Consider the following 56,420-nt stretch of genomic DNA (forward strand, 5'->3'; position numbering starts at 1 on the left):
GGCGCGCTCCATCGCCGCCTCGTTGCGATCGCGGCTGGTGGTCAACGCCGACACCGCCCGCCAGGCCATCACGGACATCATCGCCATCACGACCAGCGCGACGATCACCTCGATCAGCGTGAAGCCGCGCGCCGCCCGCCGGCGGGAGCCTGCCTGGCGCCGCATCAGAAGCGCCCCACGATGGTGATGATGGTCAGCAGCGGCTGGTCGCGGTCGTCGAAGACCTGGGCCTCGACGCGGCGGAAGTTCGGATTCGGCGTCGAGGCCACGGTCATCTTTCCGGAGAAGTCGCGCCCGAGCTGGGTGCAGCTGAAGGGTTTCTCGCCGATGCCGGGGAAGGCCTTGGTCAGGCGCATCTCGGTGAGTTCGTTCTCGGCGCACCACTGCGCGAGCGAGTTCACCGCGAGGCGCTCCGCGTTCGACGTCATCGCGCCGGCCGCGCGCAGCCCGGCCGCCAGGCACAGCGCGACGATGGTCACCGCCACCAGCACCTCGATCAGCGTGAAGCCGGCCGCATGGCGCCCGGTCCGGCGGCGTGGGGCCGGGTCTTGCCCCGGCCGGGCTCGCGAGACCGTCATGCGCCGTCCTTGGAGACCGAGAACGGTCTGAGGCCGTCGGTCACGAGGCTGATGCGGTGATCGCCACGGATCAGCGTCACGCGCTGCGCGCCGATCAGCGGCTCCGGGCCGAGCCGCACCGAGCGGCCATCCGCGGGCGCGCCCTGGATCTCGACGATCGGCGGTTCGCTGAGCCAGTCACGCTCCAGGCCGAGCCGCTGGACCAGCTTCGGCGGGAGGCCGGTGATGCGGTAGTGCGCGGCATCCTGGCCGGACTCGGGCAGCCAGCGCACATCCAGCGACGCGGCGCGCGCCTCGGCGCGGGCGGTCTCCAGCACCGAGGCCAGGTGCAGCGCCTCGCGCTCGAGCTGGACGTCGGCGCGATCACGCACCGCCACCGCGACGGTCGCGCTGGCGATCGCCACGATCGTGATCGCCACGATCAGCTCGATCAGCGTGAAGCCGCGCTGGATCGGACGGCCGGACGGACGCGCGCGCACGGCTCGGGGCGCAGGGGTCACGAACGCGCGGCGGGCCGCGCGCTCATTCCCAGGAGCCGACGTCGGCGTCGTTGCCTTCGCCGCCCGGCTTGCCGTCGGCGCCCAGGCTGTAGACGTCGACCTCGCCCTTCAGGCCGGGGTTGTCGTACTGGTAAGGATTGCCCCAGGGGTCCTTGGGCAGTTTCTCGACGTAGACCTTCCAGTTCGGCGCCGCCGGACCGTTGGTCGGCTTGGTGACCAGCGCGCCCAGGCCCTGCTCGGAGCTCGGATAGCGGCCGTTGTCCATCTTGTAGAGCTTGAGCGCCTGCATCAGCGTGTTCACGTCGGAGCGTGCCGCGGTGCGCCGGGCCTCGGACACATGGTTCATCACCGCTGGCACCACCACCGCGCCCATCACGGCGACGATGGTGATGGCGACGATCAGTTCGATCAGCGTGAAGCCGCGCGCGCGGCGCGGAGACTGGGGTCGGTGCATGGTGTTGCAATCCTCGCGGAGCCGCCCTCGGCGACTCATCGCGCTGCATCATAATCGTCGGATGCATGCACGATGGTTAAGCTTCGTCGTCTGGGCGCTGCTGGCGGCCAGCCTCGCGTATTGGGCGCTGACGCTGATGGCCAAGGGCCCTCAGGCGCCCGCGGGGACCCGTCCCGCGGTCACCGACGCGGCCGCTGCTGACTGGACCCGGCTATTCGCTGCCGCGAAGGCGGCAGAGGCGCCGATGGAAGCCACCTCTTCACGCTATCAACTGCTCGGCGTCGTCGCTCCCACCGCGAACGGCCAGCACGCCGGCGAGGGCGTGGCGCTCATCGTCGTCACGGGCGGATTGCCCAAGCCGGTGCGGGTCGGACAGGTCGTCGATGGCGATCTGAAGCTGATCGAGATCAACCGGCGCGATGTCGGACTCGGCGCCAGTGGCGCGGTGACGCTGCGGCTGAGCCTCGCGCCCGGCGCACCGGGCGCGGATGGGGCGCCCGCGCCGCCGCCCCAGATGGTGCCAGGCGGCGCGATGGCCCCGCCGCCCAACTTCAACAACAACATGCCGCCGCAGCCCGGCGCGCCCGGCCAGGAAAACTACGTCCCGCCGACGGCGGTGACCGGGTCGCTGCCGCAACAGCCGCCCGGCGACGGCAGCGCCAATCCGGTCAAGTGACCGAGGCGCCCGGCTGGGAGGGCAACGCCCCCGAGGCCGTCGAGCCGGTATCGCGCAGGTCCGAGGGACGGCTGTGGATCGGACCGTCGGGCAGGTCATGGACCTCCGTCAGCAGTGCCGCGGCGCAACGTACCAGCGGCCACGCGAGCGTTGCGCCGGTCCCATCGCCGCATTCCATGCCGAGTTCCAGCAGCGCCGCCGCGTGGAAGAGCTGCAGCGCCTCGTCGAGGCCGCGGTGCGTCGTGCTGCGGCAGAACACCGCGTAGTCGGTCACCGGCGGCGCGATCATCGACGCGACCTTCAGCGCCGCGCACGCGGGCATGCCGTCGACCAGGATCAGCTGGCGCTTGGAGGCCGCGACCAGCATCGCGCCCACCATCACCGCGAGTTCGAAACCGCCGAACGCGGCCAGCACGGCCATCGGCTCCCGCACGTCGCGGTGACGGGTCTGCGCGCCCTGCAGCACCAGCATCAGATGCGACAGGTCCTCGTGCGGCATGTCGGGGCCGGAGATGATGAAGTCCTGCACCGGCATGTCCATCAGGCGCGAGAGCACCAGCGCGGACGCCTCCAGCGACCCTTGGCCCAGGCCCGCGCAGGCGATCACGTTGCCGGCCAGGTTGTCGGAGATCTCCATGCCGACGCGCACGCCGGCGTGGGCCTGCTCCAGCGTCATGGCCGGTCCGGCGCGCGAGTTGCGCGTGCCGTGCGCGATCTTGCGCGCCAGCAGCCGCTGCTGAGGGCTGAGCGGTTCGGCGATGCCGCAATCGACGACCGTGACGTGCATGCCCTGGTTGCGCGCGAACACCGTCGACGGCAGGCGGTGCTGCAGGGCGAGCAGTGCCTGCTCGCGCGTGCTGCGGCCGTTGGGCAGCGCGATGCCATCGACGGCCAGGCCGTGATCGGCCGCGAACAGCACCAGCGTCGGGTCCCGGAAGCGCGGCGTCTGCGTGCCCTGGATCAGCCCCAGCCGGACCGCGAGCGGCTCCAGTTCGCCAAGCCGCCCCGCCAGCGCGCAGCGGCGTTCCAGGCGCTGGCGCAGGGCGCGTTCCAGCTCCGGATTGGCGGTCGGCGAGATGAGGGACTGATGGATGGACATGGGGAGCGCCATTCTCGGCCAGTGCCGCGGGGCGGCCATCGGCAATTGCCCCCGCGCCGCGCCTGTGCCCCTCGTCCGGGGGGCAATCGCTCGTGTCAAGCGGTAACGCGGTGCCGCGCGCCGCAGCCGGCCCGGCTCAGCCCAGGAACAGACGGTACACCGGGTTGTCGGTCTCTTCCGTGCACGGATAGTTCAACTGGTCCAGGAAGCGCTTGAACGCCTTGCCGTCGCCCTTCGGAACCTGCAGGCCGACAAGGATGCGACCGTAGTCGGCCCCTTGGTTGCGGTAATGGAACAGGCTGATGTTCCAGTCCGGGCTCATGCTGGACAGGAAGCGCATCAGCGCGCCGGGCCGCTCCGGGAAGATGAAGCGGAACAGCCGCTCGTTCTCCGCCAGCTCGGTGCGCCCGCCGACCATGTGACGCACATGCTGCTTGGCGAGTTCGTCATCGGTCAGGTCGACGGTCGGGAAGCGGTGCTTCTCGAAGCTGCGCGCCAGCTTGTCGGCCTCCTCGCGCCTGGCGATGGACACGCCGACGAAGACATGCGCTTCATTGCGGTCGGAGATGCGGTAGTTGAACTCGGTGACGCTGCGGCCGCCGACCAGTTCGCAGAAGCGCCGGAAGCTGCCGCGCTCCTCGGGAATGGTGACCGCGAACAGCGCCTCGCGCTCCTCGCCGACCTCGGCCCGCTCGGCGACGAAGCGCAGGCGGTCGAAGTTCATGTTCGCGCCGCAGGTGATCGCGATGTAGGTCTGGCCCTTGGTCCCGTGCTGCGCGGCGTACTGCTTGACCGCCGCCACGCCCAGGCCGCCGGCCGGCTCCAGGATGCTGCGGGTGTCGACGAACACGTCCTTGATCGCCGCGCAGACGGCGTCGGTGTCGACCAGGACGTAATCGTCGACCAGTTCGCGGCAGATGCGGAAGGTCTCCTCGCCGACCAGCTTGACCGCGGTGCCGTCCGAGAACAGGCCGACATCGGTCAGGGCCACGCGCTTGCCGGCGCGCACCGAGCGCACCATCGCGTCGGAGTCCTTGGTCTGGACGCCGATGATCTTGATCTCCGGCCGCACCGCCTTGATGTAGGCGGCCACGCCCGAGATCAGGCCGCCGCCGCCGATGGCGACGAAGATCGCGTCGATGGGACCGGGATGCTGGCGCAGCAGCTCCATCGCGATCGTTCCCTGGCCGGCGATCACGTCGGGGTCGTCGAACGGGTGGACGAAGCTCAGCTGCTGTTCGCGCTCGAGTTCCAGCGCGTGCTCGTAGGCGTCGCTGAAGGACTCGCCCGCCAGCACGACCTCGCCTCCCAGGGCCTGGACGGCATCGACCTTGACCTTTGGCGTCGTCACCGGCATCACGATGACCGCGCGGCAGCCGAGTTTCCTCGCCGACAGCGCAACCCCCTGCGCATGATTGCCGGCCGAAGCGCAAATCACCCCCCGCGCCAGTTGTTCAGGCGCGAGATTTGCCATCTTGTTATAGGCACCCCGCAATTTGAAGCTGAATACCGGCTGCTGATCCTCACGTTTCAGCCAGACTTTGTTGCCGATGCGCTTGGAGAGATTGCGGGCGGCATCCAGGGAGGTTTCCTGCGCGACCTCATACACCTTCGCGTTAAGAATTCGTTGCAGATAACTCTGATCCGCGGGGAGTAACGCCGGGTGTTGCGCCGATGGGCGCGCCGAAGTGGTCTTGCGCGATGCGCGGCGGGTGCCGGCCATGGAAATCCCTCCAGTTCCCCCTTCCGCGCGGAAGGCGGCGGAAGCCAGGGCGGACGATCATGCCAGCGTTTGCCGGGAGCGCGGACGGGCCCCGTGACGGGCGCTGCGCGCCGCGTTCGCGATTGGAGGAGCCAGCTTTCGGACGAAAAAAAGCCCAAGGCTTGTGGCCTTGGGCTGAATCCACCATGGAGGCGGTGGAGGAGACAATCGGCGCGAGGGCTGACCCCACAGAGTGAGGTAGCGCTATCGCGTGCCTAGAATTCTAGGGCGATGCATGTTGCGCTGCAATATTTTTTGGGTCTCCGGCCCTGGAGTCGGGCCTCTAATGCGAAAAATCACCGCCAGAGTGGCCTGAGCCCTCACCCGAACGGGTGAAAAAATGGGGCCAGGTTCAGGGTGGATGGCGCGTTCGGGCCACGGCAAGGGCCATCACAGGAAGGATTGACGAATGGAATGCACGATCAACTGGATGGGCGCCGATGGCATGAGCTTCGTCGCCGAGACCGGCAGCGGTCACATGATCAACATGGACGGCTCGCCGGATGGCGGCGGCCGCAACCTGGCGCCGCGGCCGATGGAGACCGTGCTGGCCGGCACCGGCGGCTGCACCGCCTATGACGTGGTGCTGATCCTGAAGCGCGGCCGCCACGATGTGCGGGGCTGCCAGGTCAAGCTGAGCGCCGACCGCGCCGAGGCCGATCCAAAGGTCTTCACCAAGATCCACATGCATTTCGTCGTGACCGGACGCGACCTGCCGCAGGGTGCCGTCGAGCGGGCGGTGCAGCTGTCCCACGAGAAGTACTGTTCGGCCAGCATCATGCTGGCGAAGACGGCCGAGATCACCACGTCGGTGGAGATCGTCGAGGCCTGAGGCCGGCGATTTCGCCGGTCAGACGTGATGCGCCGTGCGCGTCATGACCTTGGCGGCCAGCCGCATCAAGCCCCGGACGGGCGCCGGCAGGTCAATGCCGCCCCGCTCGCGCGCTTCGTCGGCATGCCGCGCCTCTTCGTCCTTCATCCGGGCCACGATGGCCCGGGAGCTGCGGTCGCCTTCCGGCAGGCGCTCCAGATGGCTGGCCAGGTGGGCTTCGACCTGGCGTTCCGTCTCGATGACGAACCCCAGGCTGACCCGGTCCCCCACCAATCCGGCGACCGTTCCGATCGCGAAGGCGCCGCCGTACCAGAGCGGATTGAGCAGGCTGGGCCGGTCGTTGAGCTCGCGCAGCCGGCCGGCGCACCAGGCCAGGTGGTCGATCTCCTCCTGGGCGGCGTGCTCCAGATGGGCACGCAGGGCCTCGTCGCGGGTGCTCAGCGCCTGGGCTCGATACAGCGCCTGCGCGCAGACTTCTCCCACGTGGTTGACACGCATCAGTGACGCGGACAGGCGGCGCTGCGACTCGTCCAGCGGTTCGTCCGGCGCGCGGGCCGCCGGGGCGGGCCGGGCCATCGGCGCGACGCCGGCCAGGGTCTTCAGGCTTTGGTCCAGCGTGGATATCCACGCGTCCGTGCGGGAAAGAATGCGCGCCGGGCGCCGGGATTGAAATTGCATCTTGAGCGCTTGCCGTGGCGATGGCTGGGCAGTTTAGAAGGGGCCGGTCAAGCCATTCCCTGGTGCTGCCTGATCCTTTGTGCGAATGCGTGATGACACAATTTTTTAATCTCATACGCGTTGCTTTGATCCAACGAAATCAGGACTTTTACGGGGTGGCTGCTGGTCAGGCGTGATCGGACCTGTTGCAATACGCCACAGCTTCATTGCAGGAGCTTGGTTTGCGGACGATCTACCGACCGCAGCCTCATTGAAGATCTAGGAGTCTCTAATGAAGAAATCTCTCGTCGCGCTGGCTGTGCTGGCCGGTTTCGCCGGTGCCGCTGCCGCTCAATCGTCGGTCACCCTGTTCGGCGTGATTGACGTCGCCGCCCGCTACACCAAGGCCAATGGCCAGGACGTGAAGCAGCTGACCAACGACGGCAGCAGCTCCAGCCGCATCGGCGTCCGTGGCGTCGAAGACCTGGGTGGCGGCCTGAAGGCCGGCTTCTGGCTGGAAAGCGCCCTGTCCGCCGACAACGGCGGCGCCGGCGACACCGCTGGCCGCTGGTGGAACCGCCGTGCTTCCGTGAGCCTGATGGGCGACTTCGGTGAAGTGCGTCTGGGCCGTGGCAAGACTTCGACCCGCCTGGTCGTGGACGATTTCGACGTCTACAGCACCACTGGTCTGGGTGACGTGACTCGCACCTACTCGTCGCTGGGCTCGAACATCGACACGATCAACCGTGCCGACAACCTGGTTCAGTACTTCCTGCCGGCCGATCTGGGCGGTGTGTACGGCTCGTTCGACGTGGCTGCTGGCGAAGGCACCGACGGCAAGAAGTCGTTCGGCGGTCGTCTGGGCTACAAGCTGGGTGACCTGAACGTCGCCGCTGGCTACCAGTCGACGGACTCGATGCGCTCGAAGTTCAAGCAGTTCTCGCTGGGCGGCAGCTACGACTTCAAGGTCGTGAAGGTCCAAGGCCTGTTCACGCAACTGAAGTTCGCTTCGTTCAAGCAGAACATCTACACGATCGGTGCTGTGGTGCCGGTGACGGCTGCCGGTTCGGTGACCGCTCAGTACACCAAGGCTGAGACCAACGGCGCCGCGGACAATCCGCTGGCCCGCAACCCGAACGGTGCCCTGGCCAACGCCCAAGGCGACGCGCAAGCGTTCAGCATTGGCTACCAGCACAACCTGTCCAAGCGCACCGCGCTGTACACGACCGCGTCGATCATCGACAACGACAACTCGACCTTCAAGGTCCAAAGCAATGCGGTCAACTCCGCTCGCGGCGGCAAGTCGGGCGGTCTGGACGTCGGTATCAAGCACAGCTTCTGATCCTCGGATCACACGCTCTGCGTAGAAAGCCGCCCTTCGGGGCGGCTTTTTTTCGCCTATGCGGATCAACTCCATCCTCGCCTGGCGCAGGGCCCGGCTGCTATCCGCCCACTTGCCGCCGCATCCTCTGTCAGTTCGAGGGACAGGCCTTGCCCCCCTCGATCAAGCACTGTCGCCGCAACGCACTGTTGTTGATTTTGCAAACACTCATCGCGGGTTTTCCCTCTATCGGGTCGTCGCAAACTTGACAGGGTTTGCTCGCGTGGGCGATGTGCAACACAAAGCATCTCCGTTGGAGGGCTTCGCTGAGAATCGATCACGGCGACCAAACCAAACACAGGAGACATCACATGAAGAAAGCCGCCTTGGCGCTGAGCATCCTGGCAGCCAGCACCAGTGCAGCCTGGGCCCAGTCGAGCGTGCAGCTGTACGGCATCATGGACGTGGGTCTGCGCTGGACCAGCAATGCCAACGCCGGTTCCTCGGAGAAGCAGGTGATCCCGGGTGGCATGTCTCAGAGCCGGCTCGGCATCAACGTGACCGAGGACCTCGGCAGCGGTCTGAAGGCGATTGCCAACCTCGAGCATCGCTTGAGCTCCGACACCGGCCAGGTGGCTGCCGCCGATTTCTGGCGCCAGTCGTGGGTGGGTCTTCAGTCGAGTGACTTCGGCCGGATCACCATCGGACGCCAATACAACATCCTGTTCGACATCTACACGTCGACCTACGCCTCCTTCAAGTACTCGCCCTACATCGAGGCCTACAAGCCCGAGATCGGCCTGTCGATGGGCGCCCGCCAGGACAACATGGTCAAGTACCTGATCGAGTCGGGTCCGATCCGCGGCGAGGTCCAGGTCTCCGCCGGCGAAGGCACGGGTCCGAACAAGTCGGTCGGCGGCCTGCTGCGATACGCCGATGGCCCCATCGCGCTGGGTGGCGCCTACCTGCAGGTCGAGGACCAGGCCGGCCGGAAGGTCAAAGGCTGGACGGCTGGCGCCGGCTACACGGTCGGTCCGTGGTACATGAACATTTCCTGGGCGACCAACAAGTTCGACCCGGGCGGCGCGATGGGCACGCTCTACACCGCCGGCCTGCTCGGACCAGTGCTGAACGCCGCGGCCAACGACGTCAAGAAGCGCGACATGATCTCCGCCGGCTTCACCTACCAGATGACGCCCCAGCTGAACCTGGGCGCGCACTACTGGTATGCGCAGCAGACGCATTACGTGGTCAGCACGCAGAAGAGCAAGGGCCACTACGTCGCGATCGTCGCGGACTACGCCTTCTCGAAGCGCACCGACGCGTATCTCGAGCTGGACTACACCAAGTACGCCGCCGGTGGTGCGGTGCGCTTCGCCAACGGCGCCGAGAAGCGCGGCGGCTCGATCGTCGGTCTGCGTCACCGCTTCTGATCGACCGGGCTCCTGCAATCCAAGCGCATCCGGCGTCCTTCGTGGCGCCGCATGGAAACCGCCTTCGGGCGGTTTTTTCGTTTCCGCGCGACGGCCCGGGCGACGCCGGGTTCATGTGGCGTTAAGGAGTAACCCACTTGCCGGGCGCGAAACGCTCCTCGATGATGGTCCACTTCTGAAGCGCCTTGCCTCCGGGGTCAGGTCGTGCCAGGGCCAAGGCCGCGAGCCGTCACGCCCAAGCCGACGCCGGAGGCCCCCGTCCATGCTGGTTTTCATTCTTCGCCGTCTGGCGCAGGCCATCGTCGTCATGCTGGCGGTGGCCTTCATCGCCTTCATGCTGTTCCAGTATGTCGGCGACCCGGTCAACAACCTGCTCGGACAGGACGCCACGCCGGAGCAGCGCGAGCAACTGCGCAAGGACCTGGGCCTGGACCAATCCTTCGTCGTGCAGTTCGCGCACTTCGCCGCCAACGCGGCCCAAGGCGAATTCGGCGTCAGCCTGAAGCAGGGCCGCAAGGTCTCGGCGCTGATCGCCGAGCGCTTTCCGGCGACGCTCGAGCTCTCGGCCGCAGCCGCCCTGATCGCGCTGGTGTTCGGCATCCCGCTTGGTGTCTATGCGGCCCTGCGCCGCGGCAGCTTCGGCGCGCAGGTGCTGATGACGTTGTCGCTGCTTGGCGTCGCGCTGCCGACCTTCCTGATCGGCATCCTGCTGATCATGGTCTTCGCGGTGCAACTCACCTGGCTGCCGAGCTTCGGCCGCGGCGACGTGGTCATGTTCGGCACCTGGAGCACCGGGCTGCTGACCGCCGATGGCCTGAAGCACCTCCTGCTGCCGAGCGTCACGCTGGCCGTGTTCCAACTGACGCTGATCATGCGCATCGTGCGGGCCGAGATGCTCGAAGTGCTGCGCGCCGACTACATCAAGTTCGCCCGCGCCCGCGGCCTGAGCGACCGCACCATCTACTTCGGCCATGCCTTGAAGAACACGCTGGTGCCGGTCATCACGATCACCGGTTTGCAACTGGGATCGCTGATTGCCTTTGCGATCATCACCGAGACCGTGTTTCAATGGCCCGGCATGGGTCTGCTGTTCATCCAGGCGGTGCAATTCGCCGATATTCCGGTGATGGCGGCCTATCTGTGCCTGATCTCGCTGATCTTCGTGGTGATCAACCTCGTCGTCGACCTGCTGTACTTCGCCGTCGACCCGCGCCTGCGCGTGCGCGGCGGCGCCCACTGACATGAGCGAACCGCAGTTGCTGACCGCCTCCTCGGCGGGCACTTACCAACGGCTCTTCGAGTCGCGCGGCGAGCTGGTCGCGCTGCGCCGCGAACTCCACGCGATGCCGGAACTCGGCTTCGAGGAGCACCGCACCGCCGCGCGCATCGTGCAGGCGCTGAAGGCCTGCGGTGTCGACGAGATCCATCAGGGACTGGGCCGCACCGGCATCGTCGCGACGATCCATGGCCAGAAGCCGGCGCAGGGGGAGGGCGCCGCGGCGCCCCGCCTCATCGGCCTGCGCGCCGACATGGACGCGCTGCCGCTGCGCGAGCAGAACGACTTCGCGTGGCGCTCCTCGACGCCCGGCCTGATGCATGCCTGCGGCCATGACGGCCATTGCGCGATGCTGGTCGGCGCGGCGCGCCACCTGGCGCAGACGCGCCGCTTCAGCGGCACCGCGGTGCTGGTGTTCCAGCCCGGCGAGGAAGGCTACGGCGGCGCGCGCGAGATGATCGCCGACGGCCTGTTCGACAGATTCCCGGTCGAGTCGATCTACGCGATGCACAACTGGCCGCACCTGCCGCCCGGCAAGATCGGCCTGAACCGCGGCGCCATGATGGCCGCGGCGGATCGCGTCACCATCACGATCCAGGGCCGCGGCGGCCATGGCGCGCATCCGCACCTCAGCATCGATCCGGTGCTGATCGCCGGCCACCTGATCACCGCGGTGCAGAGCCTGGTGTCGCGCAACATCGCGCCGATCGAGCAGGCCGTCGTGAGCCTGTGCTCCATGCAGGCCGGCGAGCCCAGCGCCTTCAGCGTGATCCCGGAGGCCGCGCACCTGACCGGCACCGTGCGCAGCTTCAAGCCCGAGGTGCAGCAGTTGCTGGAGGAGCGCATGACGCGCCTGGTCGAGTCGGTCGCGCTCGGCTTCGGCGCGAGCGCCAAGGTCGACTACCAGCGCCTCTATCCCGCCACCATCAACAGCGCGCCCGAGGCCGACTTCGCGGTGCGGGTCGCGCAGACGCTGGTCGGCGCCGAGAACGTCGACGACAAGCTCGTGCCCAGCATGGGGTCCGAGGACTTCGCCTTCATGCTGCAGGCGCGGCCCGGCGCCTACCTGCGGCTGGGGCAGGGCGGTCCCTGCGGACTGCATCAACCGCGCTACGACTTCAACGACGAGGTCCTGCCGCTCGGCTCCGCGCTGTTCGCAGCGCTCGTCGAGCAGGCGCTGCCCTTGGCGCCCCATTGAGCCGGCGACCCCGCCGCCCCGCCATCGAACCGATCCCCGCGCCCCTCGCATGACCGCTTCCCTGCCTCCTTCGCCGCCCCCGGCAATCCCACCGGCCCCGAACGCGCTGCAGCGCTTCTTCGACGGAGATGTGTGGCACTCGTTCACCCGCTCGAAGACCGCGATGGCCGCGGCCTTCGTCGCGCTGGTGTGCGTGGTGTGCGCGCTGTTCGCGCCCTGGATCGCGCCGCACGATCCCTTCGACCTCGCGTCGCTGGAGCTGATGGACTCGCGCCTGCCACCGGCCTGGGTCGAGGGCGGCTCCTCGAAGTACCTGCTCGGCACCGACGACCAGGGGCGCGACCTGCTGTCCGCCATCATGTATGGCTCGCGCATCTCGCTGCTGGTCGGCGTCGCGTCGGTGGTGCTGTCGATGGTGGTCGGCGTGGGGCTGGGCCTGCTCGCGGGTTTCGTCGGCGGCCGCGTCGACGCCTTCATCATGCGGATCTGCGACGTGATGCTGTCCTTCCCGTCGATCCTGATCGCGCTGCTGATCGACGGCATCGGCCGCGTCGTCTTCAAGAATGCGCACGACACGCTGGCCTTCGCGGTGCTGGTGCTGGCCATCGGCCTGACGGGCTGGGTCCAGTACGCGCGCACGGTGCGCGGTTCGACGCTGGTCGAGCGCAACAAGGAATACGTCCAGGCCGCGCGCGTGATCGGCGCCAAGCCGATGGCGATCATGTGGCGCCACGTGCTGCCCAACGTCACCGGTCCGGTGATGGTGCTGGCCACGCTGCAGGTGGCGTCGGCGATCCTGATCGAGGCGACGCTGTCCTTCCTGGGCGTCGGCGTGCCGCCGACCAGTCCGTCGCTGGGCACGCTGATCCGCATCGGCAACGACTTCCTCTACTCCGGCGAGCTCTGGATCACCATCGCGCCGAGTGCGATGCTGATCCTGATCGCGCTGTCGGTGAACCTGCTCGGCGATTGGCTGCGCGACGCGCTCAATCCCCGCCTGCGTTGAGATGACGGACCGATCGATGACCGCTCCCCTGCTTCAAGTCCGCCATCTGCGCGTGGAATTCCCGACCCGGCGCGGCACGCTGCTGGCGCTGGACGACGTGTCCTTCGACATCGCGGCCGGCGAGGTGCTCGGCGTGGTCGGCGAGTCCGGCGCCGGCAAGTCGCTGACCGGCTCGGCCATCATCGGGCTGCTCGAACCGCCGGGCCGCATCGCCGGCGGCGAGATCCTGCTCGAAGGCCGCCGCATCGACAACCTGCCCGCGGACCAGATGCGCCGCGTGCGCGGCCGTCAGATCGGCGCGATCTTCCAGGACCCGCTGACCTCGCTGAACCCGCTGTACACGGTGGGCCGGCAACTGGTGGAGACGATCACGACGCACCTGGGCCTGACGCAGAAGCAGGCGCGCGCCCGCGCGATCGAGCTGCTCGCCGCGACCGGCATTCCGGCGCCCGAGGCGCGCGTGGACCAGTATCCGCACCAGTTCTCCGGCGGCATGCGCCAGCGCGTGGTGATCGCCCTGGCGCTGGCGGCCGATCCGAAGCTGATCGTGGCCGACGAGCCGACCACCGCGCTGGATGTCTCGATCCAGGCGCAGATCATTGCCTTGCTCAAGCGGGTCTGCCGCGAGCAGGGCGCCTCGGTGATGCTGGTGACGCACGACATGGGCGTCATCGCCGAGACCTGCGACCGCGTCGCGGTGATGTACGCCGGCCGCGTCGTCGAGATCGGACCGGTGCAGGAGGTGATCCACCGCCCAGGGCATCCCTACACGGCGGGACTGATGGGATCGATCCCCTCGATGGACGAGGACCGCGAGCGGCTGGTGCAGATCGATGGCGCGATGCCGCGGCTCAACGCGATCCCGAGCGGCTGCGCCTTTCATCCGCGCTGCCCCAAGGCCTTCGACCGCTGCCATCAGCAGCGCCCCGAGTTGATGAAGGCGCCGGCGACCGCGGCCGCCTGCTGGCTGCACGCCGATGCCGCCGTCGCTGTCGATGTTGATGCAGCGCTGCAAGGAGGCGCCGCATGACGGTCCTGAGCGAGAAGACCACTGCCGCCATCGAGGCGGAAGGGACCACGACATCGGGCCCGGCAGGTGCCGCGCTGGTCGAGGTGCGCGACCTGGCCAAGACCTTCGACGTCTCCGCGCCGTGGCTGAACCGGGTGATCGAACGCAAGCCCCGGCAGTTCGTCCATGCGGTGGATGGCGTCAGCTTCACGATCGAGAAGGGGCGCACGCTGGCATTGGTCGGGGAGTCGGGCTGCGGCAAGAGCACGGTGGCGCGGCTGCTGGTCGGGCTCTATGCGCCGACGCAGGGCGAGGTGCGCTTCGACGGCACGGACATCGCGGCCACGCTGAAGGGGCCGAAGGCGCTGGCGCTGCGGCGCCGGATGCAGATGATCTTCCAGGACCCCTATGCGAGCCTGAATCCGCGCTGGAAGGTGCAGGACATCGTCGCCGAGCCGCTGCGCGAGCATGGCCTGGTGCGCGACGCCGCCGGATTGAAGCGGCGCGTCGGCGAATTGCTGCAATCGGTGGGGCTGTCGCCGGCGGACGCCGAGAAGTTCCCGCACCAGTTCTCCGGCGGGCAGCGCCAGCGGATCTCGATCGCGCGGGCGCTGGCCACCGAACCCGAATTCCTGGTCTGCGACGAGCCGACCTCGGCGCTGGACGTGTCGGTGCAGGCGCAGGTGCTGAACATCATGAAGGACCTGCAGCGCAAGCAGGGCCTGACGTATCTGTTCATCTCGCACAACCTGGCGGTGGTGCGGCATGTCGCGGATCAGGTCGGCGTGATGTACCTCGGCCGGCTCGTGGAGCAGGCGGACAAGCGCACCCTGTTCGCGACACCGCGTCATCCCTATACGCGGATGCTGCTCGACGCGATTCCCGACATTCACATGACGGGCCGTTCGCGCACCCCCGTGCAGGGGGAGGTGCCCAACCCGCTGAATCCCCCGAGCGGGTGCAGCTTCCACCCCCGCTGCCCGCACGCGAATGCGCGCTGCACCAGCGAGCGGCCGCAGTTGCTGGCGCTCAAGGGGATCCGCGTGGCCTGTCACGCGGTGGAGGAAGGGCGGATCTGACGATCCGCTCCAAGGGCGCGATCGATCGCGTGCGGGTCAGCGCGCCGCGCTGGCGGCGGAGGCTGCTGAAGCGGCGGACGTGGCCGGCGTCGATGCCGGCGCGGGATGCTTCGCCGGCAGTTGCAGCGGGCGCTTCTGTCCGCAGGCACTGACGGCGAGCGCGGCGGCGCACAACATCAAGGTCGTCAGGGCCTTGGCCGAGCAGCTTCGGGCCGGCGTGGAGGCTGCGCCTACACTTCGCGTCTTCACGTTCTTCATGGGCTCGCAGTCTAGTCTCCAACGGGCCCGCTTTCGACCGCACATGACCGCCACTCCGCTGACCGACGCCGAATACGACGCCCGCACCGACGCCGTGCTGGCCAGCATCGAAACCGAGATCGATGCCTGGCTCGATGGCGACGTGATCGATGTGGACCAGCATCGCACCGGCGGGCTGCTGGAGCTGCAGTTCCCTGACCGCAGCAAGATCGTCGTCAACACGCAGCCGCCGCTGCATGAGCTGTGGCTGGCCTCGCGCCGGGGCGGCTATCACTTCAAGTTCGTCGAAGGCCAATGGCGCGACACCAAGGACGGCCAGGAATTCTTCGCCCGCCTGTCCGACGAGGCCAGCCATCACGGCGGCAAGCCGCTGCGCTTCAGCGGGGCCTGAACCGCCAGGCGCCGGCGACGCTCGCGCCGGTCAGCGCTTGAAGAGATCGAGGATGCTCTTCTTCTCTTCCTCTGAGCCGGTGGTCGGGACATGCTCCTCGTTGCCGAGCGCCTTCACGCCGTTGTTGTTGGCGAACTCGTCGTAGTACCACTCGCCGCCGATGTTCACGACGCCCTCCGGCGGCTGGATCTCCTGCACCGGCGTGTTGCGCAGCGCGTACTGCATGAACTCGATCCAGACCGGCAGCGCCAGACCGCCGCCGGTTTCGCGGTCGCCAAGTTTGCGTGGCTGGTCGTAGCCGATCCACACCACCGACACCAGTTCCGGCTGGAATCCCGCGAACCACGCGTCCATCGAGTCGTTGGTCGTGCCGGTCTTGCCGTAGATGTCCGGGCGCTTCAGCGTGGCCTGCGTGCGCGCGGCGGTGCCGCTGCGCGCGACTTCCTGCAGCAGGCTGTCCATCAGGAAGGCGTTGCGCGGCTCGATCGCGCGCTGCGCGTCCTCGAAGGGCTTGGCCTGTTGTTGATAAAGGACGCGGCCCGAGTGGTCGGTGATCCGCTGCACCAGCTGCGGCGCGATCCGGTAGCCGCCGTTGGCGAAGACCGAGTAGGCCTGCGCCATCTGCATCGGCGTCACCGAGCCGGCGCCCAGCGCCATCGTCAGGTAGGCGGGGTGCTTGTCCGCGTCGAAGCCGAAGCGGGTGATCCATTCCTGTGCGTATCTCACGCCGACGGACTGCAGCACGCGGATCGAGACCATGTTCTTCGACTTGGCCAGCGCGCGGCGCAGCGGCATCGGCCCTTCGAAGGTGCCGTCGTAGTTCTTCGGCTCCCAGGGCTGGCTGCCGGTGGTCGTCGCATCGAAGAACAGCGGGCCGTCGTTGACCACGGTCGCGCCGTTGAAGCCCTTCTCCAGCGCCGATGAATAGATGAAGGGCTTGAAGCTCGAGCCCGGCTGGCGCCAAGCCTGGGTGACGTGGTTGAACTTGTTCTTGTTGTAGTCGAAGCCGCCCACCAGCGCGCGGACGCTGCCGTCCTTCGGGCTGAGCGCCACCATCGCGCCCTCGACCTCCGGCAACTGGGTGATCGTCCATTCATCCTTGTTGTTCTTGACCAGCTTGATCACGCGGATGACCGCGCCGCGCCGGATGCGCGTCTTGGGATTGCCCTTCTCGGACAGGCCCGAGGTCGCCGGCTTCAGGCCGTCGCCGGTGATCGTGACCGATTCGCCGCTCTGCAGCGCGGCGACGACCTGCTTGGGACCGGCCTCCAGCACGACGGCGGCCAGCAGCTCGTCGTTGGCGGGGTGGTCCGACAGCGCCTCGGCGATGCGGGTGTCCAGCTCCTTGGGGTCGGCCGGCAGATCCACGTAGGCCTCGGGGCCCCGGTACACCTGGCGGCGTTCGTAGTCCATGATCCCGCGGCGCAGCGCGCGGTAGGCGCGCTCCTGCTCGTCGGCGTGCAGCGTCAGGTAGACATTCAGGCCGCGCGTGTAGGCCTCGTCGCCGTACTGGCTGAAGATCAGCTGGCGCGCCAGTTCGGCCACGTACTCGGCGTGGCTGGCCGCTTCCTGGGGCGGGCGGATGCGCAGCTTCTCGGCCTTGGCGGCGGCGTGCTGCTCGGGCGTGATGAAGCCCATCTCCAGCATCCGGTCGATGATGTATTGCTGACGCAACACCGCCCGGCGCGGATTGTTGATGGGGTTGTAAGCAGATGGTGCTTTCGGCAACCCGGCCAGCATCGCGGCCTCCGCGATCGACAGATCCTTGAGCGGCTTGCCGAAGTAGACCTCGCTGGCCGCCGCGAAACCGTAGGCGCGGTGCCCCAGGAAGATCTGGTTCATGTAGATCTCGAGGATCTTGTCCTTGGGCAGCGCGCTCTCGATCTTCAGCGCCAGCAGGATCTCGTAGATCTTGCGGGTGAAGGTCTTCTCTGTGGAGAGATAGAAGTTGCGCGCCACCTGCATGGTGATCGTCGACGCGCCCTGGCTCTTGGACTCGCTGAAGTTGGCCAGGCCGGCGCGGATGACGCCGAGGTAGTCGACGCCGCCATGCTGATAGAAGCGCGCATCCTCGATCGCCAGGATCGCGTCCTGCATCACCTTGGGGATCTCGCGGATGTCGGAGTAGCTGCGGCGTTCCTCGCCGTACTCGGCCAGCAGCTGGCCCTCGCTGGACATGACCCGCAGCGGCAGCTTGGGCCGGTAGTCCGTCAGGCCGGAGATGTCCGGCAGCTGGGGGTAGGCCATCGCCAGCGCCATGCCCACCAGCAGCGCCACCGCGCCGGTGCCCGCCAGGATCAGGCCGAAGAGCCAGCCCAGCGCCCGGACGAACCAGGGGCGCCGCGCCTTGGCCGGGCCCTTGGGTTTCTTGCGCGGCGCGTCGCCTTGATCTTTCTTGGAGCCCGAGCCTGCGTCGGACGGGGCATCGAAGGAGGGTTCGGAGGGCTCTGGGGTTTTCTTCGAGGGCATGGGCCGGACGGAGTGTGCAATCTTGCTGGCTGGCCGCCCCTATCAGGGCCTGTACGGGTGACGATGCGGGCCGCGAGCGGCGATTATAGGAAGGGCCCCGGAAGCGGGGTCCCGAGCTCTTGATCCTCGCCCCGTGTCTGTTACAGGAATTGACGGGAACTTCGCGGACACTCCGCGGCGGCGTTTTCAGCCCCTCGAGACATCTCTCACGAAGAAGTCCGGCGGGAGATTTTGCGCCCCGTGAATCTGACGCGATACCGCCCGGAAAGGGGAGCCCGAAGGCATTTTTTCGGTGCTTTACCACCCGTCGGTGGCGTGTATGTTACGCAACGCGGCGTTACGTGCTGTGACCGCTTTGCCTTGGGGCGACAAGGGCTTTGCTGATAGCATTCAAGTAACTTATTAACAAACCGGCGCATGAGCGGCGCGTTGGGGGAACGCATCATGGGGCTGTTGGACCTACTGCGCGGTCGCGCGCATCCACCCATGATTGGCCTGGACATTTCATCGTCCAGTGTCAAGCTTGTGGAATTGAGTCAAAACTCGAGCGGCGAATACGTCCTGGAACGTTTCGCCACCGAGCCATTTGAAAAAGGCTGGATTACCGACGGCCAGATCGAGAAATTCGATGAGGTCGCGGACGCGGTCCGGCGGGTGGTGACCCGCAGCGGCAGCCGTACGCGGCAGGCCGCGCTGGCCATGCCGCAGAGTTCGGTGATCACCAAGAAGATCATGCTGCCGGCCGGCCTGCGCGAGGAGGAACTCGAGCTGCAGGTCGAGGCGGAGGCGAATCAGTACATCCCGTTCTCACTGGACGAGGTGTCGCTGGACTTCTGCGTGATCGGCCCGAGCCCGACCTCGGTCGGCGACGTCGAGGTGTTGATCGCCGCGTCGCGCAAGGACCGGGTGCAGGACCGTCAGGCGCTGGCCGAGGCCGCGGGCCTGAAGCCGGTCGTGCTGGACATCGAATCGCATGCCTCCCGCATGGCCGTGGGCCGGCTGGTCGAGACCCTGCCCAACGAGGGCAAGGACGCGCTGGTCGCGTTGTTCGAGATCGGCGCCGACACGACGTCGCTCAAGGTGCTGCGCGACGACGAGATGCTGTACGACCGCGATCAGGCCTTCGGCGGCTCGCAGCTGACCATGCTGATCTCGCGCCAGTACGGCTTCTCGTTCGAGGAGGCCGAGCTGAAGAAGCTCAGCGGCGAACTGCCCGACGACTACGAGACGCAGGTGCTGAATCCCTTCGTCGATTCGTTGTCGCAAGAGATCGGCCGCGCGCTGCAGTACTTCTTCACCAGCACGCCGCACCACAAGGTTCACTACGTGATGCTCGCGGGCGGCACCGCCACCTTGCCCGGCCTGAAGGAGCGCGTGACCGAACTGACAGGCTTCGCCTGCATGGTGGTGAACCCATTCGAGAACATGGTGCTTGGGTCCGCGGTCCGCGAATCCAAGCTGCGCCGTGAAGCCCCGGCTTACCTGACGGCATGCGGCCTCGCCATGCGGAGGTTCTTTCAGTGATTCTGATCAACCTGCTCCCGCACCGCGAGGAGAAGCGCAAGCGCCGCAAGGCCGCGTTCTTCGTCGGGCTGGGAATGTCCTTCGCCGCCGGTCTGCTGATCGCCGGTTTCATCTACCTGCTGCTGCAGCAGCTCACCGCCGCGCAGATACAACGTAACGACTATCTGAAGGCCGAGATCACCAAGCTCGACGCGCAGATCAAGGACATCGCGACCTTGCGTGCGGAAATCGATGCGCTGCGCGCCCGTCAGCGCGCGGTCGAGAACCTGCAGAGCGATCGCAACACGCCGGTGCACCTGCTCAATGAGCTGGCCAAGTTCACGCCAGAGGGCGTGTTTCTCCAGACCATGCGCCAGAGCAACAAGGCTGTGCTCATCACCGGCGTTGCCGCCTCCAACGAACGCGTATCGGAGATGTTGCGCAATCTCAGCCGCGCCGAATGGGTCGAAAGCCCGGACCTAGTGGAAATCAAGGCCGCGCCGGTGAATCCGCGTGATCCCCGCCGCCTGTACGATTTCTCGGTTCAAGTCCGCATCAAGAGCATCGCGCCAGAAGCTGCGGCGGGTGCGGCCAGCGGCGCTGCCGTGACCCCAGCGAAGAAGTCGTGAGGAACCCATGGCAAGTTTGAAAAACCTGGACCTCAACGCCTGGTTCGCTGATTTCTCCGGGCAGTTCCAGAACCTGAACATGCAGGAGCCGGGTCAATGGCCTCCGGCGCCTCGCTACCTGGCGTTCATCGTGATCGCATTGCTCACGGTGGGTCTGGGCTGGTTCGCCGTCCTGTCCGACGAACAGTCAGCCCTGGACGCCGAGCGCGACCGGGAGCCGCAGCTCAAGGAAGACTTCAACAACAAGCTGACCCAGGCAGTCAACCTGCCGGAATTGCGCAAACAGAAGAGTCAAGTCGAGGAATACGTCCTGCAGCTTGAGAAGCAGTTGCCAGGCAAGGCCGAGATGGATGCGTTGCTGTCGGACATCAACCAGGCTGGCCTGGGCCGCGGCCTGCAGTTCGAGCTGTTCCGTCCTGGTCAGATCGTCATGCGCGACTACTACGCCGAGCAACCGATCGCCATCAAGGTGTCGGGCCGTTATCACGACATCGGCGCCTTCACGGCTGACGTGTCCAACCTGTCTCGCATCGTGACGCTGCACGACCTGACGATCGCAGCGCCGATCGGCGGCGGTAGCCAGAACGGGGTACCGCGCACCGACACCAATGCGACGCTGTCGATGGATGCTGTCGCGCGGACTTATCGTTATCTCGACCCGACCGAGATCGAGGAACAGAAGAAGGCCGCCGCGGCCGCGGAGAAGAAGAAATGACACGCTTTCTTCGATCCTCAGAAGCCGCAAGCCGAGTGGGCGGTTGGCTCGGGCTCGCGCTGACCGGTGCGTTGCTCGCGGGCTGCACCGGTGGCACGGACGAACTGCAGCAGTGGATGGACGAGCAGCGCCAGCAAACGCGCCCGACCGTCAAGCCGCTGACGCCGCCCAAGACCTTCCAGCCGCAGCCCTACGAGGCGCAGGCGGTGGTCGACCCGTTCAGCACCCAGAAGCTGACGGTCGCGCTGCGGCGCGAAGCGACCCAACCCAGTTCGTTGCTGGCCGCCGAGATGAAGCGCCGCCGCGAACCGCTGGAGGCCTTCCCGCTGGACAGCATGGCCATGGTCGGCAGCGTCGCGCGCGACGGCCGCCCCTACGCGCTGCTGCGAGTGGACAACCTGCTTTACCAGGCCAAGGTCGGTGACTACCTGGGCCAGAACTTCGGCCGCATCACCAAGATCAGCGAGACCGAGATCACATTGCGAGAAGTCGTCCAGGACGCTGCGGGCGAATGGATTGAACGCACCAGTACCCTCCAGCTTCAGGAGCAGGGACGATGAAGAACACCGTTGTGGAGAACGCTGCGATGAGCGTCGGTAAGAGGGAACAAGGGCGCGCCAAGCGCTGGCAGGCGCTGGCCTGCGCCGTGGGCTTGGCGCTGGTGCTGCCGGTGCAGGCCTGGGCCCAGAACATGATCCGTTCGATCAGCGCGACGCAGCAGTCGGGCTCGGACATCGTCCGCATCGAGCTGGCGCAGCCGCTGAAGGAAGTGCCGCGCGGCTTCGCCGTGCAGGTGCCGCCTCGCATCGCGCTGGACTTGCCCGGCGTGACCAACGGGCTGGGACGCAACGCGGTGGACATCAACTCCGGCAACATGCGTTCGGCCAACGTGGCGCAAGCCGGTGACCGCACCCGCGTCGTGTTGAATCTGCGCCAGGCGAGCACCTATCGCGCGCAGCTGCAGGACAACGCGCTGCTGATCTTCCTGGACGGCGCGCCAGCCGCCGCGACCGCAGCCGCCCCGGCGGCCACCGGTAGCGCGGCAACGACCGAGCCGCTGCACTTCGCGCCGAGCCAGAACGCCGCCGCGCAGTCGCTGCAGGAGATCGACTTCCGCCGCGGCAATGACGGCGCGGGCCGTGTGGTCGTGAACCTGCCGAGCAGCCAGGTCGGCGTGGACATCCAGCAGCAGGGCCAGAACCTGGTGGTGGAATTCCTGCGCAGCACGCTGCCGGAGCGCCTGCGCCGCAAGCTGGACGTGACCGACTTCGGGACGCCGGTGCAGACGGTCGTGGCCACCCAGCAGGGCGATCGCGTCCGTCTCGTCGTCACGCCCAAGGGCGCGTGGGAACACAGCGCCTACCAGAGCGACAACCAGTTCGTGCTGGAAGTGCGTCCGCAGAAGGTCGATCCGAACAAGCTCTCGCAAGGTCCCGGCTACAGCGGCGACAAGCTGAGCCTGAACTTCCAGAACATCGACGTGCGAGCGCTGCTGCAGGTCATCGCCGACTTCACCAATTTCAACGTGGTGACCAGCGACACGGTCAGCGGCAATGTGACGCTGCGCCTGAAGGACGTGCCCTGGGACCAGGCGCTCGACATCATCCTCCAGGCCAAGGGATTGGGCCTGCGCAAGTCCGGCAACGTGCTCTGGATCGCTCCGAAGGAGGAGTTGGCCAGCAAGGAGAAGGCCGAACTGGAGGCCAAGCAGGCGGTCGCTCAACTGGAGCCGCTGCGCACGCAGTCGTTCCAAATGAACTACACGAAGGCGGAGGACGTCGCCAAGGGTCTGACCGGCGCGAATAACCCGGCAGGTAGTGGCGGCAACAACAATTCGCGCATTCTGTCGTCGCGCGGCAGCGTGATCTGGGAGACTCGCACGAACCAGCTGTTCGTCAGCGACATCCCGTCTAAGCTGGAAGAGATCCAGGCGCTGATCGCCAAGATCGACGTGCCGGTGCGTCAGGTGCTGATCGAGGCTCGCATCGTCGAGGCGGATGACAAGTTCGGCCGGGCGCTGGGCGTGAAGCTGGGTGCGACCGACCTGCGCGGCCGCAATGGAGGCATTCCCGGATACAACGTCGGCGGCAGCAACTATGTGACGATCGGCGGCAACTACTCGGCCGTTGGATCGGCGACCAACCAGCAGAGCATCTACAACTACAGCGACTCGCAGTTCGTAAGCCTGCCAGCCAACGTCTCGGCGGACGCCTTTGGCGGCGCCACGGCGGCCAACTTCGCGCTGTCGCTGTTCTCGGCCACCGCGAACCGGTTCCTGAACCTGGAGATCTCCGCGCTGGAGGCCGATGGCCGCGGCAAGGTGGTGTCCAGCCCGCGCGTCGTGACTGCGGATCAGACCAAGGCGTTGATCGAGCAGGGCGAGGAGATCCCGTACCAGCAGGCCACATCGAGCGGCGCGACCTCGATTTCGTTCAAGAAGGCCGTGCTGAAACTGGAAGTGACGCCGCAAATCACTCCTGAGGGCAACGTGATCTTGACGGTGGACGTGAACAAGGACAGCCGCGGCACGCTGACCCCGCAAGGCTACGCGATCAACAACAAGCATGTGCAGACGCTGGTGCTTGTGGAGAACGGCGGCACGGTCGTGATTGGCGGCATCTACACGCAGGAAGACCTCGAGACCGAGAACAAGGTGCCGTACCTGGGCGACATTCCGCTGCTGGGCAACCTGTTCAAGAACAAGTCGCGCAGCACGGCCAAGACCGAGTTGCTCATCTTCATCACGCCGAAGGTGGTGAGCGACCGGGTCAGCGGAACGCGCTGAAGTCGGGAAGCAACGTCATCAGGCACAGGGAGAATCTGCCCACCTCAAACGGGCGGAGCAGGAGTTCAGAGAAATGACTTTCCATCAGAAGTGGGTACGGCTGCTCAAGGCAGTCACGCTGACGGCCTTCGTGGCCGGCGGCTTGGCCGCGTGCGGCGGCGGCGGCGGCTCGGCGGGTGACTCGGTCGTCGGCGGTGGCGGCGGCTCCGGCGGCACGGGGGCGGCGATCAGCGACGTGGCAGTGGTGCTCAGCAAGGGCACGATGGCCAACGACGGCTCCGAAACACTGACGTTGACGGCCACCGCGCTCGACGCGAACCGTGGCGGCGTGGCGAATGCCAAGCTGACGGTCGCCATCAGCGACCCGAACAACTCGGTCTTCGCATCGTCTTCGTCGCTGACGACCGATACCTCCGGCGCAAGCACGGCGACCATTTCCCTGGGCGCCGACCACACCCTGCGCACGGTGACCGTGACGGTGGGCAACAGCTCCGTGTCCAAGTCGGCGACTTTCAACGTCATCCAGACGACGACCCCGACGACGACCGCAGCCGATCTCTCGCTGTCGCTGGACAAGTACACCGTCTCCAATTCCGGCAGCGACACCGTCGTCGCCACGGTGACGGCGGTCGACGCCAATCGCAATGTGCTGGCCGGCGTGCCGGTGTCGTTCTCGGTCAACAATGGCGCCACGATCGCCGTCACGAACAGCACGACCAACGTGTCCGGCCAGTCGGTGGCCAGCGTGAAGATCGGTGCTGACAAGTCGAATCGCATCGTCACCATCACGGCGACCAGCAATACGCTGCAGCGCACGGCCAGCTTCCAGGTCAGCGGTGCGAAGCTGGTGGCCTCGCCAGTGCCTTCGACGCCGACGGCCGGCTCGACCGGCAATACGGTGCTGTACCGCCTGTCGGACACCAACGACAACGCCATCAGCGGCCAGGCGATCACGGTGACGGCGCCCGGTCAGACGGCAGTCAACGGCACCACAGACAACAGCGGTGCCTTCACCTATACCTACACGGCTCCCACGACACCCGGTGCGTACAACATCACCGCGGTGTCCGGTGGCGTGACGACCGTGTCGACGGTGACGATCCCCACGGCAGGAACCACGATTCCCACGGTGACGACGGTGGCCTCGTCCGCGACGGCGACGACCAACCCGTCGGTCGTGGCCATCAATGCGGCGGGGTCGACGGTCAATCGAGTGGAGCTGCGCGCGCTGTTCCAGTCCGCTGCCAATGCGCCCATCCAGAACATGCGCGTGCGTTTCGAGCTGTTCGGCAACGCGTCGCAAAGCGTCGGCGGAACGATCAGCTCGGGCACGTCGCTGGTCTATAGCGACGCCTCCGGCTATGCGACGTCGAGCTACTTCCCGGCCGACCGGGCCAGCGGCACGAATGGCGTGACGATTCGCGCTTGCTGGGACTACGCGGACTTCGCCGCGACAGCGTGCCCGAATGCCATGACCACCACGCTCACCGTGGTGTCCAGTCCGCTGTCGATCACTATCGGTACGGACGGCACGCTGACGGAGGGAGCGTCGAAGCTGACCTACATCAAGCGGTTCGTGGTACTCGTCGTCGACGCTTCCGGCAAGCCGTCGGCGGGCGTGGATATTTCCCCGGTGATCGATCTGACCCGCTACTACAAGGGCGCCTACAGCGTCTCCGGTGCGGCCTGGGCGCCGTTCTACCAATCGAATGGTTCCGCCGTCCCGGGTATGTGGTCCTGCTTGAACGAGGATGATGACCGTGACGGTTTGATCGACAGCGGCGAGGATCGCAACGGCAATGGTCAGCTGGATCCGCGGAAGTCGGACGTTTCGATCAGCTTCGAAGGAACGACGACCAAGACGGACGCGTCGGGTCAAGTGGTCCTGCAGATCGAGTATGCAAAGAGCGTGGCAACGTGGCTCGACTACACGATCACTGCTTCGGCGACTGGTGTGGTGAGCCCGCCGGCCACCTACAGCAACCGCCTGAGCGCCCTGGCGTCGGATTTCTCGACGATCACCTCGTCCCCCGCGTTCCAACTCAGCCCGTACGGCCGGGTGCGCTTGTCGACGGACGTCGCCGGCTCCTACTGCTTCAGCCCGAACTGATCGTGCTGCCAATGCAGTGGCAATGATCCTGAGCCTGGTCGGCATGCCAGGCGGTGGCAAGTCCACCGTCGGGCGTCTGCTGGCCAGACAGCTGGACATTCCCTTCGTCGACGCCGACGCCGAGATCGAACACGATCTCGGCGGCGAGTCGATCAAGGACTACTTCGCCCGGGAGGGTGAAGTGTCGTTTCGGGACCTCGAATCCCAGGTGATCGCCCGGCTGCTCGAGCGTTCCCGCAGCGGCGAGGAAATGGTCCTGGCCACCGGCGGCGGCGCGGTCCTGCGCGACATCAACCGCGACCGGCTCAAGGCGCTTTCGACAGTCGTGTACCTGCGCTCCTCGCCTGAAGAACTCTTCCGGCGTCTGCGCCACGACACCCAGCGCCCGCTGCTGCAGGTCGCCAATCCGCTGGCCAAGCTGCGCGAGCTCTATGGCCAGCGCGATCCGCTCTACCGGCGCTGCGCCCATTTCGTGCTCGAGTCGAGCCGCCCGTCGGTGCACGGACTCGCCAACATGATCCTGATGCAGCTCGAGCTGGCCGGTCTCATCGACCCGGCGCGGGTCGCGGCCACCGTGGGGGCGAGCGAGGCCCCGTACACTTCCGGGAATGACCGCACCGCTCCCTGATCCGACGTCTTCCGTGGCGGCCTCGTCCGCCGGCGCCTCCACGGTTGCCATCGATCTCGGCGACCGCCGCTACGACATCCTCATCGGCCCCGGCCTCTTCGACGCCCCGCCGTCCTGGGCCGGCCTGCCGCGCGCGTCGGCCGCGCTGATCGTCACCAACGACGTGGTCGCGCCGCTCTACCTGGAGCGCCTGAAGCGCCAGCTCGCGCCGCATTACTCGCGTGTCGAATCGGTCGTCCTGCCGGATGGCGAGCAGCACAAGAGCTGGGCTTCGCTCGACGCCGTCATCGACCACCTGCTCGCCGGCGCGGCCGATCGCAAGACCGTTCTGTTCGCGCTGGGCGGCGGCGTGATCGGAGACCTGACGGGCTTCGCCGCCGCGATCTACATGCGCGGCGTGCCGTTCGTTCAGGTGCCGACGACGCTGCTCGCGCAGGTCGATTCGTCGGTCGGCGGCAAGACCGCGATCAACCATCCGCGCGGCAAGAACATGGTCGGCGCGTTCTACCAGCCGGCCCGCGTCATCGCCGACCTCGACACCCTGGACACGCTCTCCGAACGCGAGCTTTCGGCCGGCCTGGCCGAGATCATCAAGTACGGCCCCATCGCCGACGCCACGTTCCTGACGTGGATCGAGAGCAACCTCGACGCGCTGCTCGCACGCGACAAGTCAGCACTGGCTTACGCGGTAAAGCGCAGCTGCGAGATCAAGGCCTGGGTCGTCGGACAGGACGAACGCGAAGCCGGCCTGCGGGCGATCCTGAATTTCGGCCACACCTTCGGCCACGCGATCGAGACCGGCCTGGGTTACGGCGAGTGGCTGCACGGGGAGGGCGTGGGCTGCGGCATGGTGCTGGCGTCGGAGCTGTCCGTGCGCCTGGGTCTGATGCCACCGGCCTTCGTCGACCGCATGACACGCCTGATCGAGCGCGCGAGGCTCCCGGTCAAGGCGCCGCCGATGCCGATCGATCGCTGGCTCGACCTGATGCGGGTCGACAAGAAGAACGAAGGCGGCGAGATCCGGTTCGTCGTCATCGAAGGCCTTGGCCAGGCCGGCATGCGGGGAGCGCCCGATGCGATGGTGGCCGAGGTGATCGCCGCTCACACCGAGCCGGCTCCACGCTGAAAGCCTGAACCGACGATGACGATGCTGCGCGCGCCCCATGCCTCCGATCCCGCGCGCAGCCGCGGCCGCCGGCATGCCGAAGCCCCGGCGCCGACCCGCAGCGAGTTCCAGCGCGACCGCGACCGCATCGTCCACAGCACCGCCTTCCGGCGGCTGGTCTACAAGACGCAGGTCTTCCTCAACCACGAGGGCGACCTGTTCCGCACGCGGCTGACCCATTCGCTGGAGGTCGCCCAACTGGGGCGCTCGATCGGCCGCAGCCTGGGGCTGGACGAGGACCTGATCGAGACCATCGCGCTGGCCCACGACCTCGGCCACACGCCTTTTGGCCACGCCGGCCAGGACGTGTTGGACGACTGCATGAAGGCCCATGGCGGGTTCGAGCACAACCTGCAGTCGCTGCGCGTCGTGGACAAGCTGGAGCAGCGTTACCCGGCGTTCGACGGACTCAACCTCAGCTTCGAAAGCCGTGAAGGCATCCTCAAGCATTGCAGCAAGCGCGACGCGCAGCGGATCGAGGAACGCGAGCCGGGCGGCGTTGCCGCGCGCTTCCTCATCGGCGGGCAGCCGAGCCTGGAAGCGCAGCTGTGCAACCTCGCCGACGAGGTCGCGTACAACGCGCACGACGTCGACGACGGCGTGCGCTCGGGCCTGGTGACGCTGGAGCAACTGGAGCAGGTGCCCCTGGTGCATCGCTATCTGCGCGAGACGCTGGCCGCCTATCCCCGCCTGACCGGCAAGCGGCTGCTGGCGGAGACGATCCGCCGCATGCTGTCACAGCAGGTCTACGACATCATCGATGCCACCCGCGCGGCGATTGAAGCGGCCGCGCCCGCCGACGCCGAGGACGCGCGGACCAAGGGTCCCCTGGTGCGATTCAGTCCCGACATGCGCCATGCGAGCACCGAGCTCAAGCGCTTTCTCTTCGCCAACCTCTATCGGCATCCGGTGGTCCAGGCGCAGCGCGACCGCGCCGAACAGGTCCTACGTGAACTGTTCCAGCTCTATCTGACGGATCCGGCGCGCCTGCCCGCCGATTTCGCCGGTGACGAGGACCACGCGCGCGCCTGTGCCGACTACATCGCCGGCATGACCGACCGCTTCGCGCTCAAGGAACACGAGCGGCTCACGGGCAGGAAGCTGATCGCCGCATAATTGGGGACAGACTAACTGTCCCCACCATGGCACGACTCCCCCGGCTGGCGCTCGCCGGCCATCTGCATCACCTGATCCACCGCGGCCACAACCGGCAGCCGATCGTCATTGACGACGAGGACCGCCGCGCGTTGCTGGCCGCGCTGCAGGACAGCGCCGCCACGCACAAGGTGGCCGTGCACGCCTACGTGGTGATGCCCAACCACCTGCACCTGCTGGCCACTCCGACCACCGGCGAGGGCCTGAGCCGGATGATGCAGGCGCTGGGACGACGCTACGTCGGCGCCTTCAACCTGCGGCATGGCCGGGTCGGCACCCTGTGGGAAGGGCGGTTCCGCGCCGCGCCGCTGGAGGCGGAGACCCATCTGCTCGCCGTCATGCGCAGCATCGAGCTGAACCCGCAGCGGGCTGGCCTGAGCGCCGATCCGGGCGATTTCGCCTGGTCCTCGGCGGCGCACCATCTCGGCCGCCGCCGCGACCCGTTGATCAGCGACCCGCCCGGTTTCTGGGCGCTGGGCAACACGCCCTTCGAGCGCGAATTGGCCTGGCGCCGCTGGCTCGAGGAAGGGGAGTCGGAAGCAGAGCGTCAGAAGCTGATCGATTCCGCGCTGAAGGGGTGGCCGCTCGGTTCGGCACGCTTCCTGCAGTTGCTCGGTGAGACGAGCGAGCGCCCGATGAGTCCGCGACCCCGGGGCCGCCCGCGCAAGGTGGCACCACCGAAGACCACCCCTTGATCTGTCCCCATTTAATCGATACAGCGCCGCAACGCTCGTTCTTATTCGAGACTGACCCCATTTAGTTCTGCTTGTGCCCTGCCGGCACGCGCCTTAACCTGCGCGGGTTTCGTTTTCCGAGAGTCCAGGAGGCCACCGATGTCGGCAGCTCAAGATCCGCGCCCCGCGCAAGCGTCGTTCACCACGGCGACACCGTCACAGAACGAGATTCGCGAGCTGGCCGCCCACGGCCTGTACAACGGCGCGAATGAGAAGGACGCCTGCGGCCTGGGCTTCGTGGCCCACATCAAGGGGCAGAAGGCTCATCACATCGTCCAGCAGGGCCTGAAGATCCTGGAGAACCTGGACCACCGCGGCGCGGTGGGCGCGGACAAGCTGATGGGTGACGGCGCCGGCATCCTGATCCAGGTCCCCGACGAGTTCTATCGCGCCGAGATGGCCAAGCAGGGCGTCGTGCTGCCGCCGCCGGGCGAATATGGCGTCGGCATGATCTTCCTGCCGAAGGAACATGCCTCCCGGCTGGCCTGCGAGCAGGAACTGGCCCGCGCGATCAAGGCCGAGGGCCAGGTGCTGCTGGGCTGGCGCGACGTGCCGGTGGACCGCGACATGCCGATGTCGCCCACCGTGCGCGAGAAGGAACCGATCATTCGCCAGATCTTCATCGGACGCGGTCCGGACATCATCGTCCCCGACGCGCTCGAGCGGAAGCTGTACGTGATCCGCAAGACGGCCTCGAGCGCGATCCAGGCGCTGAAGCTGACGCACAGCCGCGAGTACTACGTGCCCTCGATGAGCTGCCGCACGGTGATCTACAAGGGCCTGCTGCTGGCGGACCAGGTCGGCAAGTACTACCGCGACCTGGCCGACCCGCGCGTGGTCAGCGCGATCGCGCTGGTGCACCAGCGTTTCTCGACCAACACCTTCCCCGAGTGGCCGCTGGCCCACCCGTACCGGATGGTCGCCCACAACGGCGAGATCAACACGGTCAAGGGCAACTTCAACTGGATGCGTGCCCGCGAGGGCGTCATGAAGTCGCCGGTGCTGGGCGACGACCTGAACAAGCTGTACCCGATCAGCTTCGAGCACCAGTCCGACACGGCCACCTTCGACAACGCCATCGAGCTGCTGACGATGTCGGGCTATCCGCTCGCGCACGCCGCGATGATGATGATCCCGGAGGCGTGGGAGCAGCACGAGCTGATGGATGAACGCCGCCGCGCGTTCTACGAGTACCACGCCGCGATGATGGAGCCGTGGGACGGCCCCGCCGCGATGGTGTTCACCGACGGCCGCCAGGTCTGCGCGGCGCTGGACCGCAACGGTCTGCGCCCCGCGCGCTACTGGGTCACCGACGACGACCTCGTCGTGCTGGCTTCCGAATCCGGCGTGCTGCCGATCCCCGAGTCCCGCATCGTCAAGAAGTGGCGCCTGCAGCCGGGCAAGATGTTCCTGATCGACCTGGAGCAGGGCCGCATCATCGATGACGAGGAACTGAAGACCCAGTACGCGAACGCGCGTCCGTACCGGCAGTGGATCGAGAACGTCCGCGTCAAGCTCGACGAGATCCCGGCGCCGGAAACGGTCGCGCCGGTGTTCCCCGCGTCGCTGCTGGACCGCCAGCAGGCCTTCGGCTTCACGCAGGAGGACATCAAGTTCCTGCTCGCGCCGATGGCCGCGAATGGCGAGGAAGGCATCGGATCGATGGGCAACGACAGCCCGCTGGCCGTGCTGTCCGACAAGAACAAGCCGCTCTACAACTACTTCAAGCAGTTGTTCGCGCAGGTCACCAACCCGCCGATCGATCCGATCCGCGAGGCGATCGTGATGTCGCTGAACAGCTTCATCGGTCCCAAGCCCAATCTGCTCGACATCAACGCGGTGAACCCGCCGATGCGCCTGGAGGTGACGCAGCCCGTGCTGGACTTCGAGTCCATGGCCCGCCTGCGCGCGATCGAGCAGCACACCAATGGCAAGTTCAAGCCTTACGAGCTCGACATCACCTATCCGCTGGACTGGGGCCGCGAGGGTGTCGAGGCCCAACTGGCCTCGCTGTGCGCCGAGACCGTGGATGCGATCAAGGGCGGCCACAACATCCTGATCATCACCGACCGCCATCTGAGCGCGAACCGCGTGGCGATCCCGGCGCTGCTGGCGCTGTCGGCGGTGCACCACCACCTGGTCCGCGCGGGTCTGCGCACGACCGCCGGCCTGGTGGTCGAGACCGGCACGGCGCGCGAGGTGCACCACTTCGCGGTGCTGGCCGGCTTCGGCGCCGAGGCCGTGCATCCCTATCTCGCGCTGGAGACGCTGCAGTCGATGAGCGCCGAGCTGCCGGCGGCCCTGTCGGCGGACAAGGCGATCTACAACTACATCAAGGCGGTGGGCAAGGGGCTGTCGAAGATCATGTCCAAGATGGGCATCTCGACCTACATGTCCTACTGCGGCGCGCAGATCTTCGAGGCCATCGGCCTGAAGTCGGAGTTCGTCCAGCAGTACTTCCGCGGCACGCCGACCCAGGTCGGCGGCATCGGCGTGTTCGAGGTCGCGGAAGAAGCGCTGCGCCTGCACCGCGCCGCCTTCGGCGACGACCCGGTGCTGGAGCACATGCTGGATGCCGGCGGCGAGTATGCATGGCGCACCCGCGGCGAGGAGCACATGTGGACTCCCGACGCGATCGCCAAGCTGCAGCACAGCACGCGCTCGGGCAAGTTCGACACGTACAAGGAATACGCCCAGCTGATCAACGACCAGAGCAAGCGCCACATGACGCTGCGCGGCCTGTTCGAGTTCAAGTTCGATCCGGCCAAGGCAATCCCGCTCGAGGAGGTCGAACCGGCCGCCGAGATCGTCAAGCGCTTCGCCACGGGCGCGATGTCGCTGGGTTCGATCTCGACCGAGGCGCATGCGACGCTGGCCGTCGCGATGAATCGCATCGGCGGCAAGAGCAACACCGGCGAGGGCGGCGAGGATCCGGCGCGCTATCGCAACGAACTCAAGGGCATCAAGATCACGGCCGGCACGACGATGGCGGACGTCGTCGGCCGCAAGGTGGTCGAGGTGGACTACGAGCTCAAGGACGGCGATTCGATGCGCTCGCGCATCAAGCAGGTCGCGTCAGGCCGCTTCGGCGTCACGACCGAATACCTGGTCAGCGCCGACCAGATCCAGATCAAGATGGCGCAGGGCGCCAAGCCGGGCGAAGGCGGCCAACTGCCCGGCGGCAAGGTCACGGACTACATCGGCTTCCTGCGCCACTCGGTGCCCGGCGTCGGTCTGATTTCGCCGCCGCCGCATCACGACATCTATTCGATCGAGGACCTGGCCCAGCTGATCCACGACCTGAAGAACGTCAACCAGCGTGCCGACATCTCGGTCAAGCTGGTGTCGGAGGTCGGCGTCGGCACGATCGCCGCGGGCGTCGCGAAGGCGAAGGCGGATCACATCGTGATCGCCGGCCATGACGGCGGCACCGGCGCTTCGCCGTGGTCGTCGATCAAGCATGCGGGCACGCCGTGGGAGCTGGGCCTGGCGGAAGCGCAGCAGACGCTGGTGCTGAACCGTCTGCGTGGACGGGTCCGGGTGCAGGCCGACGGCCAGATGAAGACCGGCCGCGACGTCGTGATCGGCGCGCTGCTGGGGGCGGATGAATTCGGCTTCGCGACCGCGCCGCTGGTCGTCGAGGGCTGCATCATGATGCGCAAGTGCCATCTGAATACATGCCCGGTCGGCGTCGCGACGCAAGACCCGGTACTGCGCCGCAAGTTCAGCGGCAAGCCCGAGCACGTGGTGAACTACTTCTTCTTCGTCGCGGAAGAGGCGCGTCAGATCATGGCGCAACTGGGGCTGCGCAAGTTCGACGAACTGATTGGCCGCGCCGACCTGCTCGACACGAAGAAGGGCATCCAGCACTGGAAGGCCAAGGGGCTGGACTTCAGCCGCGTGTTCCATCGTCCGGAACTGCCGGCCGACGTGGCCCGTCTGCACAACGATCACCAGGATCACGGCCTGGATCGCGCGCTCGACGTCAAGCTGATCGAGAAGTGCCTGCCCGCCTTCGACAAGGGCGAGAAGGTGCAGTTCATGCAGGAGGTGACGAACGTGCGCCGCACGGTGGGCGCGATGCTCTCCGGCGAGCTGATCCGCCGCAACCCCGAGGGCCTGCCGGACCACACGATCTTCATCCAGATGGAAGGCACGGGCGGCCAGAGCTTCGGTGCCTTCCTGGCGCCGGGCATCACCTTCTACCTGATCGGTGACGCCAACGACTACACCGGCAAGGGCCTGTCGGGCGGGCGCGTGGTGGTCCGTCCGTCGATCGACTTCCGCGGCGACGCGACGAAGAACATCATCGTCGGCAACACCGTGCTGTACGGCGCGACCAAGGGGGAGGCCTTCTTCCGCGGCGTCGCGGGCGAGCGCTTCGCGGTGCGGCTGTCGGGCGCGACGGCGGTGGTCGAGGGCACGGGCGATCACGGCTGCGAGTACATGACCGGCGGTACCGTCGCGGTGCTGGGCAAGACCGGCCGCAACTTCGCGGCGGGTATGAGCGGCGGCATCGCCTACGTCTTCGACGAGGACGGCCAGTTCGCCAAGCGCTGCAACACCAGCATGGTGTCGCTCGACAAGCTGCTGCCCGGGCACGAGCAGGAGGCCACGATGGACCGGGCCATCTGGCACCGGCTCGGCGATGGCGAGGCGCGCACCGACGAGGCGATCGTCAAGAAGCTGATCGAGGATCACCACCGCTGGACCGGCAGCCAGCGCGCGCGGGACATCCTGGACCACTGGGCCGAGTCGCGCGCCAAGTTCGTCAAGGTGTTCCCGAACGAGTACCGCCGCGCGCTTGGCGAGATCAACGCCGCCAAGGAAACCGCCGCCACGATCGCCCATGCCAAGGCCCCCGCGGCCAAGGCCAAGGTCTGATCATCCGCATCGCTTCAGAGCATCACGAAGATTCAGGAGAAAGCCGACATGGGAAAAGTCACCGGCTTCATGGAGTACGAGCGTCTGGAAGAGGGCTACGAGCCCATCGAGGCGCGGCTCAAGAACTACAAGGAATTCGTCATCGGCCTGAACGTCGAGCAGGCGAAGCAGCAGGGCGCGAGATGCATGGACTGCGGCACGCCGTTCTGCAACAGCGGCTGTCCGGTCAACAACATCATTCCGGACTTCAACGACTTGGTGTACCGGGGCGGGGACACGGACTGGAAGAGCGCCATCGCGGTGCTGCATTCGACGAACAACTTCCCCGAGTTCACCGGCCGCATCTGCCCCGCGCCTTGCGAGGCCGCCTGCACGCTGAACGTCAATGACGATGCGGTCGGCATCAAGTCGATCGAGCACGCGATCATCGATCGCGCCTGGGCCGAAGGCTGGGTGCCGCCCAGACCGGCGAAGGTGAAGACCGGAAAGAAGGTGGCGATCGTCGGCTCCGGCCCCGCCGGACTGGCTGCGGCACAGCAACTGGCGCGCGCTGGTCACGACGTCACGGTGTTCGAGAAGAACGATCGTGTCGGGGGCCTGCTGCGCTACGGCATTCCCGACTTCAAGATGGAGAAGAGCCACATCGACCGCCGCGTCCAGCAGATGGAAGCGGAGGGCGTGGTGTTCCGCACTGGCGTGATGGTGGCGCACCTGCCCGAAGGCTCCAAGGTGACGAACTGGGCCAAGGACGTGGTCACCGCGGAGGAGCTGTCCCAGCAGTTCGACGCGGTGCTGCTGGCCGGCGGCGCGGAGCAGTCGCGCGACCTGCCGGTGCCGGGCCGCGATCTGGCCGGCGTGCACTTCGCGATGGAGTTCCTGCCGCAGCAGAACAAGCTGAATGCCGGCGACAAGCTCAAGAACCAGATCCGCGCCGACGGCAAGCATGTGATCGTGATCGGCGGCGGCGACACTGGCAGCGACTGCGTCGGCACCAGCAACCGCCACGGGGCCAAGAGCGTCACCCAGTTCGAACTGATGCCGCAGCCGCCCGAGGTCGAGGACCGGCCGCTGACCTGGCCCTACTGGCCGATCAAGCTGCGCACCTCGTCCAGCCACGAGGAAGGCTGCGAGCGCGAGTTCGCGATCGCGACCAAGGAGTTCCTCGGCGAGAAGGGCAAGGTCACCGGCGTGAAGACGGTGCGGGTGGAGTGGGTCAACGGGAAGATGGTGGAGGTGCCAGGCTCCGAGCAGATTCTGAAGGCGGACCTGGTGCTGCTGGCCATGGGTTTCGTCAGCCCGGTGGCGTCGATCGTCGAGGCCTTCGGCGTGAGCAAGGACGCGCGCGGCAACGCGAAGGCGAGCACCGATTTCACCGGTGGCTACAAGACCAATGCGGCGAAGGTCTTCGCCGCCGGCGACATGCGCCGCGGCCAATCGCTGGTGGTCTGGGCCATCCGCGAGGGCCGCCAGGCGGCCCGCGCGATCGACGAGTTCCTGATGGGCGGCAGCGATCTGCCGCGCTAAGCGATCCCGGGCTCGGTGACCGCCGAGCCCCTGAAACAGGAAAGGCCCGTCAGGCGCAAGCCGGCGGGCCTTGTCGTTTCTGGCGTCGGCGTACCGGCAAGAAAAAACCCGCCGTCTTGCGAGGGCGGGTTTGGGTCGGAGTGGAGTCCTCGTCAGTTGCGCAGCGGGATCTCGCGCCAGTTGATCAGCCTCTTGCTGCCACCGACGGCGCCGCCGAGGCCCATCACGTAGTCGCCGTCCTTGACGTTGTTGCCTGGCGTCGCTCCCGGCTTGCCCTGCACCAGGATTTTGATCGTGCCGTTGTCGTCGATGAAGCGGACGTTGTCCACGGCGAACAGCGGGTTGTCGACCGTGATGCTGCCGCCATTCAGGTCCAGCACGAACACCTTGCTGGTGCCGCCCGGGCTGCAGGCGTTATCCGACGAGGGCCTGATGGCTGCGATGACGGCCAGGTTGTCCAGCGCGTCGGCCTCATTGACGACCTCGTATCCGAGGCCGCCGGTCACGGTTTGCAGGTCGATGAAGAAGCCGACCTTGTCGGACCTCAGCGGCGTGTTGCTTGTGCCGTTCACTTCCTGGAAGTCATGGCGCCCGACGTTGCTCTCCGAGTAAGGCATCGTGATGCCCGACGGGAAGTCCGAGCTGTTCGCCGGACGGGCCTGGAAGCCGTCCAGCATCGCGTAGATGCGGTTGGCCCGGGTGCTGATCATGTCGTCCGTGCTCAACAACTGCCCCGTGCCCACGATGATCCAGCGACGATTGCCCGTGGAGTTCACCACCGGAGTCGGCATCGACGTGATTGGCAGCCCGGTGCCCGCGGCGTTCGTGAGCTGCGCGATCTTGGTGGGCGCCGGGTAGGCGCCGCTGGTCGCGGTCAGGTCCAGGCGCCAGACGTTGCCCTTGAGGTCGCCGGCGTAGACAGACTCGACGGTGGCGTCGTAGCGATCGGTGTAGTAGGTCTGCAGGTAGGTCAGGCCGGTCGGCAACTGTGGCGTGCCGCTGTCTCCGGCGGCGGGCAGCGTCACCTTCTGCAGCAGCCTGCCCGTACGGACGTCGAGGATGCTGAAGAAGCCCTTGCCGGACGGATTGTTGAGGCCCGAACCGACGATGACCACCCAGCCGTACTGGGCCGTCTTGGTAATGACCGGCGTGCCGAACGTGAAGCCCATGTCGGCCTCGGTGTACTCCCACAGCACGCGGGATGCCGCGTCCGCCTCGGTCGCCACCGTGTTGGCGGTGGTCAGGTCCAGCGCGTAGATGCTCCTGCCGCCCTTGCCCAGACCGCCGACGACGATGGTGTGCCAGTCCGCCGCGCCCGCCCGGTTGCCGTTCGTGCGGTTGAAGTCCACGTCCGCCGTGTTGGGACGCGCGTCGATCATGTAGTGGTGGACGAAGTCCGGGTTGCCGGTGCTGGCCAGTCCATCCACGCTGGGCGTGCCGCTCGGGCCCATGATCACGGCGTTCGGGATGAACGCGAAGAGCTCGCGGCCGCCGTTCGTGGTGTCGCTGGTGGACCCATTGATCACGTGCACGAGGCCGCTGTTGGCGCCGGCCACCAGGATGTTGGGGCGGTTGCCCTGTCCGCTCGACGACGCATAGGCGTTGTAGCCGGGATTGGTGGCTTCGCTCAACAGGCCGGGGATGGGCGGGCCGACCACCACCACTTGGCTGTTGATGATGTCGCCGACCAGACCGCCGCGCACGCGGTAGGCCTTGGTGCTGTTGCTCGTGACCGAATTCTCCTCATTGCTGCGGTCGCCGCGCACGTAGTTGAGGAAGTTCTGCGAGTCGTCGCCGCTGTAGTAGCTGGTGTTCAGCGCCGTGGTCTGCGCGGTGGTCAGATTGCTGCGGCGGAAGGCCACGCCGGTGCCGGTATTGGTCCCGGTGGGCTTGTAGGTGACGATGTTGCGCGCGGTGTCCCAGCCGGTGCCGGAGGTGCCGACCTGCGCATTGAGCTTGTCGGTGAAGCGCCAGGCCAGCGTGTATCCCAGGGGCGTGCCCATCAGGTTGACGGCGTTGGCCTCGATCTGGCCGGTCCACGCCGACGAGTCGTAGGACGAGCCATAGGCCGAGGTGCCCACGGACACCGCATTGGAGGCGGTGTTGGCCGACGAGGTGTAGGCCTGGATGTTCGCGGCAATGCTGGCGAAGACGCTGGTCAGGCCGTTGACCATCAGGTCCGCGCGCGAGGCGGTGTAGTAGTTGTCCGGGCGCAATTGACCGCCGCCGGCAATGGTCGTGTCGGTCGCGGGGCCGGTGTGCCACCAGCTCTGCGTGATGTCGACGGTCGTGCCCAGCGCGTCCCAGTCGGACGGCAGGTTCGCGCCGCCGTAGCGGGTCGCCAGGTAGAACTGGTTGTTGTTCTTGTAGACCTGGTTTTCCTGCACGTCCAGCCAGTAGGTCTTGATGGTCTGCTTGCCGGTCATGTCCGGGCGGATGTCCTGGCTGTTGGCCCAGTAGGCCATGCCCGCCATCAGCGCGCCATTGTTGGAGCAGCAGCCGCCGTAGTTCTGGGTGTTGCCGATGTTGCCGCCGGCGCCGCTGAGCGCGCCGACCTTGTTGGTCCACGCGATGGCGTCGAAGGCGGTGTCCGCGGCCACCGCCGCCGGCTTGGCCGGCTCGGAGTTGCCGGTGGCGCCGGGCAGGTCACGGTCGGCATGGGTATTGACGTCGCCGATGCCCAGGATGTAGTTCTTCTGACACGAGTAGAGGATCGGATCGCCCCAGTTCGTGATGACGGGGAAGCCGTCCGCGAGCCCCTTCTTCGCGTTGAGGTCCGTCGTGTTGGGATTGGTCCACTCGGGCACGTTGCCCAGGTTGCGGTAATACCGCAGCACGGCGTAATAGAGCTCGCCCACCGGGTCATAGGTCTTGTACGAGCCGGATGCCCCGAACTTGTTGAGGTAGTTCATCACCCCGCTGTTCGCCACGGTGAACCCGTAGTCGGAGGCCGCCATGTCGAGCACGTCCTGCGGGTTGGGGCTGATCTTCATCACACCGGTGGTGCCGTCCCACTCCGCGAGGGAGTTGGCTCTGGGCTGAGCGCCTGGCACCGGCTCGCTCGGTCCGATGAACTTCTGGCGCGCGCGCAGGACGCCGCCGTCGCGGCTCAACGTGGCGTCATTGAGATAGCCGAAGGCGCTGAAGCGGATCTTCTGCGAGTACTTCTGCATCAGCCCTTCGGGCTTGTAGTTGTCGCCGTAAGCGGTGCAGTTGGCCTCCAGGCCGCCAGCGCTCGTGCTGGGGTCGCAGACCTTGACCCGCACGCTGACCTCCCAGACGGTGCGGTCGTCCCACGAGCCATCGGCGGTATTGAAGGCCGAGGGCGTGCCGCTGTTGTAGTCACCCCGGCGCGTGAACCGCATCTTGTTGCCCAGCCCCTGGATGCGCATGTTCACCGCGCTCCAGTTCAACGGCGTCGCGCCGGTGATCACCGTGGTGTCGGACAAGGAGCGGTTGGGGAAGTTGCTGGTGCCTCCCTGGCCACTGGCCCAGGCCTTCTCGATGATGGTCGTGGTGGCGGTGTCGGTGACGCGCAAGCCGCCGGTCAGCGCCCAGCGGAACGGGTCGACGGTCTGCATCGTCGCCCAGTTCAGGAAGTTGCCGCTCCACTTGTTGGTGCAGGTGCGCGTCAAGGTGGCGCCGGCCGGCTGGAAATAGCGGTCGGTCTCAGCCGCCGCCCATACGTAGGTGTAGCACTTGCCCGGGTCGAAGTAGCCCAGGTAGGTGTTCGACGCCGAGTAGTTGGGGTCCAGGTGGGCCGTGCTGACCGCGGTCGGGAATTCCACCGACAGCGCCAGCGCCAGGTTGCCCGGCACGGCGACCGAGGAAAAGATCGGCTGGTTGTCCAGCGCGGGCCGCGGCGTGGTCTGGGCCTGCGTCGTCAGCGCCGGCATCATCGCGCCCAGCGCGAGGGCGGCGACGTACAGGCCGCGCGGGAGGAAGGACTTGTTCATCGGGAACCTCAATTGCTGAACGTCGCCTGGTAGAAGGACTGCGAGCCGCGCGGCCCATCGACGCGCACCGTGACACGGAACAACGGCTTGGGCGGGCGCTTCACGTCCTTGCCACTCTTGACGCCCTGGGTGTCGGTCGAGGCGGTCTGGCAGTTGGTGGGGCTGACCGTGCCGGCGGTCTGGCACATGCGGTCGATGACGTAATAGAGCTTGAGCTGCGGGATGTTGGTGGTGCTCTCGCCGCTTTGCGCGGTGGTCAGGTCGACCACGTTGGCGGCGGAACCATAGCCGCCGACCGCGCCGGGGTTGCTGGTGTCGAGCAGCGCCTGCGGGATGCCTTCCGGCGTGGAGGGCAGCATCGCGGCGCTGTAGTTGAGCGCTGCGTTGTCGGCGTCGGGCGAGCCAAGGCCAGACAGCGTGTCCAGGGCCCTGCGCATCGCGCGGTCGGCCTGGTTGGCCATGTCGCGCTTGAACCCGAAGTTGCCGACGTTGGTCAGCGACGAGTTCATCGAGCGGATCGTCGCGATCGCGCCGATCATCAGGATCACCAGCGTGATCAGCGCGATCACCATGATCACGCCGCGTTCGCGGCGGAAGAGGGAAGGGGTCATGGTCGTTCGTAGGTGTGAGCGCACGGGCATGTCGACTCCCGGCTCAAGGGGGCGGCGGCCGGCCGCTGCTGGCGATCGCGTTGCGCAGCGGGATCGTGAACTCGAGCACGCGGTGGCGGCGCGTGCGATCGGTCACCGTGTAGGCGACCTGCTGGGCCGCGGGCAGACTGGGGAACATGGCCAGCGTGGCGGGGGCCACGTTGACATCCTGCCCGTTGAGCGATTCGCGCAACTCGGAGCGCAGGATCATGCTCACCTTCACGGCCAGGATGCGGGCCATCGTCTGCTGCGCGGTCGCCGAGCCGTCGTTGAGCGCCGCGCTGCCGTAGGTGCCGCCGGTGGGCTCCACCCACGCGTCGACGATGCCGTCGGGGCCCGGGGTGGTGGTGTCCACGCCGTATCGGACGCGCATGTCGACCACGCCGTCGGTCAGCGGCACCGGTGCCTCGCTGCTTCCGTTGGTGAAGCGCAGCAGGTCGTAGCGGACCAGCTGGTTGCTGCTGTTCACACCCAGCAGGATCAGCTTGGGCGAGTTGCCGTTGGCCGCATTGCCGAGCACCGACGCGTTGGCGGTGGCGCTGGTGGAGCGGTCGAGCAGCGACTGCACGCCGATGCTGGATGCGTAGTACGAGCCTGCCAGGTCCACCTGTTGCGAGGGGCCGCCGGTGTAGGCGGCCGCCACCTGCGCCAGCATGCAGGGGCGGTTGGTTTCCGTGACCAGCAGCAGGTCGTCGCCGCGGATGCCCACGGTCGTGGTCAGGCGCAGACTCGTGGCCTGCACGCTGTTCTGGCGCACCTGGGACGCGGTCTCGCCGATGCCGCCGGTGCCCGTCATGACCTGGAGCACGTCCGAGCCGCCGTTGCCCGCGCCGCCGAAGGCCAGCACCGGAATCATCCGCACGGTCGTGGCGACGGTGGAGAAGGGGGCGGGAAAGGCGGCCGGGGACGGCAGGATCTGCGCTCCGCCCTTCGTTGCGTAGAGGGCGCAGCCGAAGGTTTCCGCACGGTTGACCGCGGTGAAACCCGATCCGGCGCTGCGCACCTGGCGATCGAAGTCGTAGGCCAGGTAGCCGGAGTTGGTGGACATGTCCGAGGTCGTCGTGTCCTGGCGCTTGCTGCTCTCGAACCGGGCGGACACCGTCGTCATGGCGACGATCACGATCAACGCGATGACGACCGAGACCATCAGCTCGATCAGCGAGAAGCCGCGTGCCGCGGCGGCACGGATGGAGGGGAGGTGCTGCTTCATGTCAGTTGGTCAGCCGGACGTCCGTGAAGTAGCGGCGCGGGGCGCCGTCGGGCGGCGTCCAGGTGATCGTGATGCGCGCGACGTTGTTGGCCGTGGTGATGACGCCGACACCCGAGGGCAGACCCATGTTGGCCGCGTCGGCGACGCGCGCGTTCCAGGCCGTGACGGTGGCGGTGGGCAGAGCGACGGTGGCGTTCAGCCACATCTCGCTGGCGATCTCATTGGCCAGCACGGCAGCGCGCTGGCTGTCGTCCGTGGCCGCGGTGGCCTGCGACGCGCGCGCCATGAGCGCCATCAGTCCGAGCAGGCCCACCGTCATGATGACGATGGCGCACAGCACCTCGATCAGCGTCATACCGCGTGCGCGGCGCCGCCCGGGGCGGCGATCGGAGGTCGAAGTCATGAGGTGGGCGTCTGGTTGATTTCAGGGCATCCGTCCGGGACGGAATCCGACAGCAGCCGGGTCGATTCGCAGGAGCGCACCGTGCCGCCCAGCGTCAGCCACACCTGCAGCTTGCGCAGGTTGCTGGTCGTGACGGATGGCGCGAAGCCGTAGATGATCCGGCCGTTGGCGCCGCTGGAACAGGCCACGCCGACGCCGGTCTGGTCGCTGGTGAGCTGCAGCGGCCGGCCATTGGCGCCGAAGCACACGGCCGTGGGACCGGAGACGCTGAAAGTCTCGGCGTTGTCCAGCATCACGCCGCATTGCGTCACGGTGGATGTGCCGCCCGTCACCAGCGGGAGGATCTTCACCACCCACCGCGGGCCGGCGGCGTCCGCAGCGGCGTTCGCGGAGCAGGTGGTATCGGACGTGCGATAGAAGACGACCTGGCGGAAGCTGCGCACCGCCTCCGCCTGCGCCAGCTTCAGCGAGGCCTGCAGCGCGCCCGCGCTGCTGCGCATCTGGGCATTCGCGGTCCAGGTCCGCAGACCGGGCACAGCGAGCGCCGTGCCCAGCGCGATGATGGCGACGACGATCAGCAGTTCGATCAGCGTCACGCCGCGGGAGCGGGTCAGCATGTGTCGCCCTTGCGCGTGATCCACTTGGAAGTGCACGTCCAGCCGGTCCCCGGGCCGACGGTGGTCTTGGTGTCCGCCTGGTTCACGGTGTAGGTGAAGCCAGCGGTGTTGCCCGAGCCCACCGCCTGCACGGTGTAGGTATTGGCGGTCAGCGTCGGGCAAGTGATCGTGAAAGTGCCCACTGTCTGCGTCGCGGCGCAGGGGCTGGTGCCGACGCCGGCGACCGTCTGGTAGGTACGGAAGTCCTGGTAATAGCGCTCCATGTTGGCGCGCGTCAGCGTCATTGCGGTGATCGCGTCGGTCAACTGGCCGCGCACCACATAGCTGCGGTAGGCCGGCAGCGCGATCGCCGCCAGGATGCCGATGATCGCCACGACCACCATCAGTTCGATCAGCGTGAAGCCTCGCAGCGCGAGGTGGCGGCCCAGCCGCGAACGGTTCCCGGAAATCCCAGACATGTTGTGCTCCTTGTTGCGCAAATTATCGGTAGCCGCACAAGGAAGGCGAGTCCGCTCGTCGTGCCTCGCGTCCCGCCCGTCTCGCGGCGGCTTCCGTTCGTGACCTTCATCACGGACGAGAGGTTCGATTACAACCTCCGCCGTCAACCCCCCTTTGTCGGGCTGTCGCGAATCGCCACCCCGCCCCAGAGGACCTCCGGCATCAATTCGGGCTTTACCCTATGATCCCGGCTCCCGGACGCCTGCCGCCCGGCTTCGTCCCGGATCCATCCCTAGGAAATGGCATTCACTGATCCCAATTCATCCAATAACGTCCGTCCACTGATTGAAGTGAAGGATGTGACCGTCGGCTATGGCGATCGGGTCATCCTGAAGAATGTCAACGTGACGTTGCCGCGCGGCAAGGTGATGGCCCTGATCGGGTCGTCCGGCGGCGGCAAGACGACGCTGCTGCGGCTGCTGACCCGCCAACTGCGGCCCCAGTCCGGGCAGGTGCTGTTCGACGGCCAGGACCTGGCGCCGATGGACCAGACCCGGCTCTACGCCCAGCGCCGCCGGATGGGCATGCTGTTCCAGTTCGGCGCGCTGTTCACCGACCTGAGCGTGTTCGAGAACGTCGCCTTCCCGCTGCGCGAGCACACCCGGCTGTCCGAACCGATGATCCGCGACCTGGTCCTGATGAAGCTCAACGCGGTCGGCCTGCGCGGCGCCCGCGACCTGATGCCCAACGAGGTCTCCGGCGGCATGGCGCGCCGCGTCGCGCTGGCGCGCGCGATTGCGCTGGACCCGGACCTGGTGCTCTACGACGAACCCTTCGCGGGCCTGGACCCGATCTCGCTGGGCGTCACCGCCCGCCTGATCCGCGACCTCAACGACGCGCTGGGCCTGACCAGCGTGATCGTGTCGCACGACATCCATGAAACCTTCGGCATCGCCGACCACGTGGTGATGGTGGCCAACGGCGGCGTCGTCGCCCAGGGCACGCCGGACGAGTTGCGCCACAGCACGGATCCGCTGGTGCATCAGTTCGTCAACGCCGAATCCGACGGCCCGGTGCGCTTCCACCAGCCCGCCAAGCCGGTGCGCGAAGACTTCGGCCTGCCCGAGGAGGCCTCGGCATGATCGGCCTGGCGACTTCGATCGGACGCGGCCTGCGTCTGAAGCTCGGTGACTGGGGCTGGTCGGCGCGCCTGCTGGGCGCGCTGCTGCTGCACCTGGGCGCCTGCCTGCGCCGCTTCGCGCTCGTGCGCGAGCAGATCTACTTCCTGGGCAACCGCTCGCTGTCCATCATCGGCGTGTCGGGGCTGTTCGTCGGCTTTGTGCTGGCACTGCAGGGCTACTACACGCTGCAGCGCTACGGCTCGGCCGAGGCGGTCGGCCTGCTGGTCGCGCTGAGCCTGGTGCGCGAGCTCGGTCCGGTGGTGGCCGCGCTGCTGTTCGCCGGCCGCGCCGGCACCTCGCTGACCGCCGAGATCGGCCTGATGAAGGCCGGCGAGCAGCTCAGCGCCATGGAGATGATGGCCGTCGACCCGGTGCAGCGCGTGCTCGCGCCGCGCTTCTGGGCCGGCTTCATCGCGATGCCGCTGCTGGCGGCGGTGTTCTCCGCGGTGGGCATCCTGGGCGGCTGGCTGGTGGCGGTGCCGCTGATCGGCATCGATGCGGGCTCGTTCTGGTCGCAGATGCAAGGCGGCGTGGACGTGTTCAAGGATGTCGGCAACGGCTTCGTCAAGAGCGTCGTGTTCGGCATCACCGTGAGCTTCGTCGCGCTGCTGCAGGGCTACGCCTGCAAGCCCACGCCGGAAGGCGTGTCGCAGGCGACCACCCGCACCGTGGTGCTGTCCTCGCTCGCGGTGCTGGGTCTGGACTTCATCCTGACCGCCATGATGTTCTCGATCTGACGCGCGGCGCGGATCGACGACCCGACAACTGAATTCAAGAGATATCTCGGAGTTGCCTGATGCAATCCTCTCGTTATGACGCGCTGGTCGGCTTCTTCGTCCTGCTGGGCGGCGCGGCTCTGCTGTTCCTGGCCTTGAAGGCCGGCAACCTGCTGACGCTGAACTTCCAGGACACGTACACGGTCACCGCCAAGTTCGACAACATCGGCGGCCTGAAGCCGGGCGCCGCGGTCAAGAGCGCGGGTGTCGTGGTCGGCCGGGTCGGCACGATCTCGTTCGACGACAAGAGCTTCCAGGCGCGCGTCATCCTGAAGATGAACCAGGGCGTGGCCTTCCCCAAGGACAGCTCGGCCAAGATCCTGACCTCCGGCCTGCTGGGCGAGCAGTACATCGGCCTGGAGCCGGGCGCGGCGGAAAAGAACCTCGCCACGGGCGACATCATCACGCAGACCCAGTCGGCGGTGGTGCTGGAGAACCTGATCGGCCAGTTCCTCTATAACAAGGCGGCCGACGCCTCCTCGGTGCCGGCCTCGGGAGAAAAACAATGACGACCATCACGACGGCCGGGGCTCGCGTCCCGTCCGATCTTGCCGCCGCGTTGCTGAGCGCGGCCCTGCTGGGCGCCTCGCTGCCCGCGCTGGCGCAGGCTGAACAAGCCCTCGAACAGGACCTGATCCGCGTCGATGCCGCGGTCTCGGCCGTGGAGACCGCGATGGTCCGCCAGGCCGGTGAGGCCGGTGAGGCCGGCGAGGTCCGCGCGTCCTCCGATGGCGAACAGGCCCCGGCCTCCGCCGAGGACCAGGCCTCGCCGCCGGCGTCCGCCGCGTCGGCGGCCGAGCCCGCCGCGGCTGGCCAGGCCGGTGCGGCCGCCGCCGCCGCGGACGAGGCCCCCGCGCCCGGACCGCGGGTGCGCAACCGCCTGGACCCGTGGGAGAACTGGAACCGCAAGGTCTTCAACTTCAACGAGAAGCTGGACGAGCACGTGCTGCGTCCGGTCGCCACCGCCTACTCGGACCTGGTGCCGCAGCCGGCGCGCCAGGCGGTGGACAACTTCTTCGGCAACTTCTCCGATGCCTGGTCGGCGGTCAACCTGTTCCTGCAGGGCCGCTTCAAGAACGGCGCGACGCAGACGATGCGGGTCGCGGTCAACTCGGTGTTCGGCATTGCCGGCCTGATCGACATCGCCACGCCCGCCGGCCTGGAGAAGACCTCCGAGGACCTGGGCCGCACGCTCGGCTACTGGGGCGTCAAGACCGGACCCTATATCGTGTGGCCGCTGCTGGGCCCGTCGTCGCTGCGCGATTCGGTGACGCTGCCGGTCAACGCCTACTACTCGCCGGCCTATCTCTTCGACGACGGCGAATACAAGTTCGCGATCACCGCGCTGCAGGTGATCAACACCCGGGCCAACCTGCTGCGCGTGACCGACATGCTGGATGGCATCGCGCTGGACAAGTACACCTTCGTGCGCGATGCCTACCTGCAGCGCCGCAACGTCAAGACGCACAAGGAACAGGAAGAAGAGGATGACTACGAGGTCATCTCGCCCGACGAGAAGCCGGTCAATCCGCAGAGCGACCGCTGACCGAGGTAACAACCGGTAACGCCCGCCGCGGCGTCCGGTGAACCGGCACCGGACTTGCCGCGTTGCGGATGGGTCCGTGTCATGAAGAGAGAGAAAGGACAACCATGAATGCCACCAAACGACTGCTGCTGAAGGCGGTCCTGTCGATCGCGGCGCTGAGCCCGCTGGCCACCTTCGCCGCCGACGGCTCCGCGCCCGACCAGTTGATCCGTCAGCTGTCGATCGAGACGCTGGACGCCGTCAAGAGCGACAAGGCGATCCAGGGCGGCGACGTCAACAAGATCATGCAGCTCGTCGACTCCAAGGTGATGCCGCATGTGGACTTCCAGCGCATCACCGCGACGGCGGTGGGCCGCTTCTGGCGTCAGGCGACGCCGGAGCAGAAGCAGCGCCTGCAGGACGAGTTCAAGACGCTGCTGGTGCGCACCTATGCCGGCGCGCTGACGCAGGTCCGTGACCAGACCATCGCGATGAAGCCGATGCGCGCGGCGCCCGAGGACACCGAGGTCATCGTGCGCACCGAGATCCGCGGCAAGGGCGATCCGATCCAGCTGGACTACCGCCTGGAGAAGACCGATGCCGGCTGGAAGATCTATGACGTGAACGTGCTGGGCATCTGGCTGGCCGATCAGTACAAGAACAGCTTCGCGCAGGAAATCAACGCCAAGGGTATCGACGGTCTGATCAAGTCGCTGGCCGAGCGCAACGCGCGTCCGGCGACGGCCGCGTCGGCGCCCAAGAAGGGCTGACGCGATGCTGAAGCTGCCGCAGCGGCTGCGCCTGGACAACGTCCCCGAGGAGTGGACGCGGCTCGAGGGCGCGCTGCGCGCCGAGCTGGCACAGGTCGGCAACGCGGCCGGCCGCAGCATCAGCCTGGATGCGAGCGGGCTGAACGACTTCGACTCGGCGGCCCTGAGCCTGCTGCTGAGCGCGTTGCGGCTGTGTGGCCAGGACGGCTGGCAACTGACGCTGCTGCAGCCGCCGCGCGCGCTGCGGGAACTGGCCCGCGTCTATGCGCTGGAACACCTGTTCTGGCCGGACGCGGAAGTCCCGGCCGAAGCCGCCTGAGCGCACTCGCGCGCACGCCGGAAAGCCGCCCTTGGGTGGCTTTTCCTTTTCTGGCCAGCGACCGAACCGGCGATTCAGCGCGCGGTGCGTTGCAACACGCGGCGTGACAGCCCGGCGGCCAAGGCCGCGACGCCGATCAGCAGCAGCGCATTCGGTTCCGGCACGTCACCGCCGCCGCCCGCTCCACCGCCGCCGCCACCACCGCCGCAACCGGCCGTGCTGGCGACGCAACCGGCGAACTCAATCGAATTCCCCGCTGTCCCGACGCCCTGGAACTTGATCGAGTAGGGGCTGATGAAGCCGATCCCGCTCGTCATGAAGTTGTGGGTCGCGTCGGTCGTCAGCGTCAGGTTGAACGACGAGATCGTGTTCATGCCGATGCCGCCGTTGATCGAGCCGCCCGCGCAGTTGTTCCCGGTCATCACGCAGAGGTCGATGTTCTGGAACGACGGGAAGTTCGTGTCGAGCTCGGCGCCCCAGGCGGCGGTGTTGGTGCTGGCGCCGTTGAGCGTCGGCGAGACCGCCGTGATGCCGAAGGCCATCAGCACGTTCTGGCCGGGGCCGAAGGACGTGTTGTTGACGATGGCGGCGAAGGTGGCGCTGGTGGCGGTCCAGTTGGTCAGTGTCAACTTGACCGACGCCTGCAGCGTCGCGCCGTCCTGGGAGCCAGAGAACAACAGCGTCGCCGTGTCGGTCGGGGCGCTGAACATCACTGCGGCGGCTTGCGCCTGACTGCAGAGGGCGAGCGCCGCAGCGGCTGCGACCCAACGAATCTTGATTGGCTTCATGACCCACCCCTTTCCGAGCGATCCACGTGGCTGGCTGTTCTCCCTGTGCCAGGGGTCACGCATAACTCGGGCCAGTGGGCCAAGTGCTTGATTTGCCGTCACATCTGATAAACACGGTCATCGAGATGTAAAAAATGGCGACAACGTCCGGCATGCCGATTGCCTTGCGGGCCGCCGCTTCTCGCGGTGTCTCGTGGTGTCTCGCGCAGACCCTTCCGGAAACCCCGCGCGCGGTCACCCCTATGATCCCGGCCGCCATGAAAGACCTGCCCAAGCGCCTCGCCGTGCTGCTGCTGACCTTGCTGGCGGCCTCGGCGCTGATCTTCGGCGCGCTGGAATGGCTGCCGGGCAATGCCGCCCAATTGATCATGGGCCCCGAGGCGCCGCCCGAGGCCGTTGCCGCGCTCTCCCGCCAACTCGGCCTGGACCAGCCGGCCTGGCATCGCTATCTGGACTGGCTGGCGGGACTGGTGCGTGGCGACATGGGGCTGTCGTACGCCTACGGCGCGCCGGTGGCCGATCTGATCCTGGAGCGCCTGACGCTGACCCTGCCGCTGGCGCTGCTGGCGATGGCGCTCACTGTCGTGGTGGCCTTGACGGCCGGCTGGTGGGCCGCGAGCCAGCAGGGACGCGCCGGCGATCACCTCGTCATGGGCCTGACGCAGCTCGGGCTCGCGGTGCCGAGCTTCTGGCTCGGGATGCTGCTCGTGCTGGTCTTCGCGGTGAAGCTGCAGTGGGTCGACGCGGGCGGCTTCCCCGGCTGGCGCGAGGACGCCGGCGGCGGCCTGTGGCCGGGGCTGCGGGCGCTGCTGCTGCCGGCGATCGCGCTGGCGCTGGTGCAGGCCGCGATCCTGGCCCGGATCGCGCGCTCCGCGATGCTCGACATCGCGCGCGAGGACTTCATGCGCAGCGCGCGCGCCAAGGGCCTGTCGCGCCGCGCCGCGCTCTGGCGCCACGGGCTGCGCCACGCCGCGATCCCGCTGCTGACGCTGGGCGGGCTGCAGTTCGCCAACCTGCTCGCCGGCACCATCGTCATCGAGAACGTCTTCACGCTGCCGGGCCTGGGCCGGCTGATGGCGCAGGCGATCGCCAACCGCGACCTGATCGTCGTGCGCAACGGCGTGATGGGGCTGGCGGCGCTGGTGCTGGTGCTCAACTTCGCGATCGACCTGCTGCACGGCTGGATCGATCCGCGGCTGCGCGTGAGGGCCGAGCCATGAGGCGCGCGGCCTTCGCCGCGGGCGCCGTGCTGACGGCGCTGTTGCTGCTGGCGGCGCTGCTGTCGCTGGCCTGGACACCCTGGCCGCCCGAGCAGATCGACATGGCCCGCCGACTGGCGCCGCCGAGCCCGGCGCATTGGCTGGGCTGCGACCAGTTGGGCCGGGACCTGCTCAGCCGCCTGATGGCCGGCGCGCGCAGTGCGTGGCTGGTGGGCGTGGTCGCCGTGGGGATCGGGTTGATCGCCGGGACCGCGCTGGGCCTGCTGGCCGCCGCGCGGCGCGGCTGGGTCGAGGCGCTGATCCTGCGCGGCGCCGATCTGGGCTACGCCTTCCCCGCGCTGCTGCTTGCCATCCTGCTGGCGGCGGCGCTCGGACCGGGCATGACGGTCGCGATGGCGGCGATCGGCCTGCATGCGGTGCCGTCGTTCGCGCGGCTGGTCAACGGCAGCGCCAAGAGCTGGTGGGCGCGCGATTTCGTGCTCGCGGCGCGGGTCGCGGGTCAGGGCCGGCTGTCGATCACGCTGAGGCATGTGCTGCCGCAGCTGCTGCCCTTGCTCGCGGTGCAGGGCACGACCAGCTTCGCGCTGGCCATCCTGGCGGAGGCGGGCCTGTCCTACCTCGGCCTCGGCACCCAGCCGCCGCAGGCGAGCTGGGGCCGGCTGCTGGCCGAGGCGCAGACGCTGATGTTCGAGGCCCCCCAGCTCGCGCTCGCGCCCGGCGTCGCGATCACGCTGGCGGTGCTCGGCCTGAACCTGCTGGGCGACGGCCTGCGCGACCGGCTCGATCCGAAGGAGCTGCCGCGATGAGCGCGCCGCTGCTCGAGGTGCGCGACCTGCACGTGCGCCTGGCCGCGCCCGGTGGCGCGAGGCTGCATGCGCTGCGCGGGCTGGACCTGACGCTGACGCGCGGCGGGAGCCTCGCGCTCATCGGCGAATCGGGCAGCGGCAAGACGCTCACCGCGCTGGCCGTGATGGGCCTGCTGCCCGAGGGGGCGGAGGTCTCCGGCCGGATCGCGCTCGATGGCCAGGACCTGCTGGCGCTGGACGACGACGGCTGGTGCGGCGTGCGCGGCCGCCGTGTCGCGATGGTGTTCCAGGAGCCGCTCACCGCCTTGAATCCGCTGCAGCGCGTGCTGGCGCAGGTGATGGAGCCGATCCGGATCCATCGGCTCGCGCCCGATCGCGACAGCGCCCGCGAACGCGCGATGGCGTTGCTGGCGCGGGTGGGACTCGACGAGCGCCAGGCGCGCGCCTATCCGCATCAGCTCTCGGGCGGTCAGCGCCAGCGCGCGCTGATCGCGATGGCGCTGGCCGGCGAGCCCGGCCTGCTGATCGCCGACGAGCCGACGACGGCGCTGGACGCGCGGCTGCGCGTGCAGGTGCTGGACCTGCTGCGCGAGCTGGTGGCCGAGCGCGGCATGGCGCTGCTGCTGATCTCGCACGACCTGGCGCTGACGGCGCGCCGCGTCGATCGCCTGCTGATCCTCTATGGCGGCCGGACGATGGAGGAGGGCCGCGCGGCCGACCTGCTCGAGCACCCGCGCCATCCGCGCCATCCATATACGCAGGCGCTGTGGGCGGCGCGTCCCCGGCTGGGCGCCGGCCGCGACCAGCCGCTGCATCCGCTCAAGGGCAATGTGCCCTCGCTGAAGCAGCTCGGCGCGGGTTGCCCGTTCGCGCCGCGATGTCCGCTCGCCACCGCGCGCTGCGCCGCCGAGCCGCCGCGCTTCGACGGCCGGCTCGCCTGCTGGGAGGTGGCGCCATGAGCGCCGCGCCGCTGCTGCAGGTGGAGGGCCTGGGCCAGCGCTACGGCGGCCGCGGCGTGCTGCGCGACATCTCGTTCGCGCTGCCGGCGGGCGAGTCGCTCGGCGTCATCGGCGAATCGGGCGCCGGCAAGAGCACGCTGGCGCGGCTCCTGATGGCGCTGGAGCGTCCGCATCGCGGCAGCGTGCGATGGTCCGGCGAGGACATCCACGCGATGTCGGCCCGCGCGCGCCGCGCGCTGCGTCCGCAGGTGCAGATGGTGTTCCAGGATCCGTACGGCTCGCTCGATCCGCGCTGGCGCGTCGGGCGCAGCGTGATGGAGCCGCTGGCCGCGCTGCCGATGACCGGTGCCCAGCGTCAGGCGCGCCTGGCCGAGGTGCTGGCCGCGGTGGGACTCGAGGCCGACGCCGCGCTGCGCTATCCGCATCAGTTCTCGGGCGGCCAGCGGCAGCGGCTCGCGATCGCGCGGGCGCTGTCGACGCGGCCGCGGCTGATCGTCGCCGACGAGCCGTTGTCGGCGCTCGACGTCTCGGTGCAGGCGCAGATCCTGGCGCTGCTGCGCGAGCTGCAGCGGCGCGAGGGCATCAGCCTGGTCGTCGTCAGCCACGACCTGCCGGCCATCGAGGTGCTGTGCGACCACGCGCTGGTGCTGCGCGGCGGCGAGGCCGTCGAGCAGGGGCCGGCCGCGCGGGTGCTGGGCGAACCGCATCATCCCTACACGCGGGACCTGCTGGCCGCTTTGGCATGATCCGCGCCCATGGACAAGACCATGGACCGACGCCGCTTCCACCTGCTCTCGCTCGGCGCCGCCGGCGCGACCCTGGGGACCGCGCTGCCCGCCTTCGCGCAGGGCAGCCCGGGCAAGCCGCTCGTGCTCGGCATGACGCTGGAGCCGCCCGGCCTGGATCCGACCGCCGGCGCCGCCGCCGCGATCGGCGAGATCGTGCTCTACAACGTGATGGAGCCGCTGACCAAGGTGGCCGAGGACGGCAGCGCGCAGCCGCTGCTGGCGCTGCGCTGGACCGTGTCGGCGGACCAGCAGACCTGGACCTTCGCGCTGCGGCCGAACGTGCGCTTCCACAACGGCGAGCCCTTCGATGCCAAGGCGGTGAAGTTCAGCTTCGAGCGCGCCGCTGCCCCGGACAGCCTGAACAAGGATCGCCGCGTGTTCGAGAACATCGCCGCGATCGCCGCGCCCGATCCGCTGAGCGTCGTGCTGACGCTGAAGCATCCGGAACCCGAGCTGCCGGCGCTGCTGGCGCAGTCGACCGCCGTGATCGTGGAGCCCAGGAGCGCGGCCGGCAACGCGCAGACGCCGGTGGGCACGGGGCCTTACCGCGTCGCGCAATGGCAGCGCGGCGCGAGTCTCTCGCTCGCGGCCTGGCCGGCTTTCCGCGACGCGGCGGCGATCAGGATCGCGCGGGTGCAGTTCCGTTTCATCGGCGAGCCGGCGGCGCAGGTCGCGGCGCTGCTGGCCGGTGATGTCGATGTGTTCCCGCGCGTCGCCGCGGCGCGCGCGCTCGCGCAGTTCAAGGCGCAGCCCAAGCGTTTCCAGGTGATCACCGCGTCCTCGCGCGCGAAGACCATCCTCGCGATCAACCACCAGCGCGCGCCGCTGGGCGATGCGCGCGTGCGCCGCGCCATCGCGATGGCGATCGATCGCAAGGCCGTCATCCAGGCGAGCGCCGATGGTTACGGCGTGCCGATCGGCAGCTTCGTCACGCCGGACACGCCGGGCTACGTCGACTGCACCGCGATCAATGCCTACGACCCGGCGGCGGCCAAGGCGCTGCTGGCCCAGGCCAAGGCCACCGGGCTGACGCTGTCGCTGAAGCTGCCGCCGGTGCCCTACGCGCGCCAGGGCGGCGAGCTGATCGCGGCGCAACTGGCCGCGGTCGGCATCAACGCCCGCATCGAGCAGATCGAATGGGCGCAGTGGCTCTCCAGCGTCTACGGCAGCAAGGCCTACGACCTGACGGTGATCTCGCATGTCGAGCCGCATGACTTCGGCAACTTCGCGCGGCCCGATTACTACTGGGGCTATCGCAGCCCGGCCTTCAGCGCGCTGTACGCGCGCATGCAGGCTGCGGCCGATCCGGCCGAGCGCGCGAAGCTGTTCGGCCAGGCGCAGCGCCTGGTCGCGCAGGACGCGGTCGCCGCCTTCCTGTACCAGCCGCAATGGATCACGATCGCGCGCGCGGGGCTGCAAGGGCTGTGGACGAAGACGCCGCTGTTCGCCAATGACCTGTCGGTGATGCGCTGGGCCTGAAGCCCGCCCATGCCCCCTGATGCAGGGACGGCGCGGCGGGCCGCTGTGGTGCGGCGCCGACGCGATGGGCGGCTCGTCGGGCGTCATCCACCGGCCATCAAGTCAGAGGGCTTTTCCTCTACAGTGCGCCCCTTGGCCGGTGTACCGTGCCCGGTTCGGAGGAGTCGGAGAGAGCCGCATGCCGTTTGATTTGCCTGAGACCCTGCAGCCATTCCTGCTGCCGCTGCTGATCGTCGTCCCGCTGGCCATCGTGATCATCATCATCACCGTGCGCCGCGGCGACTACCGCGACGTCGGCGCGCCGCCGCCGGCGCCCCGGCCGCTGCCTCCCGGTCCCGCCGCCCGCACCGCGCCGCCCGTTTCCCCCAGCGCGGCCGCTCCCGCGCCGGGCCCGCGCCTGCCGCTGCTGGTGGTCGACGACTCGGCCGTGGTGCGCGCCAAGCTGCTGAAGCTGTTCAGCGAGGCCGGCCATGAAGTGGTCGCCGCGCGCGACGGCGTCGAGGCGATGGAGCTGCTGGGCCAGACCCGCTTCGGCGTGCTGATCACCGACCTCGAGATGCCCAACATGGACGGCTTCGAGCTGATCAAGGCGGTGCAGGGCGCGATGGAGACCGAGGACCTGCCCATCATCGCCATCAGCGGCCACGAGGAACTGCACGCGCGGCTGCACCAGATCCAGGGGCTGTACGGCATGTTCCACAAGCCCTGGAACGACCGGGAGCTGATCAAGCGCGTCGAGGCGCTGGCCCAGTTGAGGCAGCCGGTCCGCTCATGAGCCTGGGCGGCTGGCTCAAGCGCGGCGCGGTCACGCTGGCCGTGCTCGTGGCGATCGGCGCCGCGGCCGCCGCGTGGCACGTCCACCAGAAGCTGCCGCGCCGCGATGGCGAGCTGCAGCTCTCCGGCCTGAGCGCGCCGGTCACGGTCCGCTACGACGAATGGGGCGTGCCCCACATCGACGCGCGCAACGAGGACGACCTCTACCGCGCGCTGGGCTACCTGCATGCGCAGGACCGGCTGTTCCAGATGGAGATGCTGCGCCGGCTCGCGCGCGGCGAGCTGGCCGAGGTGCTGGGCCCCAAGCTGGTCGAGACCGACCGCCTGTTCCGCACGCTGGGCATCCGGCACCGGGCCGATGAACTGGCCCAGGCCTCGGCCGCGATCACCGCGCAGCCCGGCGCGGTGCGCGCGCTCTATGCCTACCTCGACGGCGTCAACCAGTACCAGGCGACGCGGCCGGCGCCGCTGGAGTTCGAGATCCTGGGCATCCCGAAGCGCCCCTTCACCGCCGCCGACACCTACAGCATCGCCGGCTACCTGGCCTACAGCTTCGCGGCGGCCTTCCGCACCGAGCCGGCATTGACCGCGATCCGCGACCAGCTGGGTCCGGAGTACCTGCGCATCTTCGATCTGGACTGGCATCCGAAGGGGGCGCTCGAACCGCAGGCGCTGAACACCTCGCGGGAACGCCCCGGCGAGGTCGCGCCGATGCTCGCGCGGCTCGCGGCGGCCGGCGACCGCGCGGCCACGCTCGCGGGCCTGCCGCAGTTCGAGGGCAGCAACGCCTGGGTGGTCGCGGGCAGCCGCACGGTCAGCGGCAAGCCGCTGCTGGCGGGCGATCCGCACATCTCGTACTCGGCGCCGGCGGTGTGGTGGGAAGCGCATCTGCGCACGCCGCAGTTCGAGCTCTACGGCCACCACCTCGCGCTCAATCCGATGGCGCTGCTCGGGCACAACCGGCGCTTCGGCTGGAGCCTGACGATGTTCCAGAACGACGACGTCGACCTGGTCGCCGAGAAGATCAATCCGGCCAATCCGAACCAGGTCTGGTTCAAGGGCCAGTGGGTGCCGATGACGTCGCGCCAGGAGACGCTCAAGGTCAAGGGTCAGCCGGACCAGGTGCTGACGCTGCGGCGCTCGCCGCATGGGCCGATCATCAACGACGCGATCCCGGGCGATCGCGGCGAGCGCCCGGTCGCGATGTGGTGGGCCTTCCTCGAGACCGAGAACCCGGTGATGGACGGCTTCTACCGGCTGGGCCGCGCGGACACGCTGGAGCGCGCGCGCGAGGCGTCGAGCCTCATCCACGCGCCGGGCCTGAACATCGTGTGGGCCAATGCCGGCGGCGACATCGCGTGGTGGGCCGCGGCGAAGCTGCCGGTCCGGCCCGAGGGCGTGAATCCGGCCTTCGTGCTTGACGGCGCGACGGACGAGGCCGACAAGCTCGGCTTCCTGCCGTTCTCGGCCAATCCGCACGAGGAGAACCCGGCGCGGGGCTACATCGTCTCGGCCAACTTCCAGCCGGCCTCGGACACGCCGGTGGCGGGCTACTACAACCTGGCGGAGCGCGGCCGGCGCCTCGATGACCTGCTGAACCAGGGCAAGCGCTGGGACATCCACAACAGCCAGGCGCTGCAGCTGGATGTGCAGACCGACTACGGGCCGCGCGTGCTGCGGCCGCTGATCCCGTTGCTGCGCGGCTCGGCCTCGCTGGAGGAGCAACCGCTGGTCGAGGCGCTGGTGCGCTGGAACGGCGCCTACAAGGCCGATGGCGTCGCGCCGGTGCTGTTCCAGCAATTCACCGCGGAGTTGCTGCGCGCGGCGATGAAGGACGAACTCGGCGACGCGCAGTTCGAGAACCTGCGGCGCACGCGGGCGCTGGACCACGCGCTGCCGCGGCTGACCGCCGATGCCGATTCGCCGTGGTG

At 67.9% G+C, this 56,420-nt stretch carries 51 protein-coding genes (2 of these 51 only partly in view); 35 read left to right on the forward strand and 16 right to left on the reverse strand.

The genetic code is table 11. From position 1 onward, the window contains the following. The 4 genes in view from ACEN96_RS05055 to gspG are tightly spaced (at most 22 nt apart) and all read right to left on the reverse strand, a layout consistent with a single transcriptional unit that may run on beyond the window. Positions 1-165, reverse strand: partial view of a PulJ/GspJ family protein gene (locus ACEN96_RS05055; RefSeq protein WP_495586963.1) — the start only. 510 nt of this gene lie to the left of the window's left edge; the window shows 165 of its 675 coding nt (coding positions 1-165); the start codon lies at positions 163-165; its stop codon lies off the left edge, out of view. Then, positions 165-578, reverse strand: a complete 414-nt coding sequence (gene gspI / locus ACEN96_RS05060; RefSeq protein WP_495586964.1) for a type II secretion system minor pseudopilin GspI — start codon at positions 576-578, stop codon at positions 165-167. The genes ACEN96_RS05055 and gspI overlap by 1 nt, the downstream gene beginning before the upstream one ends. Next, the gene (locus ACEN96_RS05065; RefSeq protein ID WP_495586965.1) at positions 575-1,078 is read right to left on the reverse strand and encodes a type II secretion system protein; all 504 of its coding nucleotides are present in this window, start codon (positions 1,076-1,078) and stop codon (positions 575-577) included. The genes gspI and ACEN96_RS05065 overlap by 4 nt, the downstream gene beginning before the upstream one ends. 22 nt (positions 1,079-1,100) lie before the next feature. Next, positions 1,101-1,532 carry a type II secretion system major pseudopilin GspG gene (gspG, locus tag ACEN96_RS05070; RefSeq protein WP_495586966.1) on the reverse strand — a complete coding sequence of 144 codons (432 nt, stop codon included), beginning with the start codon at positions 1,530-1,532 and terminating at the stop codon, positions 1,101-1,103. Positions 1,533-1,593: 61 nt separating this feature from the next. On the opposite strand from gspG, the gene ACEN96_RS05075 reads away from it, so the two are divergent. After that, positions 1,594-2,208, forward strand: a complete 615-nt coding sequence (locus ACEN96_RS05075) for a hypothetical protein (RefSeq protein ID WP_495586967.1) — start codon at positions 1,594-1,596, stop codon at positions 2,206-2,208. On the opposite strand, the gene ACEN96_RS05080 is transcribed toward ACEN96_RS05075, so the two are convergent. Continuing rightward, positions 2,201-3,307 carry a nicotinate-nucleotide--dimethylbenzimidazole phosphoribosyltransferase gene (locus ACEN96_RS05080; protein WP_495586968.1) on the reverse strand — a complete coding sequence of 369 codons (1,107 nt, stop codon included), beginning with the start codon at positions 3,305-3,307 and terminating at the stop codon, positions 2,201-2,203. The two genes, ACEN96_RS05075 and ACEN96_RS05080, sit on opposite strands and share 8 nt — an antisense overlap. A gap of 136 nt (positions 3,308-3,443) precedes the next feature. Continuing rightward, complete coding sequence (gene ilvA / locus ACEN96_RS05085) at positions 3,444-5,030, reverse strand: threonine ammonia-lyase, biosynthetic (protein WP_495586969.1); 1,587 nt, start codon at positions 5,028-5,030, stop codon at positions 3,444-3,446. Positions 5,031-5,478: 448 nt separating this feature from the next. On the opposite strand from ilvA, the gene ACEN96_RS05090 reads away from it, so the two are divergent. Further along, positions 5,479-5,901, forward strand: a complete 423-nt coding sequence (locus ACEN96_RS05090) for an OsmC family protein (RefSeq protein WP_495586970.1) — start codon at positions 5,479-5,481, stop codon at positions 5,899-5,901. Positions 5,902-5,919: 18 nt separating this feature from the next. On the opposite strand, the gene coq7 is transcribed toward ACEN96_RS05090, so the two are convergent. Then, positions 5,920-6,579, reverse strand: coding sequence for a 2-polyprenyl-3-methyl-6-methoxy-1,4-benzoquinone monooxygenase (gene coq7 / locus ACEN96_RS05095; RefSeq protein ID WP_495586971.1), 660 nt, complete (start codon positions 6,577-6,579; stop codon positions 5,920-5,922). Between the two features lie 271 nt (positions 6,580-6,850). On the opposite strand from coq7, the gene ACEN96_RS05100 reads away from it, so the two are divergent. The 7 genes from ACEN96_RS05100 (at position 6,851) to ACEN96_RS05130 (ending at position 14,880) form a co-directional block, all read left to right on the forward strand. Then, complete coding sequence (locus ACEN96_RS05100; protein WP_495586972.1) at positions 6,851-7,900, forward strand: porin; 1,050 nt, start codon at positions 6,851-6,853, stop codon at positions 7,898-7,900. A gap of 350 nt (positions 7,901-8,250) precedes the next feature. Beyond that, positions 8,251-9,312: a porin gene (locus ACEN96_RS05105; protein WP_495586973.1), complete on the forward strand. Its 1,062-nt coding sequence runs from the start codon at positions 8,251-8,253 to the stop codon at positions 9,310-9,312. 262 nt (positions 9,313-9,574) lie between these two features. Continuing rightward, positions 9,575-10,552 carry an ABC transporter permease gene (locus tag ACEN96_RS05110; protein WP_495586974.1) on the forward strand — a complete coding sequence of 326 codons (978 nt, stop codon included), beginning with the start codon at positions 9,575-9,577 and terminating at the stop codon, positions 10,550-10,552. 1 nt (position 10,553) lies between these two features. After that, the gene (locus ACEN96_RS05115) at positions 10,554-11,786 is read left to right on the forward strand and encodes a M20 aminoacylase family protein (protein WP_495586975.1); all 1,233 of its coding nucleotides are present in this window, start codon (positions 10,554-10,556) and stop codon (positions 11,784-11,786) included. Between the two features lie 49 nt (positions 11,787-11,835). Continuing rightward, a complete protein-coding gene (locus ACEN96_RS05120; protein ID WP_495586976.1) occupies positions 11,836-12,792 on the forward strand; it encodes an ABC transporter permease in 957 nt (318 codons plus the stop codon). A 16-nt stretch (positions 12,793-12,808) separates the two neighbouring features. After that, complete coding sequence (locus ACEN96_RS05125) at positions 12,809-13,822, forward strand: ABC transporter ATP-binding protein (protein ID WP_495586977.1); 1,014 nt, start codon at positions 12,809-12,811, stop codon at positions 13,820-13,822. Further along, positions 13,819-14,880 carry an ABC transporter ATP-binding protein gene (locus ACEN96_RS05130; RefSeq protein WP_495586978.1) on the forward strand — a complete coding sequence of 354 codons (1,062 nt, stop codon included), beginning with the start codon at positions 13,819-13,821 and terminating at the stop codon, positions 14,878-14,880. The genes ACEN96_RS05125 and ACEN96_RS05130 overlap by 4 nt, the downstream gene beginning before the upstream one ends. A gap of 36 nt (positions 14,881-14,916) precedes the next feature. Here the strand turns inward: ACEN96_RS05130 and lptM are convergent, their stop codons facing one another. Continuing rightward, positions 14,917-15,138, reverse strand: coding sequence for an LPS translocon maturation chaperone LptM (gene lptM, locus ACEN96_RS05135; RefSeq protein ID WP_495586979.1), 222 nt, complete (start codon positions 15,136-15,138; stop codon positions 14,917-14,919). Between the two features lie 58 nt (positions 15,139-15,196). Here lptM and cyaY point away from each other — a divergent pair, with 58 nt between their 5' ends. Further along, entirely contained in the window at positions 15,197-15,529 is a 333-nt protein-coding gene (gene cyaY, locus ACEN96_RS05140; RefSeq protein ID WP_495588551.1) for an iron donor protein CyaY, read from the forward strand. Between the two features lie 30 nt (positions 15,530-15,559). Here the strand turns inward: cyaY and ACEN96_RS05145 are convergent, their stop codons facing one another. Further along, positions 15,560-17,998, reverse strand: a complete 2,439-nt coding sequence (locus ACEN96_RS05145; protein ID WP_495586980.1) for a penicillin-binding protein 1A — start codon at positions 17,996-17,998, stop codon at positions 15,560-15,562. A gap of 444 nt (positions 17,999-18,442) precedes the next feature. On the opposite strand from ACEN96_RS05145, the gene ACEN96_RS05150 reads away from it, so the two are divergent. The 12 genes from ACEN96_RS05150 to ACEN96_RS05205 all read left to right on the forward strand — a co-directional run bounded on the left by ACEN96_RS05150 (position 18,443) and on the right by ACEN96_RS05205 (position 35,830). Beyond that, positions 18,443-19,522 (forward strand): pilus assembly protein PilM, encoded by a 1,080-nt coding sequence (locus tag ACEN96_RS05150; RefSeq protein ID WP_495588552.1) that lies wholly within the window; start codon positions 18,443-18,445, stop codon positions 19,520-19,522. Beyond that, complete coding sequence (locus ACEN96_RS05155) at positions 19,519-20,130, forward strand: PilN domain-containing protein (RefSeq protein WP_495586981.1); 612 nt, start codon at positions 19,519-19,521, stop codon at positions 20,128-20,130. The genes ACEN96_RS05150 and ACEN96_RS05155 overlap by 4 nt, the downstream gene beginning before the upstream one ends. Positions 20,131-20,137: 7 nt before the next feature. Continuing rightward, positions 20,138-20,845: a type IV pilus inner membrane component PilO gene (locus ACEN96_RS05160; RefSeq protein WP_495586982.1), complete on the forward strand. Its 708-nt coding sequence runs from the start codon at positions 20,138-20,140 to the stop codon at positions 20,843-20,845. Next, positions 20,842-21,405, forward strand: coding sequence for a pilus assembly protein PilP (locus tag ACEN96_RS05165; RefSeq protein ID WP_495586983.1), 564 nt, complete (start codon positions 20,842-20,844; stop codon positions 21,403-21,405). Before ACEN96_RS05160 ends, ACEN96_RS05165 begins: the two co-directional genes overlap by 4 nt. Then, positions 21,402-23,630, forward strand: coding sequence for a type IV pilus secretin PilQ (locus tag ACEN96_RS05170; RefSeq protein WP_495586984.1), 2,229 nt, complete (start codon positions 21,402-21,404; stop codon positions 23,628-23,630). The genes ACEN96_RS05165 and ACEN96_RS05170 overlap by 4 nt, the downstream gene beginning before the upstream one ends. 73 nt (positions 23,631-23,703) lie before the next feature. Then, positions 23,704-25,740 (forward strand): Ig-like domain-containing protein, encoded by a 2,037-nt coding sequence (locus ACEN96_RS05175; protein WP_495586985.1) that lies wholly within the window; start codon positions 23,704-23,706, stop codon positions 25,738-25,740. A 22-nt stretch (positions 25,741-25,762) separates the two neighbouring features. Next, the gene (locus tag ACEN96_RS05180; RefSeq protein WP_495586986.1) at positions 25,763-26,368 is read left to right on the forward strand and encodes a shikimate kinase; all 606 of its coding nucleotides are present in this window, start codon (positions 25,763-25,765) and stop codon (positions 26,366-26,368) included. Then, positions 26,349-27,494, forward strand: coding sequence for a 3-dehydroquinate synthase (gene aroB, locus ACEN96_RS05185; RefSeq protein WP_495586987.1), 1,146 nt, complete (start codon positions 26,349-26,351; stop codon positions 27,492-27,494). The genes ACEN96_RS05180 and aroB overlap by 20 nt, the downstream gene beginning before the upstream one ends. A 21-nt stretch (positions 27,495-27,515) precedes the next feature. Further along, entirely contained in the window at positions 27,516-28,649 is a 1,134-nt protein-coding gene (locus ACEN96_RS05190; RefSeq protein WP_495588553.1) for a deoxyguanosinetriphosphate triphosphohydrolase, read from the forward strand. Between the two features lie 26 nt (positions 28,650-28,675). After that, on the forward strand, positions 28,676-29,383 hold the full coding sequence (locus ACEN96_RS05195) for a transposase (RefSeq protein ID WP_495586988.1): 708 nt from the start codon (positions 28,676-28,678) through the stop codon (positions 29,381-29,383). Positions 29,384-29,521: 138 nt separating this feature from the next. Further along, the gene (locus ACEN96_RS05200) at positions 29,522-34,306 is read left to right on the forward strand and encodes a glutamate synthase-related protein (RefSeq protein WP_495586989.1); all 4,785 of its coding nucleotides are present in this window, start codon (positions 29,522-29,524) and stop codon (positions 34,304-34,306) included. A gap of 48 nt (positions 34,307-34,354) precedes the next feature. Next, a complete protein-coding gene (locus ACEN96_RS05205) occupies positions 34,355-35,830 on the forward strand; it encodes a glutamate synthase subunit beta (protein WP_495586990.1) in 1,476 nt (491 codons plus the stop codon). Positions 35,831-35,982: 152 nt separating this feature from the next. Here the strand turns inward: ACEN96_RS05205 and ACEN96_RS05210 are convergent, their stop codons facing one another. From ACEN96_RS05210 to ACEN96_RS05235, 6 genes are read right to left on the reverse strand one after another with little or no spacing between them, the layout of a single operon-like run. Continuing rightward, the gene (locus ACEN96_RS05210; protein ID WP_495586991.1) at positions 35,983-39,786 is read right to left on the reverse strand and encodes a pilus assembly protein; all 3,804 of its coding nucleotides are present in this window, start codon (positions 39,784-39,786) and stop codon (positions 35,983-35,985) included. Between the two features lie 8 nt (positions 39,787-39,794). After that, on the reverse strand, positions 39,795-40,397 hold the full coding sequence (locus ACEN96_RS05215) for a pilus assembly PilX family protein (RefSeq protein ID WP_495586992.1): 603 nt from the start codon (positions 40,395-40,397) through the stop codon (positions 39,795-39,797). 43 nt (positions 40,398-40,440) lie between these two features. Continuing rightward, complete coding sequence (locus ACEN96_RS05220) at positions 40,441-41,646, reverse strand: PilW family protein (RefSeq protein WP_495586993.1); 1,206 nt, start codon at positions 41,644-41,646, stop codon at positions 40,441-40,443. Position 41,647: 1 nt separating this feature from the next. After that, complete coding sequence (locus tag ACEN96_RS05225) at positions 41,648-42,049, reverse strand: type IV pilus modification PilV family protein (RefSeq protein WP_495586994.1); 402 nt, start codon at positions 42,047-42,049, stop codon at positions 41,648-41,650. Beyond that, on the reverse strand, positions 42,046-42,666 hold the full coding sequence (locus ACEN96_RS05230; protein WP_495586995.1) for a pilus assembly FimT family protein: 621 nt from the start codon (positions 42,664-42,666) through the stop codon (positions 42,046-42,048). The genes ACEN96_RS05225 and ACEN96_RS05230 overlap by 4 nt, the downstream gene beginning before the upstream one ends. Further along, positions 42,660-43,124, reverse strand: coding sequence for a type IV pilin protein (locus ACEN96_RS05235; protein WP_495586996.1), 465 nt, complete (start codon positions 43,122-43,124; stop codon positions 42,660-42,662). Before ACEN96_RS05235 ends, ACEN96_RS05230 begins: the two co-directional genes overlap by 7 nt. A 279-nt stretch (positions 43,125-43,403) precedes the next feature. On the opposite strand from ACEN96_RS05235, the gene ACEN96_RS05240 reads away from it, so the two are divergent. The 6 genes from ACEN96_RS05240 to ACEN96_RS05265 all read left to right on the forward strand — a co-directional run bounded on the left by ACEN96_RS05240 (position 43,404) and on the right by ACEN96_RS05265 (position 47,675). Beyond that, on the forward strand, positions 43,404-44,246 hold the full coding sequence (locus tag ACEN96_RS05240; RefSeq protein ID WP_495586997.1) for an ABC transporter ATP-binding protein: 843 nt from the start codon (positions 43,404-43,406) through the stop codon (positions 44,244-44,246). Next, positions 44,243-45,022 carry a lipid asymmetry maintenance ABC transporter permease subunit MlaE gene (gene mlaE, locus ACEN96_RS05245; protein ID WP_495586998.1) on the forward strand — a complete coding sequence of 260 codons (780 nt, stop codon included), beginning with the start codon at positions 44,243-44,245 and terminating at the stop codon, positions 45,020-45,022. Before ACEN96_RS05240 ends, mlaE begins: the two co-directional genes overlap by 4 nt. A 59-nt stretch (positions 45,023-45,081) precedes the next feature. Then, positions 45,082-45,570 (forward strand): outer membrane lipid asymmetry maintenance protein MlaD, encoded by a 489-nt coding sequence (gene mlaD / locus ACEN96_RS05250; RefSeq protein ID WP_495586999.1) that lies wholly within the window; start codon positions 45,082-45,084, stop codon positions 45,568-45,570. Then, positions 45,567-46,607, forward strand: coding sequence for an MlaA family lipoprotein (locus ACEN96_RS05255; protein ID WP_495587000.1), 1,041 nt, complete (start codon positions 45,567-45,569; stop codon positions 46,605-46,607). Before mlaD ends, ACEN96_RS05255 begins: the two co-directional genes overlap by 4 nt. Before the next feature lie 104 nt (positions 46,608-46,711). Beyond that, positions 46,712-47,356: an MlaC/ttg2D family ABC transporter substrate-binding protein gene (locus tag ACEN96_RS05260; RefSeq protein WP_495587001.1), complete on the forward strand. Its 645-nt coding sequence runs from the start codon at positions 46,712-46,714 to the stop codon at positions 47,354-47,356. Positions 47,357-47,360: 4 nt separating this feature from the next. Continuing rightward, complete coding sequence (locus ACEN96_RS05265; RefSeq protein ID WP_495587002.1) at positions 47,361-47,675, forward strand: STAS domain-containing protein; 315 nt, start codon at positions 47,361-47,363, stop codon at positions 47,673-47,675. A gap of 74 nt (positions 47,676-47,749) precedes the next feature. Here ACEN96_RS05265 and ACEN96_RS05270 read toward each other — a convergent pair whose 3' ends face one another. Beyond that, a complete protein-coding gene (locus ACEN96_RS05270) occupies positions 47,750-48,385 on the reverse strand; it encodes a cistern family PEP-CTERM protein (RefSeq protein WP_495587003.1) in 636 nt (211 codons plus the stop codon). Between the two features lie 335 nt (positions 48,386-48,720). Here ACEN96_RS05270 and ACEN96_RS05275 point away from each other — a divergent pair, with 335 nt between their 5' ends. From ACEN96_RS05275 to ACEN96_RS05305, 7 genes are all read left to right on the forward strand, one after another. Then, on the forward strand, positions 48,721-49,683 hold the full coding sequence (locus tag ACEN96_RS05275) for an ABC transporter permease (protein WP_495587004.1): 963 nt from the start codon (positions 48,721-48,723) through the stop codon (positions 49,681-49,683). Then, complete coding sequence (locus ACEN96_RS05280; RefSeq protein ID WP_495587005.1) at positions 49,680-50,489, forward strand: ABC transporter permease; 810 nt, start codon at positions 49,680-49,682, stop codon at positions 50,487-50,489. Before ACEN96_RS05275 ends, ACEN96_RS05280 begins: the two co-directional genes overlap by 4 nt. Continuing rightward, positions 50,486-51,448, forward strand: a complete 963-nt coding sequence (locus ACEN96_RS05285) for an ABC transporter ATP-binding protein (protein ID WP_495587006.1) — start codon at positions 50,486-50,488, stop codon at positions 51,446-51,448. Before ACEN96_RS05280 ends, ACEN96_RS05285 begins: the two co-directional genes overlap by 4 nt. After that, positions 51,445-52,194, forward strand: coding sequence for an ABC transporter ATP-binding protein (locus ACEN96_RS05290; protein WP_495587007.1), 750 nt, complete (start codon positions 51,445-51,447; stop codon positions 52,192-52,194). Before ACEN96_RS05285 ends, ACEN96_RS05290 begins: the two co-directional genes overlap by 4 nt. Before the next feature lie 21 nt (positions 52,195-52,215). Next, a complete protein-coding gene (locus ACEN96_RS05295) occupies positions 52,216-53,715 on the forward strand; it encodes an ABC transporter substrate-binding protein (RefSeq protein ID WP_495588554.1) in 1,500 nt (499 codons plus the stop codon). Between the two features lie 178 nt (positions 53,716-53,893). Then, entirely contained in the window at positions 53,894-54,490 is a 597-nt protein-coding gene (locus tag ACEN96_RS05300) for a response regulator (protein ID WP_495587008.1), read from the forward strand. Beyond that, positions 54,487-56,420, forward strand: partial view of a penicillin acylase family protein gene (locus ACEN96_RS05305; RefSeq protein ID WP_495587009.1) — the 5' portion only. Its footprint extends 478 nt past the window's final position; the window shows 1,934 of its 2,412 coding nt (coding positions 1-1,934); its start codon is at positions 54,487-54,489; its stop codon lies beyond the right edge, outside the window. The genes ACEN96_RS05300 and ACEN96_RS05305 overlap by 4 nt, the downstream gene beginning before the upstream one ends.

This window comes from Roseateles sp. Mitsp63, assembly GCF_059491535.1.

Excerpts from the sequence above, each read along its gene's own strand:
- ACEN96_RS05270 (WP_495587003.1), bottom strand. The coding sequence starts at position 48,385 with ATGTTCAGCGCCCCGACCGACACGGCGACGCTGTTGTTCTCTGGCTCC.
- ACEN96_RS05240 (WP_495586997.1), top strand. The coding sequence starts at position 43,404 with ATGGCATTCACTGATCCCAATTCATCCAATAACGTCCGTCCACTGATT.
- ACEN96_RS05075 (WP_495586967.1), top strand. The coding sequence starts at position 1,594 with ATGCATGCACGATGGTTAAGCTTCGTCGTCTGGGCGCTGCTGGCGGCC.
- ACEN96_RS05295 (WP_495588554.1), top strand. The coding sequence starts at position 52,216 with ATGGACCGACGCCGCTTCCACCTGCTCTCGCTCGGCGCCGCCGGCGCG.
- ACEN96_RS05125 (WP_495586977.1), top strand. The coding sequence starts at position 12,809 with ATGACCGCTCCCCTGCTTCAAGTCCGCCATCTGCGCGTGGAATTCCCG.
- ACEN96_RS05195 (WP_495586988.1), top strand. The coding sequence starts at position 28,676 with ATGGCACGACTCCCCCGGCTGGCGCTCGCCGGCCATCTGCATCACCTG.
- coq7 (WP_495586971.1), bottom strand. The coding sequence starts at position 6,579 with ATGCAATTTCAATCCCGGCGCCCGGCGCGCATTCTTTCCCGCACGGAC.
- ACEN96_RS05205 (WP_495586990.1), top strand. The coding sequence starts at position 34,355 with ATGGGAAAAGTCACCGGCTTCATGGAGTACGAGCGTCTGGAAGAGGGC.
- ACEN96_RS05255 (WP_495587000.1), top strand. The coding sequence starts at position 45,567 with ATGACGACCATCACGACGGCCGGGGCTCGCGTCCCGTCCGATCTTGCC.
- ACEN96_RS05200 (WP_495586989.1), top strand. The coding sequence starts at position 29,522 with ATGTCGGCAGCTCAAGATCCGCGCCCCGCGCAAGCGTCGTTCACCACG.
- ACEN96_RS05090 (WP_495586970.1), top strand. The coding sequence starts at position 5,479 with ATGGAATGCACGATCAACTGGATGGGCGCCGATGGCATGAGCTTCGTC.
- ACEN96_RS05300 (WP_495587008.1), top strand. The coding sequence starts at position 53,894 with ATGCCGTTTGATTTGCCTGAGACCCTGCAGCCATTCCTGCTGCCGCTG.
- ACEN96_RS05105 (WP_495586973.1), top strand. The coding sequence starts at position 8,251 with ATGAAGAAAGCCGCCTTGGCGCTGAGCATCCTGGCAGCCAGCACCAGT.
- ACEN96_RS05160 (WP_495586982.1), top strand. The coding sequence starts at position 20,138 with ATGGCAAGTTTGAAAAACCTGGACCTCAACGCCTGGTTCGCTGATTTC.
- ACEN96_RS05150 (WP_495588552.1), top strand. The coding sequence starts at position 18,443 with ATGGGGCTGTTGGACCTACTGCGCGGTCGCGCGCATCCACCCATGATT.
- ACEN96_RS05145 (WP_495586980.1), bottom strand. The coding sequence starts at position 17,998 with ATGCCCTCGAAGAAAACCCCAGAGCCCTCCGAACCCTCCTTCGATGCC.
- ACEN96_RS05100 (WP_495586972.1), top strand. The coding sequence starts at position 6,851 with ATGAAGAAATCTCTCGTCGCGCTGGCTGTGCTGGCCGGTTTCGCCGGT.
- ACEN96_RS05220 (WP_495586993.1), bottom strand. The coding sequence starts at position 41,646 with ATGAAGCAGCACCTCCCCTCCATCCGTGCCGCCGCGGCACGCGGCTTC.
- mlaE (WP_495586998.1), top strand. The coding sequence starts at position 44,243 with ATGATCGGCCTGGCGACTTCGATCGGACGCGGCCTGCGTCTGAAGCTC.
- ACEN96_RS05115 (WP_495586975.1), top strand. The coding sequence starts at position 10,554 with ATGAGCGAACCGCAGTTGCTGACCGCCTCCTCGGCGGGCACTTACCAA.
- ACEN96_RS05275 (WP_495587004.1), top strand. The coding sequence starts at position 48,721 with ATGAAAGACCTGCCCAAGCGCCTCGCCGTGCTGCTGCTGACCTTGCTG.
- mlaD (WP_495586999.1), top strand. The coding sequence starts at position 45,082 with ATGCAATCCTCTCGTTATGACGCGCTGGTCGGCTTCTTCGTCCTGCTG.
- gspI (WP_495586964.1), bottom strand. The coding sequence starts at position 578 with ATGACGGTCTCGCGAGCCCGGCCGGGGCAAGACCCGGCCCCACGCCGC.
- ACEN96_RS05260 (WP_495587001.1), top strand. The coding sequence starts at position 46,712 with ATGAATGCCACCAAACGACTGCTGCTGAAGGCGGTCCTGTCGATCGCG.
- ACEN96_RS05180 (WP_495586986.1), top strand. The coding sequence starts at position 25,763 with ATGATCCTGAGCCTGGTCGGCATGCCAGGCGGTGGCAAGTCCACCGTC.
- ACEN96_RS05110 (WP_495586974.1), top strand. The coding sequence starts at position 9,575 with ATGCTGGTTTTCATTCTTCGCCGTCTGGCGCAGGCCATCGTCGTCATG.
- ACEN96_RS05190 (WP_495588553.1), top strand. The coding sequence starts at position 27,516 with ATGCTGCGCGCGCCCCATGCCTCCGATCCCGCGCGCAGCCGCGGCCGC.
- ACEN96_RS05285 (WP_495587006.1), top strand. The coding sequence starts at position 50,486 with ATGAGCGCGCCGCTGCTCGAGGTGCGCGACCTGCACGTGCGCCTGGCC.
- ACEN96_RS05130 (WP_495586978.1), top strand. The coding sequence starts at position 13,819 with ATGACGGTCCTGAGCGAGAAGACCACTGCCGCCATCGAGGCGGAAGGG.
- ACEN96_RS05175 (WP_495586985.1), top strand. The coding sequence starts at position 23,704 with ATGACTTTCCATCAGAAGTGGGTACGGCTGCTCAAGGCAGTCACGCTG.
- ACEN96_RS05230 (WP_495586995.1), bottom strand. The coding sequence starts at position 42,666 with ATGCTGACCCGCTCCCGCGGCGTGACGCTGATCGAACTGCTGATCGTC.
- ACEN96_RS05290 (WP_495587007.1), top strand. The coding sequence starts at position 51,445 with ATGAGCGCCGCGCCGCTGCTGCAGGTGGAGGGCCTGGGCCAGCGCTAC.
- ACEN96_RS05225 (WP_495586994.1), bottom strand. The coding sequence starts at position 42,049 with ATGACTTCGACCTCCGATCGCCGCCCCGGGCGGCGCCGCGCACGCGGT.
- ilvA (WP_495586969.1), bottom strand. The coding sequence starts at position 5,030 with ATGGCCGGCACCCGCCGCGCATCGCGCAAGACCACTTCGGCGCGCCCA.
- lptM (WP_495586979.1), bottom strand. The coding sequence starts at position 15,138 with ATGAAGAACGTGAAGACGCGAAGTGTAGGCGCAGCCTCCACGCCGGCC.
- ACEN96_RS05210 (WP_495586991.1), bottom strand. The coding sequence starts at position 39,786 with ATGAACAAGTCCTTCCTCCCGCGCGGCCTGTACGTCGCCGCCCTCGCG.
- ACEN96_RS05165 (WP_495586983.1), top strand. The coding sequence starts at position 20,842 with ATGACACGCTTTCTTCGATCCTCAGAAGCCGCAAGCCGAGTGGGCGGT.
- ACEN96_RS05080 (WP_495586968.1), bottom strand. The coding sequence starts at position 3,307 with ATGTCCATCCATCAGTCCCTCATCTCGCCGACCGCCAATCCGGAGCTG.
- ACEN96_RS05280 (WP_495587005.1), top strand. The coding sequence starts at position 49,680 with ATGAGGCGCGCGGCCTTCGCCGCGGGCGCCGTGCTGACGGCGCTGTTG.
- ACEN96_RS05215 (WP_495586992.1), bottom strand. The coding sequence starts at position 40,397 with ATGACCCCTTCCCTCTTCCGCCGCGAACGCGGCGTGATCATGGTGATC.
- gspG (WP_495586966.1), bottom strand. The coding sequence starts at position 1,532 with ATGCACCGACCCCAGTCTCCGCGCCGCGCGCGCGGCTTCACGCTGATC.
- ACEN96_RS05170 (WP_495586984.1), top strand. The coding sequence starts at position 21,402 with ATGAAGAACACCGTTGTGGAGAACGCTGCGATGAGCGTCGGTAAGAGG.
- ACEN96_RS05235 (WP_495586996.1), bottom strand. The coding sequence starts at position 43,124 with ATGTCTGGGATTTCCGGGAACCGTTCGCGGCTGGGCCGCCACCTCGCG.
- ACEN96_RS05120 (WP_495586976.1), top strand. The coding sequence starts at position 11,836 with ATGACCGCTTCCCTGCCTCCTTCGCCGCCCCCGGCAATCCCACCGGCC.
- aroB (WP_495586987.1), top strand. The coding sequence starts at position 26,349 with ATGACCGCACCGCTCCCTGATCCGACGTCTTCCGTGGCGGCCTCGTCC.
- ACEN96_RS05265 (WP_495587002.1), top strand. The coding sequence starts at position 47,361 with ATGCTGAAGCTGCCGCAGCGGCTGCGCCTGGACAACGTCCCCGAGGAG.